The sequence below is a fragment of the Nocardiopsis tropica genome, assembly GCF_042660575.1.
GTDB classification, from domain to species: domain Bacteria; phylum Actinomycetota; class Actinomycetes; order Streptosporangiales; family Streptosporangiaceae; genus Nocardiopsis; species Nocardiopsis tropica.
On sequence record NZ_JBHSUF010000012.1, the window covers coordinates 1 to 57671 of the forward strand.

Here is a 57671-nt window from a genome sequence, read left to right on the forward strand (position 1 = left end):
AAAGTGGAAGGAAAACTACATTCCCCGCAGCCGCCCCACAACCCCCGCAACGGCGGGGGACCCCGCCGGGATCCTCCGGCGCCGCGCGGAAGGGCCGGTCGCCCGACCGACCGCCGCGCTACCCCTCGCGGCCGCGGTCGATGGCGGCGCCGATCTCGCCGACCCGGTCGGCGAGCAGCCCCATCGCGCCGATCGCCCTGGTCAGCGGATCGTCGTCAGCTCCGCCCAGCGCGCGTCCCCGGCGGTACCCCTCCTTGACCTCGGCCCAGCGGGCCCTCTGCCCGGGGGTCATCACCCCGCGCAGCTCCGCCAGTTTCAGCAGGTTGGCCTCGGCGTCCGACGTGAGCGTCTGCGCCTCGCCCAGGTAGTGGTCGTCGATGACGGCCTCCACCTCGGCGTCGTTCATGACCGGCACGATCTTCTCCGCGAGCCGGTTCATGTTCCGGTACGACCCCTGCAACCGGAACGGCGGCTCGGTGCGCGCGTCCTCGGACTGCGCCGCCGACGCGATGTAGGCCCGGTTGTTGGCCATCACCACCTCCTGCACCCGCAGCAGTTTGCGCAGGACCGACACGATCCGGTCCACCTCGACCGCCGAGTACGGGTGCGCGAGCTGGTCCGTGCCCACCGAGTCGTCGCCCTGCGCCATCCGCACGAACCGGTACACGTCCTCCCGCTCGCGGGTGGACAGCGGCGCCAGGGTGGGGTTGGAGGTGAGCGCGTTCTCGATGTAGCTCAGCGAGAACAGCTCCTCCTTGCCCGACAGCACGTCGCCCAGGTTGTACACGTCGGCGCGGTTGGCCAGCATGTCCGGGATCCGGAACCGCTTGCCCTGCTCGGTGTAGGGGTTGCCGGACATGCAGACCGCGAACCGCTTGCCGCGCAGGTCGTAGGTCCGGGTACGCCCGTTCCACACGCCCTCCATGCGCCTCTGGCCGTCGCACAGCGAGATGAACTTCTGGAGCAGCTCCGGGTTCGTGTGCTGGATGTCGTCCAGGTACAGCATGGTGTTGCCGCCCATCTCCAGGGCGAACGAGATCTTCTCGACCTCCTGCCGCGACGTGGCGTCGGGCGCCTCCGCCGGGTCGAGCGACGTCACCGCGTGCCCCAGGGCGGGCCCGTTCACCTTCACGAACACCAGCCCCAGACGGCTCGCCACGTACTCCATGAGCGTGGTCTTGCCGTACCCGGGGGGCGAGATGAGGAGCAGCAGGCCGCTCTGGTCCGTGCGCTTGTCGTCACCGGCCGCGCCCAGCTGCTTGGCCAGGTTGTCGCCGATGAGCGGCAGGTACGACTCGTCCAGCAGGCGGTTGCGGACGAACCCGCTCATCACCTTCGGCCGGTACTCCTCCAGGCGCAGGCGCTCGCGCTCCGCGGCCACCAGCTCGTTGCGGCGCCGCTGGAAGTCCCGGTACGCGGGCACCTCCTCCAGCCGGAACCGGCGGGTGCGCGGCAGGATCTCGTCCAACCGCACCTCCAGGGACCGCTCGCGCACGCGCGGGTGGGCCCCCAGGATCCCGCCGACCGTCTCGGCCACGGCGGCCGACGACTCGTACCGGTCCGCGCCGGACCCGGTCAGCTCGATCGCCGCCGCCTCGGGGAGGTCGCCCGGGTCCACCCCGTCCAGGGTGCCCGCGAACGCCTCCAGCCACGCCGACACCAGCTGGTGCCGGGCGGCCAGGTCGCCGTCGAGCTTGCGCAGGTCCTCCGCGAACGCCGCCCGCGTGGTCTCCCGGGTGCTGCCCAGGGTCCGGTGGAACCGGTCGAGCAGCCTCCGCGCGCCCGCGCCCGACACGAACCCGCGTTCGGCGGGGGAGTCCGCCGCGAGCTCCTCGAACAGGTACTCGCCCACCAGTTCCAGGTCGGCGTCCTGGTGCAGCCCGCTGTCGGTCAGGAAGGCGTCCACGGCCCCCGCCAGCTCCGTGCGCAGCCCGTCGATCGCCGCCGACCGCCGCGCCCCGAACACCGAGCGGGCGCGGGCCAGCGACGCGGCCCGCACCGCCCACGCCGACCGCCTGTCCTTCCCGGCCCCGAACGCCCAGAACAACTGCGCCGCGGCCCGTGCCGCGCCCGGGTACCGGAGCAGTCCGGCGCCCGCGCGGAGCCGCAGCAGGGCGGACAGCACCTTCGCGGCGTCGTGGTCGTGCACGCCCCGCTCGTAGCCCTCGTCGTACCGGGCCTCGGCGGCCTCGCGCACCAGCCCCGCCAGGCCGGCCCCGTCCGCGTCCAGCTCGGCCTCGCGCAGCCGCTCCAGCGACAGCCCGTCCGCGCCCTCCTCGGCGGCGGCCAGGATCGACGTCGCCAGGAACTCGGCCCGGTACACCTCCGGGCTCTCGGAGACCAGCAGCCGGTCCCACAGGCGCCGGGTCCGCCCGAAGGCCTCGTCGGTGACGGGCTCCCGGAAGTCCGTGCCCGTGATCGCCACCGACATCCCACCGCCGTGCGGGGCGAGCGTCAGGTCGATCGGCTGGGTGTTCACCGCGAAGCGGTGCCTGCCCAGCCGGATCGTCTCCCCGCCCGCGCCGCGCTCGTACAGGTCGGTGCGGTCCCGGAGGGTCCTGCCGGCCTCTTGCCGGGCGGCCGCGATCCGGCCGTCCAGCTCCTCCGCGCGCACGGTGTCCCCGAGCGCGCGCATCTCCTCGGAGGTGCGGCGCAGCCGCGCCACCATCGCGTCCGACGCGAAGTAGGTGTTGACGTCCTCCAGGGTCGCCAGTGTCGCGACCCTGCGGTTCACCCCCTCCAGTACGCGGGCGGCCGACGACGCCAGGCGGTCGGCCCGCCGCGCCCGCTCGTCCACCAGCGACTGCTTGCGGGTGGAGAACGCCTCGTACACGTCCTCGCGCTTGTCCGACAGCTCCCCGAGGAAGTCGTCGAACTCCGCGAACCGCGACTCCAGGTTCTCCAGCTGGAGCATGATGCGCCCCAGCTGCTCGTCGCACCGCTCGGGGGAGTCCGCCGCCGCCAGCGCGCCCGTGACGGCCTGTCCCAGCAGGGCGAACTCGGCCGCGAACTCCGCCCGCCCCTCCAGGGCCAGCAGTTCGGTGCGCCGGGCCTCCAGCGTGGCGCGCGCCCGGTTGATCCCGGCCAGCACCTCGCTCACCCGCTCCAGGATGCGGGTGCGCACCTTGGCGTCGCCGATGTCCAGGGAGCCGACGACCTCGGTGACGACCTGGAGTCCCTCGGTCTGCTCGGCGATGCGCTCGCCGACGGCCGTGGCCGCGCTGACCGCGTCGATGGTCTCGGCGTCCGCGACCAGCCGGTCCACCTCGGAGTGGTACCCGGCGAACGCGTCGTCCTGCTCCAGGAACGCGACCGTCCGGCGGCCGACCGCCGTGATCTCCTCGCCGATCCTGCCGTCCAGGGCGTCGAGGCGGGCGGTGTCCGCGTACCGCGTCTCGCGCAGCGTGGCCGCCTGCCCCTGGGCGCGGCGCAGCCCGGTCAGCAGCGCCACCCACCCCTCGGCCGACCGCGGGGCCTCGCCCCGGGCCGTGCGGACGAGCGCGGCCGCCCGGTCCTCGGCCCCCGCCAGCGCCTCGGCCGCCTGGCGGGTGAGCGCCTGGACGGTCTCGAACTCCTCCAGCACCCGCCGGGCGGTGTCCTGCACCTCCGCCAGCGGCGTCGCCAGGTCGCCCAGCTCCTCCTCGCCCAGCCAGTGGAACCGGTCGAGCGCCCGGCGGCACGCGGCGATGAGCGCCTCGAAGACCTCCGTGGAGGGGCGCATGTCGGTGGTCATCCGCGCCACCGACAGGGCCTCGGACACACCCCTCACCAGCTCGGCGTTGCCGATCCGCTCCAGGGGGCCGGTCCCCGCCGGCTGCGCCGCCGCGTACACGTCGGACACGTACGGGGTCTGCCACACCTGCATCGGATGCACCCGGGTCGGCTCGCCCGAGTCGCTCCTGAACACCGTCATGGTGCCGTCGTCGAACAGCGAGTACCCGTGGCAGACGACGGGGTTGGCGACCTCCTTGCGGATGGTGTTGTACGGCAGCAGGAGGCTGCGGCCGTCCGCGCGGGAGTGGAAGACGTACAGCACGTCCTCGCCGTTGGGCGAGCGCACCACGCGCTCGAACTCCAGGTCGGTGACGTCGGTGTCGAACGTCCGCGCCGCACCGGTGGCGAGGTAGTAGCCGCCGGGGAAGATCAGCCCCTGGTCGTCGGGCAGCCGCTGGCACGCCTGGCCGATGCCGTCGAGGCGCTCCACCTCCTTGGTGCGGGTGTTGAAGACCAGGTGGCGCCACGCGGTCTCGTTGTACGGGAGGACGCGCAGCAGGATCAGCGCGCCCACCCTCGCGTACGACACGGAGGCGTCGGCCAGGCTCTGGAGCGGTTCGTCCACCGGCTCGCTGTAGACGCCCTCGCCGACCTCGGTGTTGTTCTCGACCTTGATGGTGAGGTCGCCGCCCACGGTCTCGACGAACAGCTCGTCGAGGACGGAGATGTGCGGGTGGCGGCCCTGCACGTGGTCCTCGCGTGTGGTCTCCACCCACGTGAAGTCGTGCGACGGCGGGAACACGTGGTCGCGTTCGCCGCGGTCGTCGAGGTAGGCGATCCCACCCGTGGGCTCCACCGACCACCGCAGCACGCGCACGTCCTCGGTGCGCGGACCGGTCTGGAACACGGCCAGCAGCCGGTCCTCGATCCGGCGCAGCTGGAGCAGGCGGGCGTCGCGGTAGTAGCGGTAGAGCTTCGCGAAGTCCTGCCGGAACGCCTCGTCGGGGAGCAGCCCGGGAACGGCGTCCCCGGCGGCGTCGGCGAACGTGAACCCGTCGCCGCCGTGCTCGTACCGGTGCAGCGAGAAGACGTCGGAGACGTGCGTCTCCCGCTGCATGCCGATGAAGACGTTGTAGCCGAACAGGATCACGTCGTCGGCGCCCGAGCCGGCGGAGCCGCCCACGCTGACGATGTCCCGGGGCACGCAGTTGTGCTCGGTGCGGATGCGCTCGGTGCCGAGGAGCGTCATCTCGGTGCCGCCGAACACCTCCAGCCGGCGGGCGTTCAGCTCCTCGGTCCGCCGGGCCAGCTCGCCGGACTGCTCGCGCAGCCGGGCGCGGAGCACCTCGTAGGCGCCCGCGTCCAGCGACTGCGCGTCGGCGGCGTCCGGCCCGGCGCCTTCCTTCTCCTGGGTTCCGGCCTCGGCCACGGAGGGCTGCCTCACCGCTCGGCGCCGGCGAGGGCGGCCGCGGGCAGGTGGTCCACCCCGAGGGAGCGGGCGGTGCCGAGCAGGCCGTTGAGCTTGTCGGTCTGCGGACCGCCGGCGCTGATCAGCTTGAGCAGCAGAGCGGACACGGTGAGGTTCTTGACGTCCTCGGTGTCGACCGAGGACAGCACCTTGCGGATCGACCCGCCGAAGTCGCCCTCGCCGTTGAGCCAGCCCGAGCCCAGGGCCTGCACCGTCTCGGAGTTGTTGACGAACCCGTCGACCGACCTGCCCAGGCCGATGGCCCCGACCATGCGGTCGAAGAACGCCCCGTCGCCGCCGACGATGTTGATGTCGGCGTTCTCCAGACCGGTGGCCAGGACGGTGGCCTGTGCCTCGGCGACCTCGCGCTGGACGTTGATCCCCGCCAGGCGCACCTCCTTCTCGGCCTCCAGGCGCAGGCGGTACTCCTCGTGCTCGCGGCTGACCTGGTCCAGGGCCGCCATGGCCTCGGCCTTGTCGGTGAGGCCGGCGGCCTCGGCGCGCAGCTTCTGCTCGACGGCCTCGGCCTCGACACGGGCCTTCTCGCGGGCCACGACGGCCTCGGCGCGGCCGACCTTCTCGATGGCCTCGGCGTCCTGGTGGCGGACCTGCACCTCGGCCAGGCCCGCGGCGGCGGCCTCGGCCTGCGTGCCCTCGGCCAGGCGGATCTTGGCGCGGGTGTCCAGCTCGGCGGCCTGCTGGCGGGCCTCGGCGAGGGTGAGCTCCTCGGCGGCGCGGTGCTTGGAGGCGGCCTCCGCGGCCTCGGCGGCCTTGATGTCCTTGACCAGGTTCTCCTGGGCCTCGGCCTCGGCGTGGATGATGACGGCCTGGCGCTGGCGCTCCGCCTCCTCGACGGCCCGCAGGCGCTTGATGGCCTCCTCCTGCTCGGCCACGGTGCGGTCCACGGCGATCCGCTCGCGGACGACCTCGGCGACCTCGCGGCGCTCGGCCTCGACCTCCTTGTCCTTGGAGATGCGGCTCAGCTCGGTCTCGCGCTCGCGCCCGATGACCTCCAGCATGCGGTCCTTCTCGATGCGCTCGCTCTCGATGGCGATGACGCGCTCTCGGTTCTTCTCGGCGACCGCGATCTCGCGCTGCTGGTTCTGGGTCTGGACGCCCAGCGCCTCGTAGGTGCGGATGTTCGCCGTCTCGGCCTTCAGGCGCTCCTCGGCCTGCACGCGGGCGGTCTCCGCCTCCTCGCGGGCGCGGATGATCTCGATCTCGCGCTTGGCCTTCGCGGCCGCCTCCTCGCGGCGCTTCTCCAGCTCGGCGAGGGTCTCGGCGGTCTCGGTGTTCTGCCGGTCGAGTTCCTTCTTGCGGTCGTTCTCGAACTCGTTGGTGCGCTTGTGCTCCTTGGCGGTGCGCTCCGTGATCTTCGAGATGCCCTGCGCGTCGAGGATGTTGTTGCTGTCGTGCTGGTGCAGCGGCGTCTGCTCCAGCTCGTCGATGGCGACGTCCTCCAGGCTGTAGCCGTTGAGGTCGGTGCCGATCAGGGAGACGATCGCGTGGCGGAACTGCTCACGGTGGGTGAACAGCTCCTCGAAGTCGAACTGCTTGCCGACGGTCTTGAGGGCCTCGGAGAACTTGGAGTTGAACAGCTCCTGGAGCGTGTCCTGGTCGCTGGCGCGCGCGGTGCCGATCGACTTGGCGACCTTCTTGACGTCCTCGGCGGTCTCGTTGACCCGGACGTAGAAGTACACCTTGATGTCCGCGCGGATGTTGTCCTTGCAGGTGAGACCCTCCCGCCCACGCCGGTCGAGGGTCAGCGTCTTGAGGGAGATGTCCATGATCTCGGCCTTGTGCAGGACCGGGAGGACGATCGCTCCGGTGAAGGTGACGTGGACGTCCCTCACCTTGGAGATGATCAGGGCCTTGCCCTGCTCGACCTTGCGGAAGAGGCGCGTGACCATCAGCAGCAGGGCGAGGAGGACGACCAGGCCGACGGCCACGGCGACACCGACGGTGAGGAAGGCCGCGTCCGCCGCCTCCTGGCCGTTCGTGGTAGCACTCAGCAACACGTGGGGGACTCTTTCCGCGAGTGGCGTACGGGGGAGGCGAGCGTTTCGGGGGGACGGGACGGCTGCGGGTGGCCGCCCCGGGGAGGGACGCTCGTACACATGGGACGCGGGCCCATCCGAAACGGTTCCGTTCCGACCGGCCCGCCCCGTTCGGGAGGGGCCCGCCCGGGAAAGGCGGGGCCCCGGGGCCGGGGGCTCAGGGCCGGTCGGGGTCCAGCGCGGCGTCGAAGTGCGTGACGAGGAAGACGTCGCCCTCGGGGCTGTGGTCGAAGATCAGGGCCGTGCTGCCCAGCGGCAGGACCTCGCCGCCGGTGGTGCGCACCGGGATGGAGATGGACGCCCCGCCCGCGGTGGTGATCTCGGCCCGGCCGAAGGACTCGTCCGCGTCGCCGATGCGGATCACACAGGTGCGCCCGACCAGTTCGTGCTTGGAATCCTCGGTGCGCCGGGGGAGGAACCGCTGGAGTGACATGACCAGTCCGCTGGTGACCGCCCACGCGGCGACGAGCGCGAGCAGCAGGACCACGGCGCCGAGCACCAGCAGGAGGGGGGTGGACGCGGTGTCCAGGAGGTTGGTCATGATGCCTCCGATCATGCTCACGAACCAGGCGACGCAGACGAGCGCGGTGAGCGCGACCGTGACCGGGACGCCCGGCCGTCGTCCGCCGCCCTCGACGGACGCCTTCGGCGCCGTTCCTCCCAGCCCGACCCTGCCCATGAAGGCGCTCAGGCCCACGGCGTCGCCGTCGGCGTCCACGCCGTCGAGGAGGTCCAGGTCGGCGGCGCCGACCGCGACGAACAGCCAGTAGCCCGCGACGACGACCAGCGCGGGGGTGAGCAGCACCGTCGGGAACCCGAGGGCGGTGTCCAAGAACAAGCCCACCCGAACCGCCCCCTCGCTCCGCGACCGCCGCCCGGCGCGACCGTGCCGGAACTCTACCGAACGGCCCAGGTCGGGCTCCGGGGCGGTCACCGGTATGACCGGTTGTGGCCAGGGGGCGGGGGAGGGCGCCCCCGGCCGCGGGGCGGGCGGCGGCCCGTCCGGAGGCGGGCCGTCCCGTGCGCGGCGAGCGGTCGCGGATTCCGCGGTCATCCCCGCCGTTCCGGGTAGTAAGGCCTGGTGAGGCGGATCGACGAGACCGGGGCGGCGGCCCGGGCGGGACTCCCCGAAAAAAGTCGGAGAAAAGTTCGGCCGCCGTGTCGATCCCCCGCCGTTCCGTTCGACGTGTAGACGAGAGCGGGGGAGAGAGGCTCCTCCGCCGCACGGGAGGCGAACACCATGCGCTACATGATGTCGATCATGTCCGACCCGCAGGCCGAGGCCGACACGGAGATGACGCCGGAGATGTTCCAGGCGATGGCCGACTACAACGAGGAGCTGGTCAAGGCCGGCGTCCTCCTCGCCGGCGACGGCCTGGCCCCCTCCGAGGAGGCGACCCGGGTCACCTTCTCCGACGGCCGGACGAACGTCACGGACGGCCCCTTCGCGGAGGCCAAGGAGTTCATCGCCGGCTACTGGATCCTCCAGGTGTCCTCGCACGAGGAGGCCGTGGAGTGGGCCAGGCGCTGCCCGCACGGCGACACCGGCGAGATGAGCCTGGTGCTGCGGCGCATCATGGGGACAGACGACTTCGGCGACGAGATGCCCGAGGAGCTCAAGGAGCGCGAGCGCCAGATGCGCGCCCACAACGAGCACGAGGCCTGAGGGGCCGGTTCGTCCGGGCTTGCGGTGGTGTGGCTCATGGTGCTGTCATTGGTCCGTGAGCCACACCGACGCAACCCGCGCGGTCGAGGCGGTCTGGCGCATCGAGTCGGCCCGCCTCGTCGCCGCGCTCACCCGCATGGTCGGCGACGTCGGCCTCGCCGAGGAGTTCGCCCAGGACGCCCTGGTCAGCGCCTTGGAGAAGTGGCCCGACGAGGGGGTTCCCGACAACCCCGGCGCGTGGTTGACCACCGTGGCCAAGCGGCGGATGCTCGACCGCTGGCGGCGGGACGAGCGCTTCCAGAAGCGGATGGCCGACCTGGGCCGCGACATCGCCGGGCACGACGGACAGGCCGAGTTCGACGCCGTCCTGGAGGAGGACTACGGCGACGACCTCCTCAAGTTGATGTTCGTGTGCTGCCACCCCGTGCTGTCCACCGAGGCGAGGGTCGCGCTCACCCTCCGCCTGCTCGGCGGGCTCACCACGGAGGAGGTCGCCCGCGCCTTCCTGGTGCCGGAGTCCACCGTCGCCCAACGCGTCGTGCGCGCCAAGCGCACGCTCGCCGCCAGGCAGGTGCCCTTCGAGGTACCGGTCGGGGCGGACCGCGACGCCCGGCTCGCCTCCGTCCTGGAGGTCGTCTACCTGGTGTTCAACGAGGGCTACGCCGCGACCTCCGGCGGTGACTGGATACGCCCCGAGCTGTGCGACGAGGCCATGCGCCTGGGAAGGGTGCTCACCGCGCTGCTGCCGGGGGAGCGCGAGGTGCACGGCCTGGTCGCGCTGATGGAACTGCACGCCTCGCGGTTCCGGGCCCGTGTCGGGCCGGGCGGCGAGCCCGTCCCGCTCGCCGAGCAGGACCGCACCCGCTGGGACCGCAGGCTCGTCCTGCGGGGGTTCCGGGCGCTGAGGCACGCGCTCTCCGCCGACCCGGCCGAACCGCGCGGCCCCTACGCGCTCCAGGCGGCCATCGCGGCCAAGCACGCCCAGGCCGCGGCCGTGGAGGACACCGACTGGGCCGGGATCGCGGGGCTGTACGCGGAGCTGGCCGCGGTCACCCGGTCCCCGGTGGTCGAACTGAACCGCGCCGTCGCGGTGTCCATGGCGGACGGGCCGGGGCCGGCGCTGGACATCGTGGACTCCCTGAGCGAGGCCGGGGTCCTGGACGGCTACCACCTCCTGGCCGCCGTGCGGGGCGACCTGCTGCTGCGCCTCAGGCGTCCGGACGAGGCGCGGGAGGAGTTCGAGCGCGCGGCGGACCTCACCCTCAACGAGCGCGAGCGCGACCACCTCCGCGGTCGCGCCGTCTCCTGCGCGGGCTGACCGCGGCGCCCGGGCCGGGCCCTCCCCGCGGCCGGTGACCCGGGCTGAGCCGGGGGCCGGGCCGAACCGTGCGGCGTGCCCCGGGCAACGCCGGCGCGTCCGGTCACGTGCGGTTCTGCCGAGAGCAGTCACCTCTGGCGTGCCGGGGCGCGGGACGCCAGAATCCTCCCCATGAGACTTCTCGTACTGGGCGGTACCGAGTTCGTGGGACGAGCCGTCGTGGAGGACGCGCTGGGACGCGGGTGGGACACCACCGTGTTCCACCGGGGGACCCGGCCGGCGCCGGAGGGTGCCACCGTGCTGCACGGCGACCGGCTGGCGGAGGGCGGGCTCGCGGAACTGGGGACGGGGGAGTGGGACGCCGTCGTCGACACCTGGTCGGCGGCGCCGAGCGCCGTGGCCGCCGCGGCGAACCTCCTCGCGGACCGTGCCGGGCACTACGCCTACGTCTCCAGCCGCTCCGTCTACACCTACCCCTCACCGGCGGGCTCCGACGAGGACTGGCCGGTGGTGGAGGGGGCTCCGGACGCGGGCGCCACCGACTACGCGAACGACAAGCGGGGCGGGGAGCTGGCCGCGGAGCGGGCCTTCGGGGACCGGGCCCTGTCCGTGCGGGCGGGACTCGTCCTCGGCCCGCACGAGAACGTCGGCCGCCTGCCCTGGTGGCTGAACCGCGTCGCCCGCGGCGGTCCGGTCCTGGCCCCCGGCCCGCGCGACCTGCCCCTGCAGTACGTGGACGCGCGCGACCTCGCCGCGTGGACCCTCGACGCGGCCGAGAAGGGCCTGGGCGGCCCGTACAACCTGGTGAGCCCGCCGGGGCACACCACCATGGAGGGGCTGCTGACCGCCTGCGCCGCCGCCACGGGCTCCGACGCGGAGTTCCGCTGGACCGACCCGGATGTCGTCGCGGAAGCGGGCATCCGGCCGTGGACGGACCTGCCGGTCTGGCTGCCGCCGGGCGAGATGCACGAGGCGCTGCACGGCGCCGGCGTCGCCAGGGCGGTCGCGGCCGGTCTGCGCTGCCGCCCGGTGGCCGAGACCGTCACCGACACCTGGGAGTGGCTGTTGTCCGTCGGAGGCGAGGCCCCGCAGCGCACGGACCGCCCGAGCCCGGGGCTGGACCCGGAGGTCGAGGCACGCGTGCTCGCCGCCGGGTGATCCGCGCGGCGCGGGCAGGGCGGCGTGCCCGTCGGGAGCGGCGGGGCGGCGTGCCCGCCGGTCAGACCGGCCGGGGAGGGCCCGCGGCGCCCATGGTGGCGGCGGCCATCCGCAGCGCCAGGGGGAGGCCGCCGCAGTCGCCCGCGATCGCCGGGGCGGCCGAGGGGCCGGAGGCCGGCCCGGCGTCCCCGGCGACGAACCGGAACAGCTCGACGGAGGACTCCTCCGACAGCACGTCGAGCCGGATCCGGACCGCGCCGAACAGCGCCACCAGGTCGGGGAGGTCGCGGCGGCCGGTCACCAGGACCGTGCTGTCCGGGCCGCCCGGGAGGAGCGGGACGACCTGCTCCGCCGACGCGGCGTCGTCCAGCAGGATCAGCAGCCGCCGGTCGGCCGTCATCGAGCGGAACAGCTTGGCGAGCCCCGGGGCGTCGGCCGGCAGGTCGCGCGTGTCGGCGCCGAGGCTGCGCAGCAGCTGGCGCAGGGCGTCGTCGGGTTGCGTCGGAGCCTCGCCGCACGCGGATCCGCGCAGGTCCAGGTATAGCTGTCCGTCGGGGAAGTCCTCCCGCGCGGTGTGGCCCCAGTGCAGGGCCAGCGCGGTCTTGCCGACGCCCGCGACCCCCGTGACGAGGAACAGGGAGGCCCGCCCCTCCCGTCCGGCGTCGAGGACGGCGAGCTCCCGGTCCCGCGCCACGAACCCGCGGACGGCGTGGGGGAGCTCCGCCGGGCGGACCGACGGCCTGCGGCGTGCCGGCCCCTCCTCCCGCTCCGGACTCAGGAGCCCCAGGTGGAGCCGCTGGAGCTGTGCGCCCGGGGCGATCCCCATCTCCCGGGCGAACAGGTCGCGCAGCGAGGCGTACGCCTCCAGCGCCTCGCCGGTGCGCCCGCACGAGTGCAGGGCGGACATGAGCAGGGCGACCAAGCTCTCCCGGGTCGGGTGCTCGGAGCAGAGGGTGCGCAGTTCGGGTACGGCGGAGGAGCCCCGTCCGCGTTCGACCTCCACCCCGTACAGCTCCTCCAGGGCGTACAGCCGCGACTCCTCCAGGGCGGGGCGCGCCTTCTCCTCCAGTGGCGCGGTGACCCCGCCGAGGGCCGGGCCGGTCCACAGCGCCATCGCCGAGCGCAGGGTCCGGGCGGCCTCGTCGCGGCGCCCCTCGGACCGGTGGACCCGGGCCAGGGCGACGAGCCGCCGGAACTCCTCCGCGTCGGTGGCCCCGGGGGCCGCCAGCAGCTGGTAGCCGTAGCTGTGCCGGACGATCGTCGCGGGGCCCAGGCGCTTGCGCAGTTCGTGGATGTGCACCTGGAGCTGGGGCCGGGCGCTGCGCGGCGGGTCGTCCCCCCAGACGAGGTCGACGAGCCTGTCGTCGGCGACCACCGTGTTCGGCCGCAGGAGCAGTGCCGCGAGGACGGTTCTGCGCTTGGGGCCGCCGAGTGCGACGCGCCGCCCCCCGGAATGGGCCTCGACCGAGCCGAGCAGCCGGTACCGGATCACTGACAGGTTGGTCTGCACCCCGCGCCCCCTCGCCCCGCGGCGACCCCTGCGCCGCACGGCCGTGGCGGAGCATATGACACGCTGTGCGGTCCGGTCCACAGATCGTCGCGCCTGCGTGTGACAGGTCCGGAATACGCCGGATGTTGACCTGCGTCATCGGGTTTCGGTCGTAGGACGGCTGTGCTCACCGCCGGAGTGAAACCGGTACGGGAGTGATCCGGCGGAGCCGGGCGGCCCGGCGCGCGGGCCGCCCGAACGGGGTCAGCCGCAGTTCGTGCCGCGCTTGCCGCCCTCGGTGCCGCTGATGCGGCCCATCCAGTCCACGCACCGCCCGGCCGCGTTCAGGTAGATCGGGCCCGCGTAGCTGGTGAAGTAGTCGCCCTCGTACACGTCCCAGTGGTTGCCCGCCGGGCTGATCGACAGACCCGCCTCGATGAGGACGGCCGACCCCGCGGCGTTGCGCTTGGTCACCACGCAGTTGCGGCCGTTGGAGTTGTTGTAGGTCAGGAAGACCGTGCCCTTGGTCCCGACGGCGGCCGAGTTGACCACGGAGTAGCCGCTGCCGCACTCGCCCCCGTAGGTGGCCGCCGCGGCGGGCGCGGCCGTGGCGAGCAGGCCGGTCGCCGCGAGGCCCAGGGCGGCTGCGGCGGAGGCGGTCTTGCGGAGGAGCTTCCTCATGATTCGTGTCCCATCGTGGGCCCGAGCGGATACGCGGAGTGCCGGACCGCCCCGGTCGGTCCCGTCACCGGGGCGCCCTTCGTGGTGCGGGTGCGGGGAGAGGCTGACAGAGGCCGCTTCGTGTCGGCTTCACCCCTGCTTGCGTCCCGCCCGGAGACCGGGGGAGGCGGGCAGCCCGGCTTCGGACCGGCCGAGCCCTCGCTCGAACGGATGTCGTCGGTGCCGTACGACATGGACAACTGCGCCTTCCACGATCACGCATCGTCCGGTGGTTCGCCGCCCGGTGGGCAGAGGGGCTGCGGTGTGTCCCGGCCCGGGGGCGGACGCCCGCCCCTTCCGGGGCGTCCGCCACACGGTGGGGGCCGTCCCCGACCGGGGGCGGCCCCCACCGCCTGCGCTCCGTGCCCGTCCCGGCCGGGCCCCGCGGCCCCCGCGCGCGGGGGCCGGTCAGGCCGCGGGAGCGTCGCCCCCGCGCACGGTCACCCGCAGCTTGTCCGAGACGTCGTCCACGTCCACGACCGCCGTGTCGCCCTCGGACAGGGAGCCCGACAGCAGTTCACGCGCCAGGGGGTCGCCGATGGTGGACTGCACCAGGCGGCGCAGCGGACGCGCGCCGTAGTTCGGGTCGTAGCCCGTCAGCGCCAGCCACTCCCGCGCGCCCGGTGTGACGTCCAGGCCGAACCGCCGGTCGGCCAGGCGCCCGGCCAGCTTGTCCACCTGCAGGTCCACGATCCGCGTCAGGTCGGCCGTGGACAGGGCGTCGAACATGATCACGTCGTCCAGCCGGTTCAGGAACTCCGGCTTGAAGGTCGCCCGCACCACGTCCATGACGCGGTCCCGGCGCACCGACTCCTCCAGCGACTGGTCCACCAGGAACGGCGACCCCAGGTTGGAGGTGAGGATGAGGATCGTGTTGCGGAAGTCGACCTGGCGGCCCTGCCCGTCGGTCAGGCGGCCGTCGTCCAGCACCTGGAGCAGGGTGTCGAACACCTCCGGGTGCCCCTTCTCCACCTCGTCCAGCAGCACGACCGTGTACGGGCGGCGGCGCACCGCCTCGGTCAGCTGGCCGCCCTCCTCGTACCCCACGTATCCGGGGGGCGCGCCCACCAGGCGCGACACGGAGTGCTTCTCGGAGTACTCGCTCATGTCGATGCGCACGATCGCGCGCTCGTCGTCGAACAGGAACTCCGCCAGCGCCTTGGCCAGCTCGGTCTTGCCCACGCCCGTCGGCCCGAGGAACAGGAACGAACCCGTCGGCCGGTCCGGGTCGGAGATCCCCGCCCGCGCCCGGCGCACCGCGTCCGACACCGCCGTGACGGCGTCCCGCTGGCCGATGATCCGCGATCCCAGCTCGTCCTCCATGCGCAGCAGCTTGGAGGTCTCGCCCTCCAGCAGCCGCCCGACGGGGATGCCGGTCCACGCGGACACCACGTCAGCGACCTCGTCGGCGCCGACCTCGTCCTTGACCATGGTGTCGCCGCCCTGGGGCGCCGCGCTCTCCTCGGCCTTGGACGCCTCCTCGACCTGCTTCTCCAGCTGCGGGATGTCCCCGTACATGAGCCGGGAGGCCTCGCCGAAGTCGCCCTCGCGCTGCGCCAGCTCGGCGCGCGTGCGCAGGTCGTCCAGCTGGCCCTTGAGCTCTCCGAGCCGGTTGAGCCCGGCCTTCTCCTGCTCCCACCGCGCCACGAGGCCGTTGAGCTGCTCCTGGGTGTCGGCGAGGTCGGAGCGGAGCCGCTCCAGCCGCTGCACGCTGGCCGGGTCCGACTCCTTCTCCAGTGCCATCTCCTCCATCTTCAGGCGGTCGACGGTGCGCTTGAGCTCGTCGATCTCCACCGGGCTGGAGTCGATCTCCATGCGCAGCCGGGACGCGGCCTCGTCGATGAGGTCGATGGCCTTGTCCGGCAGGAAGCGGGCGGTGATGTAGCGGTCGGACAGGGTCGCGGCGGCCACCAGCGCCGCGTCGGCGATCTGGACCTTGTGGTGGGCCTCGTAGCGGCCCTTGAGCCCGCGCAGGATCGCGATCGTGTCCGCCGCCGACGGCTCGCCCACCATGACCTGCTGGAACCGGCGTTCGAGTGCGGGGTCCTTCTCGATCTTCTCCCTGTACTCGTCCAGGGTGGTCGCGCCGACCATGCGCAGCTCCCCGCGCGCCAGCATGGGCTTGAGCATGTTGCCCGCGTCCATGGCGCCCTCGGCGGCGCCCGCGCCGACCATGGTGTGCAGCTCGTCGATGAAGGTGATGACCCGGCCCTCGGACGCCTTGATCTCGGAGAGCACCGACTTGAGCCGCTCCTCGAACTCGCCCCGGTACTTGGCGCCCGCCACCATCGCGGACAGGTCCAGGCTGACCAGGCGCTTGCCGACCAGCGACTGCGGCACGTCCCCGGCCACGATGCGCTGGGCGAGCCCCTCGACGACGGCGGTCTTGCCGACGCCGGGCTCACCGATGAGCACGGGGTTGTTCTTGGTGCGGCGGCTGAGCACCTGGACGACCCGGCGGATCTCCCCGTCGCGTCCGATGACCGGGTCGACCTTGCCCTCGCGGGCGCGCTCGGTGAGGTCGACGCCGAACTTCTCCAGCGCCTTGTAGGTGTCCTCGGGGTTCTCGGTGGTGATCTTCCCCGTCCCGCGCACCCGCTCGAACGCCTCCAGGAGCGTGTCGGGGGTCGCCCCCGCCTCGGTGAGCAGCCGTGCGGCCTCGCCGCCGTCGGTGGCGAGCCCCACCAGCAGGTGCTCGGTGGAGACGTACTCGTCCTCCATCTGCTGGGCGCGCTGCGCCGCCGTGTTGATGGAGACGATCAGCTGGCGCGACGAACTGGGCGAGCTGACCGTGGACCCCGCGGCCCTGGGCAGGGCGCCGATGGCGGCCTCGACCTTGTCCTTGAGGGTGTCGGGGTTGGCGCCGACCTCCTTGAGCAGCGGACGGGTGATCCCCTCGGGCTGGTCGAGGAGGGCCGCCAGCAGGTGCGCGGGCTCGGTCTGGGGGCTGCCGTCCGTGGTGGCGCGGCGGATGGCCACCGACAGAGCCTCCTGGCTCTTCTGGGTGAGCTTGTAGTTCATGTCCGGTGACTCCTAGAAAAACTAATGTCACTCAAAGTAATGATCAGTGGCCGGCCTCGGCCCCCGCGGTGGGGCGGACGTCCCTCAGTCCCGCCCGTTCTCCGTGCGGCCCCTCTCGGTGCCGCCGGTCCCGCGCTGCGGGCCCTCCTGCCCGGGACCGCCCTGCCCGGGGACCCCCGGTCCGGCGGCGCCCCGGCCCGGAGCGCCCGGCCGGTCGGGGGAGCCCGGCCCCGCGTCGCGGGGCTCCTCGTCGCCCCCGGCGGCCCCGAAGGGCTCGGCGGTGTTGAAGATGGTCACACGGGTCCGGCGCACCAGCTCGCCGCGGACCGCGGGCCCCGGCTCGGGGCGGGCGGGCCTGCCGCGCCTGGACACCGCCCGCCGGGCCGCCTCCAGCTCGTTCGCCACATGGAAGATCTGCTCGCGCAGCTGCTCGACCTCGTGCTGCAGTTCGAGGATCCGCTTGATCCCGGCGAGGTTGATGCCCTCCTCCTGGGACAGCCGCTGCACCTCGCGCAGCGTCTGCACGTCGCGCATGGAGTAGCGGCGCCCCCGGCCGGACGCCCGGCCGGGGGAGACGATCCCCAGCCGGTCGTACTGCCTCAGGGTCTGCGGGTGCATCCCCGCGAGTTCGGCGGCCACCGAGATCACGTAGACCGGGGCGTCAGCGCCGAAGGAGTCGTTCACGTCGTTCACGCACCCTTCGCCCGCGCCTCGAGTCCGTCACGCGGGTCGTAGTCGGACGTCGCGGCGCGGAACTTCTCCAGGGCCTCGCGCGCGTCCCCGCTGAGCGTCTTCGGCACCGCCACCTCGATCGTGACGAGCATGTCGCCCGCGGTGCCGTCCTTGCGGGTCGCGCCCTTGCCGCGCACCCGCAGCTTGTGACCGTTCTGCGTGCCCGGCGGGACCTTCACGGTCACCGGGAAGCCGTTGAGCGTCGGGATGCGGACCTCCGCGCCGAGCACCGCCTCGGGGAAGCTCACGGGCACGGTGATCGTCACGTTGTCGCCGCTCCTGCCGAACACCGGGTGCTCCTTCACGTGGACGACGACGTAGAGGTCACCCGCCGGACCGCCGTTCTCACCCGGCGCGCCCTTGCCCTTGATCCTGATCCGCTGGCCCTCGGTCACCCCGCCCGGGATACGGGTCTGGATGGTGCGGGTGCTCTTGCCGCGCCCGCTGCCGTTGCAGGTGGCGCAGGGGTCGTCCACGACCAGGCCGCGGCCCTTGCACTCGCTGCACGGCTCGGACAGCGAGAAGCCGCCCAGGTTGGTGTTCTCGTGCCCGGTGCCGGAGCACTTCGGGCACATCCGCGGGGCCGTGCCGAGCTTGGCGCCCGTGCCCTTGCAGGTGGGACACGCCTCCTCGCTGGTCAGCTGGAAGGAGCGCGTGACCCCGTCGGCCGCCTCGCGGAAGGTCAGCGTGGTCTCGGTCTCGACGTCCGCGCCGCGCCGGCTGCGCGTCGCCCCGCCGCCCCGGCCGCGGTTGCCGAACAGGCCGCCGAAGATGTCGCTCAGGCGCTCACCGCCCGCGCCGCCACCGCCCCCGGAGGTGCCCTGGCCGAACAGGTCGCCCATGTCGAACCCGCCCGGCCCGGTGCCGCCGCCCGGGCGGTACGACCCCCCGAACAGCGATCTCGCCTCGTCGTACTCCTTGCGGCGCTTGTCGTCCGACAGGACGTTGTACGCCTCGGAGACCTCCTTGAAGCGGTCCTCCGCCTTGGGGTCGTCGGTGTTCGCGTCGGGGTGGCTCTCCCGGGCCAGCTTGCGGTAGGACTGCTTGATCTCGTCCTTCGAGGCGGTCTTTGAGACTCCGAGGACCTTGTAGTAGTCCTTCTCCAGGTAGTCCTTGGTGCTCATCGACTGGTGCCTTCTCCCCGCTGGTGCCGGTTGCGTCCGATGGTTCCACGTGACCCCGGCCCGTGGCGGGCCGGGGTCCGACTCCGGCCGTGACCTCCGCGAGAGCGGCGGTCACGGCCGGAGGTCACGGGCGTGCCCGCTACTTGCTGTTCTCCTCGCCACCGGACTCGGCCGCGGTGTCGGCCTCGTCCGCTCCGGGGGTCCCGCCGTCCTCGGCGGCGCCGGCCGGGGCCTCGCCGCCGTCGACCGGGTCCCCGACGACCACGCGGGCCGGACGGAGGATCCTCTCGCCGATGCGGTACCCGGGCTGGAACACCTCGATCACCGACTGTACGGAGATGTTGGGGACCGGCACCAGGGTGAGCGCCTCGTGGATGTTCGGGTCGAACTCGTCGCCCTGGTCCGCGTAGCGCTCCAGGCCCAGCTTGGTGACGGAGGCCTCCAGGGCCTCGCCCACCGCCTTGAACCCGCCGTTGAGCTCGTCGTGGTCCCGCGCCCGGCCGATGTCGTCCAGGATCGGCAGGAGTTCGCCGAGGACCTGGGCGGTCGCCGTCTCGCGGACCGCGACGCGGTCGCGCTCGACGCGCTTGCGGTAGTTGGAGTACTCCGCCTGCACGCGCTTGATGTCGTTGGTCAGCTCGATGACCCGCTCGTCCGCGTTGATCGCGTCCGTGACCACGGATTCCGGAGTGTCCGGAATCTCGGGGAAGTCCTCCAGCTCGGCCTCGACGACGTCCTCGTCGGAGTCGTCCGGCGCGGCGGCGGGCTCCTCGGGGGCGGTGGCCCCCTTGGGCTCGCGGACCTCACCGGTCTCGGGGTCGATCCGGCGGTTGTCGCGGATCACCGGGCCCTGCTTCTCCTCACCGTCACCGGTGTCGGAGTTGTTCGTGTTGTTGTCCGACGGTGCCATGTCCGGCGTGCCCTCCTTCCTCGACTCGACCTGGGGCTCAGGACTGCTGCTGGTTGCCCTTGCCGTTGTCCTCGTCGACGATCTCGGCGTCCACGACGTCGGTGTCGTCGGCGGAGTCGGAGGCCGAAGCGCCGGCGTCGCCCTCGGCGCCGCCCTGCTGGCCCTGGCTGTAGATCGCGGAACCGATCTTCTGGCTGGCCAGCGCGACCTTCTCGCTCGCGGAGCGGATGGCCTCGACGTCGGTGCCCTCGAGTGCGGTCTTCAGCTCGGCCACCGCGGCCTCGGTCTCGGAGCGCACGTCCGCCGGGATCTTGTCCTCGTTGTCCTTGATGACCTTCTCGGTCTGGTAGACGAGGGACTCGGCGTTGTTGCGGACCTCGGCCTCCTCGCGGCGCTTGCGGTCCTCCTCCGCGTACTGCTCGGCGTCGCGGACCATCTTGTCGATGTCGTCCTTGGACATCGCGGAGCCGCCGGAGATGGTGACGGACTGCTCGCGGCCGGTGCCCAGGTCCTTCGCGGTGACGCTGACGATGCCGTTGGCGTCGATGTCGAAGGCGACCTCGATCTGCGGGACGCCGCGCGGCGCCGGGGGCAGACCGGTCAGGTCGAAGACGCCCAGCTTCTTGTTGTACTGGGCGATGTCGCGCTCACCCTGGTAGACCTGGATCTGCACGGACGGCTGGTTGTCGTCGGCCGTCGTGAAGATCTCGGAGCGCTTGGTGGGGATGGTGGTGTTGCGCTCGATGAGCTTGGTGAACACCCCGCCCTTGGTCTCGATGCCCAGCGACAGCGGGGTCACGTCCAGGAGCAGGACGTCCTTGACCTCGCCCTTGAGCACGCCGGCCTGGAGCGCGGCGCCGATCGCCACGACCTCGTCCGGGTTGACGCCCTTGTTGGGCTCCTTGCCGCCGGTCATCTCCTTGACCAGGTCGGCGATGGCGGGCATACGGGTCGAGCCGCCCACCAGGACCACGTGGTCGATCTGGTCGACACTGATCCCCGCGTCCTTGATGACCTGCTGGAACGGCGTCTTGGTCCGCTCGACCAGGTCGGAGGTCAGGCGCTGGAACTCGGCGCGGGAGAGCTTCTCGTCCAGGTGCAGCGGGCCCTCGGCCGAGGCCGTGATGTAGGGCAGGTTGATGCCCGACTCGCTGGAGCTGGACAGCTCGATCTTGGCCTTCTCAGCGGCCTCGCGCAGGCGCTGCAGGGCCATCTTGTCCTTGGACAGGTCCACGCCGTTGGAGTTCTTGAAGCGCTCGACCAGCCAGTTGACGATCGCCTGGTCCCAGTCGTCGCCGCCGAGGTGGTTGTCGCCGTTGGTCGCCTTGACCTCCACGACGCCGTCGCCCACCTCCAGCAGGGAGACGTCGAAGGTGCCGCCGCCCAGGTCGTACACCAGGATGGTCGCCTCCTCCTCCTTCTCCAGGTGGTAGGCGAGGGCGGCCGAGGTCGGCTCGTTGATGATGCGCAGGACGTTGAGGCCCGCGATCGTGCCGGCCTCCTTGGTGGCCTGGCGCTGGGAGTCGCTGAAGTAGGCGGGGACGGTGATGACCGCGTCGGTCACGTCCTCGCCGAGGTAGGCCTCGGCGTCGCGCTTGAGCTTTTGGAGCACGAAGGCGCTGATCTGCTGGGGGTTGAAGGTCTTGTCGTCGATCTTCACCGTCCAGTCGGTGCCGATGTGGCGCTTGACCGAGCGGATGGTGCGGTCGACGTTGGTGACCGCCTGGCGCTTGGCGACCTCGCCGACGAGGACCTCGCCGTTCTTGGCGAAGGCGACGACGGACGGGGTGGTACGGGAGCCCTCGGCGTTGGCGATGACCGTCGGCTCGCCGCCCTCCAGGACCGCGACACACGAGTTCGTCGTACCGAGGTCGATTCCGACCGCACGAGCCATGGTTGCTTCCTCCGTCAAAGTTGAGTCGTTCAGGCGTAAGTTTGCTTCGTCGAGCGAGGGCTGTCAAGTCAGTTGAGTCGACCAGACTCAAGTTGGTTCCTACGCCCTGACAACGGCCGGACAAGCCGGGATGTTCCCGACCTGGGCACTCCCCACGAGGAAGATGGGGGAACCCCGGGACAACTCGGGGACATCCTTGACCTGGAAACCAGGGGAGGTCAGGGGCGTCCGGGGGTAACCCCGGCGGCTCCGGGCGGCGGGGGCGGGGGTGCGGTTCCCCGCCGGGGGCGGGGCGTCCGGCCCGGCCGTCCACAGCCGCGGGTTCCCGGTTGCCCCCGCCCCCGCTGTGGCCCAATCTGGGATCGGGGGAGATCCCCGGTGGTCCCACCGATGCCCGGGGCGCCCGCCGGTGTCCGCGGTCCGCTACATATAGGGGGAGGCGCGGTGTGTCCGGGGTCGTCCCGGACGCACGCCCGTGGTTCTGTTGCGTCGGCGCCCGCGGGCCTCGGCGCGGGCGGGCGCCGCAGCCCCGGTCCGCGCCGGAAGGGGCGCCCGCCGGGTCCGCGCCCGGCGGCGGGGCGATCCGGTGGCGGGCGCGCGATTACCCGCTAGTAACATAAGTTCCGACCGCCGGTGTGTGGCGCACCGGTCGACGAGAAGCAGGATGGGAGGCCACGGACGATGCATCCTCTGTACTTGACGCTGGGCATCATCACCTCGGTCTTCGCCGTGGTCGCGTTCACCATGTTCGCTCTGGCCGTCCGCCAGATCGTGCGAACCGTGGGTGTGGGCCGTGCGGTGGAGCCCGAGCGCAAGGGGCCGTTCGGACAACGGTTCACCATGACGGTCATCGAGATCCTCGGGCACGGGCGCATGCTCAAGCGGCCGTGGATCGGCGTCGCGCACTGGTTCGTGATGGTCTCCTTCCCCCTTCTCGCCTTCACGGTCGTGGAGGCGCAGGGCGAGGTCTTCGACCCCCACTTCACGCTGCCGGTCATCGCCGACTGGACGATCTACGGCCTGGCGATCGAGTTCATCGCCGGGACCAGCCTCGTCGGCATCCTGGGCCTGACCGCCTACCGGTTCGTCAACCGCCCCGCGCGGATCGGCCGCGCGTCCCGCTTCATGAACTCCAAGCAGTGGACCGGCTACTACGTCGAGGCCTACATCATCGGCCTGCTGTTCGCGATCTTCGTGATCCGCGGCTTCAAGGTCGCCTCCGACACCTTCCCGTTCCCGGTCTGGGCGACCCCGATCTCCCACGCCGTGGGCGCGCTCCTGCCCGGCGACCCGGGCATCGCCGACCCGGGCATCGCCCTGGTCGCCGCGTTCAAGCTGATCATCAGCTACGCGTTCTTCGTCGTGCTGGCGCTCAAGCTCACCATGGGCGTGGGCTGGCACCGCTTCATCGCGCCGGTCAACATCTACTTCAAGCGCAACGCCGACGGGAAGCCGACCCTCGGCGCCGCCAAGCAGATGATGGACAGGTCCGGCACCAAGCCCCTCGACTTCGAGGAGGCCGACCCGGACGAGGACCCGTTCGGCGCGGGCAAGATCGAGGACTTCACCTGGAAGGGCCTCCTCGACTTCAGCAGCTGCACCGAGTGCGGCCGCTGCCAGTCGCAGTGCCCCGCCTGGAACACCGGCAAGCCCCTCTCGCCCAAGAAGGTCATCCTCGACCTCCAGCGGCACGCGTACGAGAAGGCCCCGTACCTCCTCCAGGGCATCACCGAGGAGACCCTCGCCGAGAAGCCCGACGAGAGCCACGCGGGCGTGGACGTCCTCGCACTCCTCAACAAGCCGCTGGTCGGCACCGAGGAGGAGGGCGGCGTCATCCACCCCGACGAGCTGTGGGCCTGCACCAACTGCGGCGCCTGCGTCGAGCAGTGCCCGGTCGACATCGAGCACATCGACCACATCCTCGACATGCGCCGCTACCAGGTCATGGTCGAGTCCAACTTCCCGTCCGAGGCCAACACGCTCCTCAAGAACCTGGAGAACAAGGGCAACCCCTGGGGCATGGCCGAGGACCGGCGCATGGACTGGATCGCCGAGCTGGCCTCCCAGGAGAACCCGGTCGAGGTCCAGGTCGTCGAGGACAAGCTGCCCGAGGGCACCGAGTACCTGTTCTGGGTCGGCTGCGCCGGGGCGCTGGAGGACCGGGCGAAGAAGACCACCAAGGCCATCGCCGAACTGCTGGACATCGCGGGCGTCAAGTTCGCCGTCCTGGGCGGCATGGAGGCCTGCACCGGCGACCCCGCCCGCCGCCTGGGCATGGAGTACGTCTTCCAGATGCTCGCGCAGCAGAACGTGGAGACGCTCAACGACGCCGGCGTCACGAAGATCGTGGCCAGCTGCCCCCACTGCTTCAACACCCTCGCCAACGAGTACCCGCAGCTCGGCGGAACCTACGAGGTCGTCCACCACAGCCAGCTGCTGGCCAAGCTGGTGGAGGAGGGGCAGCTCACCCCGGTCAACTCCGTGGACGAGAACATCACCTACCACGACCCCTGCTTCCTGGGCCGCCACAACAAGGTGTACACGCCGCCGCGCGACATCATGGCCCAGGTGCCCGGGGTCAAGACCCAGGAGATGCACCGCCACAAGGAGCGGGGCTTCTGCTGCGGCGCGGGCGGCGCCCGCATGTGGATGGAGGAGCGGATCGGCAAGCGCATCAACACCGAGCGGGTGGACGAGGCGCTGACCACCAACCCCGACACCGTCTCCACCGCCTGCCCGTTCTGCCAGGTCATGCTCGGCGACGCGATCAACGAGAAGAAGTCGCAGGGCGAGGCCAAGGAGACGCTGGAGGTCGTGGACGTCTCCCAGCTGCTCCTGCGCTCGGTCCGGGGCGAGGCGCCCAAGGAGGCCGAGGCCGCCGACGCCTGACCGTCGGCACGCGCGCCCGCCGTCGGCGGGGGCGGGGAGGGGCCGGGCCCGGGTCGCGGGGGGTTCTCGCGACCGGAGCCCGGCCCCTCCGGCGTTCCCCGACGCCCACGGAGCCCGCGCGGAGCGGCGCCGGGCAGTGCGGACGCCATGACGGGGTGTGCATGCCGGGTGCGGGTCGCGGCAGGGGCGGGGCCGTCCGGCGGCGGGGAGGGCGCCCCGTGCCCGGGGCCGCCCGGCGGCGTCGTCCACAGCCTGTGGACAGTGCCCCGCTTCACCCCGACCCGACCCGCTCCGTGCCGCCTCGCCCCGATCCGCGTCGGCCGTGTCCGGCGCAGAGGCGCATGCGGCTCCGCGGTCCGAAGTCTGCGGGGTCCTCGGTCCACCGCCGGCCCGCCGCTCTCCGGGACGGGCCGGGCCCCGGGGGTCACGGGGCGAGGTGCTCGGTGAGGAATCCGTCGAGGGTGTGCCGGGTGAGCTGGCTCGCGAAGCCTCCCCAGTTCAGGTCGAACATGTGCTCCGCCCAGGGGATCTCCAGGTACCGGTGCGCGACCCCGGCCTCGTCCAGCCGGGCGGCCATGCGGCGGTTGTCCTCCGTGCCCAGGAACAGGTCGTGGCCCGACATGACCAGCAGGGTGGGCGGGCTGTCGGCCGACACCTGGTGGAGGGGGGAGATGAGTTCGTACTCCTCGGGGACCTCCTCCGGGGTCCCGCCCATCATCCGGACGGAGCCCTCGTCCAGGTCGTCGCCGACGGGGGAGTGGCGCTGCCGCCACGGCACCTCGGGGGCCCCGTCGGTTCCGTCGGCGACGGAGTACCAGGCCACGACCGCGTCCGGGGCCGTCTCGGGAACGTCGCAGCTCGGCGGGATCTCCTCCGCCGACGTGTACCCGGCGAGGAGCGCGAGCAGGCCGCCCGCGGACTGGCCGGTGACGGCGATCCTGTCCGGGTCCGCCCCGTACTCCTCCGCGTGCGCGCGGGCCCAGCCGACGGCGCACTTGACGTCGGAGACGGGCGCGGACCAGTCACCGTCCGGGAAGTACCGGTAGTCGACGTCGAACACCACGCGACCGCCGTCCGCCAGCCACGTGTCCCAGCGGGGAAGGAGGCTCTGCGGCAGGTCGTCGGCGCCTCCGTGGACGTTCACCACGATGGGCAGCGGTGCGTCGTCCTCCCTCCGCTCCGGTTCCCACACGTCGAGGACCAGTTCCTCCGCGGCCTCGGGGGCGCCGCTGCCCGAGGGGTCGGCGATCTCCTCCCCGGACTCGTCGAGCCGCAGGTAGACGCGCGTCTCGGGTTCACGGTCGGCGCTGGTGGACAGGCCCGCGGTGTACTCGGCGAGGCTGAGCCGCGCGCCCTCGGCGCGCGCGGTGGACCAGATCGCGGCGGGGGGCACCAGGGCCGCGGCGAGCACGGCCGCGTTGGCCGCGGCGGCGACCGCCGCGAGCCGCCGCCCCCGACCGGCCGAGGGGCCCGGCGCCGGGGCCCCGTCCCGTTCCCGGGGGCTCCGGCGCCGGCCGCGGAACAGGACGGTGAGGGCGATCAGCAGCCCCGCGGCGGCCGGTACGGCGAACACCAGGCTGAACTCCAGCGCCAGCAACGCGTACTGCCACGCGTCCCACGACGGCGGCGGCAGCAGCACGAGTGCGGCAGCCGCCGCTCCCGGAAGGGCGGTGATGCACGCGGCGGCGAGGGCGGCCCTGCGTCCGACGGCGGCGGCCGGCCGCCGGCCGGCGCCGCGTTCGTGTGGGTGGTCCATGCGTCCTCCATTCGATACGTTCGTATCGATACGAGTGTATCGAATCGTGGGGGTGTGTCACAATGTGGCCGTGCCCAGGTACGTAGACAGGGAAGAACGCCGCCGGAGGGTGGCCGCGGCGCTCCACCGGATCGCCGCCCGCGAGGGTCTTGAGGGCGTCAGCATCCGGACCGTCGCGGCGGAGGCGGAACTCTCCGCGGGGGCCGTCCAGCGCGACTTCGGCACCAAGGAGGACCTGCTCCGCTTCGCGCTCCGCGAGGCGCTGGCGGCGGTCTCCGCCCGGATCTCCCGTGTGCGCATCGGCCCCGGGAAGCTGACCTTCGCCGAGGGGCTGCGCCAGGTCCTGCTCGACCTGCTGCCCACGGACGGGGACCGCCTGGCCGAGGCCCGCGTCTGGTCCGCGTTCTACGCGCGCGCCTCCGTGGACGCCGACTTCGCCGAGGTCCTCGCCGAGCTCGACGCCCAGGCCCGCACCGCCCTCCGGGCCGCCCTCGGGTACGCCGCGGAGCAGGGGGAGCTCGCGCCGGGCCAGGACGTCGACTCCCTCGTGGAGCTGCTGCTCGTCCTCGTCGACGGAATCTGGCTCAGCGCCGCCCGCCGTCCGCCGGGTACGTCCCTGGATCCCCAGCGGAGGGCGATCGACGCGGCCGTCCGCGCCGTCGCCCCCCGGCCGCCGGGCGGCCCCGCCACCCCCGGCTGACCGTCCGGCCCGCCGGTCGATGCGCTCCCCGGAGGCAGGGGTCCTTTCCATGCCGAAAGGGCATAGGGTGGCCGGCATGGACCTCGTCGGCGCCTGCAAGGCTTTCGTGAACGTGAGCGACAGGGGCAGCTTCACCCTCGGCGCCGCCGCCGCCCGCATTCCCCAGCCCGTGGCCAGCCGGCGCATCGCGGCCCTGGAGAGCCACCTGGGGGCGCGGCTGTTCGACCGCTCCACACGTCGGGCCGTCCTCACCCGCTTCGGGCGCGACATGCTCCCGTCCGCCCGGCGCCTGGTCCAGCTGGCGGAGGAGATGGAGCACGACGCCGAGCGCGCCGTGCTGCGCCCGCTGCGCCTCGCCGTGCCGGACATCTGCGCCACCCGCGACCTCGCGGCGCTCGGCGCCGAGGCCCGGAGGGAGGGCGTGCACCTGGACTTCCGGCCCGCACCGCCGGCCGTCCGGACCGAGCTCCTGGGCTCTCGCGAGGTCCGCGCCGCGCTGACGGGCACCCCGCCGGGCGAGGGCGCCTGGACGGTGCCCCTCGGACTGGCGAGCGCCGAGGAGCCCCGGGTCGGCTCCTTCCACGTGGAGACCCTGCGCGTGGACCGCGGCAGGTCGGCCGCGCGGGGGCGGCGCGTCTGGATCCAGCCCGAGGACGACGTCCCCCACGTCCGCGACCCCCTGAACCGCCTGCGGGACGCCGTCGGACTGAGACCCGCCCAGGTCTCCGTGGCCTCCTCCCTGGCCTCCGCCGCCGCCGAGGCGCTGGGCTCGGACGACCTCCTCCTGTGCTCCCGGCGACAGGCCGGCGACCTGGGGCTGCACTGGCGCCCGATCGGCGGGATCGGCCTCGCCCGCGGCTACGACGTGGCCGCCGACACCGGCGAGGAGGCCGAACGGCTGCGTTCGCTCCTCGGCCACGGCATAGCCCGCTGCCTGGGCGTGCCGGACGGGCGGGGGGAGTCCGAGTGAGCGCCACCGCACTGGTCCGGGACCTGCGCCGCGAACTCGACGAGGGCGGGCTGCGGGGATCGTTCCTCGTCCGGGACCTCGACACGGGCGAGGAGCTGGGCATCGAGCCCGAGCTGGAGTTCTCGACCGCCTCGCTCGTCAAGGTGCCGCTCGCCATCGCCACGCTCGAACGCATCCGGGCCGGCGAGATCGACGGCGCCGAGCAGGTGCTCGTGCAGCCGGGCCGGAGCGATCTGCCGATGCACACGGGGATGAGCAGGTTCCGCCACCCCGCGAAGGTCAGCGTCGAGGACCTCCTGTACCTCAGCACGTGCCTGAGCGACAACACCGCCGCGGACACCCTCTTCGAGGTCACCCCGCCCGAGAGGGTCGACGCCTGGCTCCGCTCCGCGGGACTGCGCGGCATCACCGTCCGGCACAAGCTCCGCGACCTCAACGAGACCCCCGCCGACCGGCTCGGACCCGACCAGGCGCACCTGGCGCACTCCCTGGCCATCGGGGAGGGCACGGCGGGGCGCGGGCACCGCATCCCGCAGCTCGACGTGACCCGGGCCAGCTCCGGCTCGGCCCGGGCGTTCACCGACCTGCTGGAGGCCCTGTGGCGGCCCTCGGTGATCGATCCGGGGATCGCCGCGCGGGTGCGGGAGCTCATGCGCGGCAACGTGCTGCGCCACCGCCTCGCCCCGGACTTCACCTCCGACGCGTCCACCTGGTCGTCCAAGACCGGCACCCTGCTGAACCTGCGCCACGAGTTCGGCGTGGTCGAGCACGCGGACGGCCAGACGTTCGCGGTGTCGGTGCTCACCGAGTCGCGGGTGCCCGCCGTCCACCAGCCCGGGGCCGAGGCGCTCATGGCCCGTGTGGCCCGCTCCCTGCGCGACCACCTCCGCGCCTGGTGAACCCGGCGCCGCCGTGACCGGTCCTCCGGTCCGCGGCGCGAGAGCTTCCGCGCGACGGGCACGGCGCTCCCGCCCCCGTACCCGGGGGGAGCGGCCGGCTCCGGGGCGCACCCTTCCGGAGGAAAGGCGGGGGAACCCGGGGCGGCGCCGTGAAACCCCGGTGTGTTCCGGTTCGGCGCCTTTCGCGGAACGGAGCCGTTTCGCCGGGGAGCCGCCCTTCGGCGCGGTTCGGAAGAAACGGGACGGTCGGCGCCCCGGCCCCGGATCCGTGTTCGGAACCGCCGTTTCGGGCGGGCCCGCCGGGAAGGCGGACGGCAGCGGCGGCGGGCCGGGCGGAAGCCGTCGTCGGAGGCCGCCGGGACCCGGCGAGCTGCGCCGGAGCCGCCCCCGGCGCGTGGGCGGTCGGTACTCGCGTTGTCTCCGGGGCGGTCGCGCGGACGCTCCGCACCGGACCGGTTTCCCCGGGAGGACGTTTTCCGCGAAACGAACTCACCGGTACGGGGATTCCGCGCATGAAACTTTCTCATGAATGCCGTTCTCCCTACGCGGAAGCCGGTCTTCGTGTAGAACTCTTGTCGACACCGCGCGCAGGTGTCGGTCCGTTTCGAGCATGCCGGAACGGACAAAACCGCCCTCGGGTGGACGCGGTCGGATACAGGACGGGGACGTGGTCGGGGGCCGCACCCCACCGGTCCGGCCGACCCGCCCGGCGGGGGAGGGGACCGGTCGGTGCGCCGGCCGGGAACCCGGGGTCAGCGGACACGCCCGACGCGAGTGATGAGGGGGCCGGGCGCGCACGCTGACACCGCGGGCCGCCCGCACGCGAGCCGGGGAACCGGGCGTGTGCGGGCGGCCGCGTCGTGCCCCGCGGCCTGCCCGGATGACATTTGTCAGTGCGGGGGCCGGGAGGTTCCGCACCGGCAGCCGGTGACAACGGCGTCTGTCCCGGGCGCCCGTCCCCGCGGGAACCTGGACGCATGACGACGACAGCGAACCCAGCCCAGGCCCACGACACCGCCCCGGACGCCACCGGGCCCGCGGTGGTCGTCCGGGACCTGCGCCAGCGCTACGGGACCTTCGAGGCGGTCCGGGGCGTCTCCTTCGAGATCCACCCCGGAGAGCTCTTCGCCCTGCTGGGCACGAACGGCGCCGGGAAGACCACGACCATCGAGACGCTGGAGGGCTTCCGCAAGCCCAGCTCCGGCACGGTCCGGGTCTTCGGCGCCGACCCCTACGGCCAGCCGGTCGGCGTCCGGGAGCGCACCAACGCGGTCCTGCAGGGCAGCGGCCTGCTGGAGGACCTGACGGTCGGGGAGACCGTCTCCCTCGCCCACGACCTCGCCGCCGCCCCGCGCGACGCCGAGGAGGTCCTGGGCCTGGTGAACCTCCTGGACAAGCGCCAGGTCGCCGTCCGCCAGCTGTCCGGCGGCCAGAAGCGCCGGCTCGACCTCGGACTCGCCCTCGTCACCAGCCCCGAGGTCCTGTACCTGGACGAGCCGACCACCGGCATGGACCCGGAGGCGCGCCAGGAGACCTGGCGCATCATCGGCGACCTGAAGAGGGACGGGGTCGCGATCCTCCTCACCACGCACTACCTGGAGGAGGCGGAACGGCTCGCCGACCGGCTCGCGATCATGCACCGGGGCGAGGTGCGGGTCGAGGGGACCCTGGCCGGGGTCCTCGCCGGGTGGGGCGACCGGGTGAGCTTCCTGCTCCCCGAGGACGTGCGCACGGGGGACCTGCCGAGCCTGCCAGGGGCCGAGGTGGCCGTGGAGACGCGCGACCACTCCCTGTGGGCCACGTACACCGTCCTGGACGGCGACGTCGCCGACCGGGCCCACCACGCCGTCGCGGCGCTCATCGGATGGGCCGCCGGGAACGGGACCACGCTCAAGAACCTCCAGGTGCGCGGCGCCTCCCTGGAGGACGTGTTCCTCCGGGTCGCGGACGGCGCGGCGGACCTCGTCCGGGACTGAGCACCCCGCGCCGCGTGAGCGGCCGCCGAGCACACCCCCGGCCCCCGGGCCACCCCACGACGTACGGAGCACACCATGACCACACCCACCGCGGCCGCAGCGGCCCCGGGGCGGCCCCGGCCCACCATCGGCCGATTCCGGCAGGCCGCGCGCCTGACCCGGACCGAGTTCACACTGTTCGTGCGGTACAAGACCGCGTGGATGTTCCTGGCCCTGCCCATGTTCCTGCTCGTGGTCTCCCTGGGGATGGAGTCCTACGAGGTCTTCCCCGGGGTGGACAGCACCGCGATGTCGATGGCGGGGATGCTCGGCAGCATCGGCCTGATCGTCGGCCTCGGGCACGCCTCCAACGTGTTCACGGCGCGCCGGGAGGCCCTGGTGCTCAAGCGGCTCCGGGTGAGCGGGGTGCCGCAGGCGGCGATCTTCGGCGCCGTCATCGGCGTGGTGGCCCTCTTCTCGCTGCTGGTCGCCGTGCTGATGACCGCCGTGACCTCCGCGTTCACCGGATCGATGCCGCAGGACCCGGTGATGCTGCTGGTGGCGGTGCTGCTGAGCACCGTGCCGATGACCCTGCTCGGCCTGCTGGTCACCCCGATGGTGCGCAACGCCGAGGCCGCCCAGATGGCGGCGATGGTGCCCATGATGATCCTGCTGTTCCTGGGAGGGCTGTTCATCCCGCTGGGCATGCTGCCGGATCCCCTGCGGGAAGCGATGATGCTGCTGCCGGTCGCGCCGGTCACCCTGATGGCCCAGGCCGCCTTCACCGGCTACGACGTGTTCGGCGGGTTGGAGGCGGCGACGCAGCCCGGCTACCTCGGGCTGTGGGCGGCCGCGCTCCCCTCGATCTGCGTCGTGCTCGCGTGGACCGCGGTCCTGACGCTGCTGGTGCGCAGGTTCTTCAAGTGGGACCCCCGCCAGCCGTGACCGGGGAGGGATCCGGGGGGGGCGGGGGCGGCCGGGGACGGACGGCCGCCCCCGCTCCCCGCGCGGGTGGGCACGGCAGTTCGGACGGCGGTGCGGCCGTAGGCGCACAGGGGCCCAAGCGGGCGGGCGCGGCGGTCCATGGAGCGGACCCCGCCCATGAGCAGGACCCCCGCGCCCCCGCGCGGGCGGGCCGTCCGGCGACCCCCTCCCCGACCGGCGGCGGGTTCCCGTCACGGAGCTCCTCCCACCACCCTGGCAGGATGGTGGGGGCCGCACCAGTGCGTTCCGGAGCCTGTGGACGACGGGGCCGGCGCAGGCCGGGACGCCGGGTCGGACATGCGGAGGGGACCGTGGACATGGTGGAAGGGGACGTCGGCCTGGACGGCGTGAGCGCGAGGAACACGAGGCGGCTGAGGATCGCCCGGGCGATCACCGTCTGGTCGACGTACCCGCTGGCACTGGCCCAGGCCTTCTGGGCCGTGATCGACGCCGGCTACCTGTCGGACGTCGGCCTCCCCCCGTGGATCGCCGCCGTGGCGGCTGTCCCGGCACTGGGCTCGGGCGTCCTGCTCGTCCTCCTCATCCGGGGACGCGTCGACGGCCCGGGCGCCGCCGACCGCCGCCTGGTCGTCTGGTCGCTCGTCCTGAGCTGCGCCTCCTTCGCCCTGGTCCAGAGCCTCTTCAACTCCGCACTGGTCCTGGCGACCTGGTGGGGGGTGGTCGCGAACGCCGTGCCGTCCAGGACGAGCCGGAACCTGGGCCTGGCGCTCGCGGCCCTGAGCTGGCTCAAGGCGCTCACCCTGCCCCTGGTCCTGGGCATCCCGCCCCTCGCCTTCACCTTCACCTGGATGTTCGGCGTCGGCTTCGCGCTGCTGTTCCGGTTCCTGTTCGCCTCGACCTTCTGGCTGTGGGACATCACCAACGACGCGATCCGCGGGCAGGCGGCGCGCGCCCGGCTGGCCGTCGGCGAGGAGCGGCTCCGGTTCGCCCGCGACATGCACGACCTGCTCGGCCACAGCCTGTCCGCCCTGGCGGTCAAGGCCGAACTGGCCGGCAGGCTCGCCGAACGCTCCCCGGACCGGGCCAGGACGGAGATGTCCGAGGTGCAGGACCTGGCCCGCGCGGCACTGCAGCAGGTGCGCGGGGCGGTGAGCGGCTACCGCGAGGTGGACCTGGCCGGTGAGGTCGCCTCCGTGGGCGGTGTCCTCGAGGCGAACGGGACCAGGGTGGCCGTCAGCGGCCTGGACGGCCCCGACCTGCCCCCGCGGACCGAGGCCCTGGCCGCGTGGGTGGTGCGGGAGGGCGGCACCAACGTGCTCCGGCACAGCGACGCCTCCCGGTGCGCGGTCTCGTTCTCCCGGCTGCCGGGGCGGCCCGACCGGCCGACGGCGCTGGTGGTGGAGGTGTTCAACGACAGGGCGCGCGACGGCGGCGAACCCGGGTCCTCCTCGGGCAACGGCCTGGCGGGCCTGTCCGAACGCGTCTCCCTGGGCGGCGGGTCCCTCTCGGCCGCGCGCACGAGGGACGGCGGCTTCCTGCTCCGGGCGGTCCTCCCCCTGGAGGCCGGGGCCGGGACGGGGCCCGTCGGAGCGGGGGCCTCCTCCGAGCACGGGGAGGGCCGTCGATGAACCACGGGGTCGATCCCGCCGGGAGCCGGCGGACCGAGCGCAAGCTCCGCGTGGCCAGGCGCATCATCCTCGGCTCGATGCTGTTCATCCTCCTCATCCTGGTCGGCATGCCCCTGACGGAGCTCAGGCTCGGCACCGACAAGGTCACGCTGTGGAGGACCGTCCTGGCGGAGGCCGTCGCCGTCCCCCTCGGCGTGGCCCTGATGGCCATGTTCCGGGACCGGATGGACGGGCGGCGCGACCCGCGGCCCTGGCTCTACTGGGGCTCGGTCGCGATGGCGGCGGTCGCCGCCGCGGCCCTCCAGGTCCCCGTCAGCGGCATGTTCTTCCTCGGCGCGTGGTGGGCCGTCGGGGTCTTCGTGGCCTCCCGGAGGCGTGGAGCGGCCGTCAGCGCGCTCCTTCTCGCGCTCCCCTGGGCGCTGATCCCGTTCAGCCCCTTGGATATCCAGTTCATCCCCTTTCTCCTGGCCTGGGTCTTCTCGATCGGGTGGGCGCTCCTGCTCTCCGCGGGCTCGCTCGCGTCCCTCTGGCTGTGGGACGTCACCAACGACGCCGTGAAGGGCCAGAGGGCCAGGGCGCAGCTGGCGGTGACCGAGGAGCGGCTCCGGTTCGCCCGGGACATGCACGACCTGCTCGGCCACAGCCTGTCGGCCCTGGCGGTCAAGGCGGAGCTGGCGAGCAGGCTGGTCGACCGCGCGCCCGCACGGGCCGCCGCCGAGATGGAGGAGGTGCACGAACTCGCCCGCAAGGCGCTGCAGCAGGTCCGCACCGCTGTCAGCGGGTACCGGGAGGTGGACCTCGCGGAGGAGGTGGCGTCGGTCGGCGCGGTCCTGGCGGCCAACGGCACCGCCGTGTCCGTCACCGGCCTGGAGGGCCTGTCCCTGCCGCCGGACCGGGAGTCCCTGGCCGCGTGGGTGGTGCGGGAGGGGGTCACCAACGTGCTCCGGCACAGCGACGCCACGGCGTGCGAGATCGCCTTCACCCGGGCGAAGGACACCGCCATGGGCCGGGCCCTGGTGGTGGAGGTGTCCAACGACGGGGCGCGCGACGGCGGCGAACGCGGGTCCTCCTCGGGCAGCGGGCTGGCGGGCCTGTCCGAGCGCGTCTCCCTGGGCGGCGGCTCCCTGTCGGCCGTGCGCACGAAGGGCGGCGGTTTCCTGCTCCGGGCCGTCCTGCCCCTGTGAGGGGCCCCGCCGGTCCGCCCGCCCCGGCGGGCGCCGCCGCCGTGTCCGGCGGAGCCGCCCGTCCGGCGCCCGTGGACCCCGCGCGGGCCGGCCCTCCTCCCGCGCGGTGGGGGCGGGTGGGCGCCGGGCGCATCGTGGAGGTGGGCGAGGGACTCTCCCCGCAAGGAGGGCGCGGGCCCGTCAGAGGACGCCCACCGAGGCGAACGCCTCGTCGATCGCCGCGGTCGCCTCCTCCCCTCCGTCCGTGTTGATGCCGAGCATGAACGCGCCGTTCCGGTCACCCGTCTCCACCAGCAGGAACCGGCCGTAGGACGCCTCGTCCCCGCCGCCGTCCACGGCCACCCCGAACGCGGGGGAGCCGCCCACGTCGGTCGCGCCGGAGGGCTCGACCTCGAGCGAGGCGACGTCGGTCACCAGGCCGCCCAGCGATTCCACCGCGAGGCGCACCCCGGCCACGGCCATCGGCTCCGCCGCGTGGAGCTGCTCGCTGCCGGTGACGATGATCGCGTCCGGGTCCTCCGCCGAGCCGTACACGGCGTACGAGTAGTACTCCGGGGGGACCTCGTCGTCGCCGAGCCGCTGCCAGCCCTCCCCCGGGAGCTGGTAGGTCAGTCCCGAGCGCGGGTCCTCGACCGTGCCCTCGGGGGAGGCGTCCCCGCCCGCCTGGCCCCCGCCCGCCTCGTCGCCCCCCGTCTCGTCGGCGGCGCGTCCGTCCTCCTCCGACGCGGAGCCGCCGCCCGAGAAGGGGCCGCCGTCGGACAGGAACCAGCCGAGTCCGGCCGCGGTCGCCAGCAGGAAGACGAAGGTCACGGTGAGCGCGATGGCGAGCGTCACCTTGCGCGCGGGCTCCTCCTCCCCTCCTGGCCTGCGCCGGGAACGCGACTCCACACCGCCCTGGGGCTCCTGGCGGTCCGGTTCGTCTGGGTACATCTGCGGCTCCTGGAAGGGTGTGCGCCTCGGGGGGACGGAAGGGGGTCCCGAGAGGCCAATACCCCGTGCGGGCCGCGGTGGAGCGGAAGGACGTGGCCGGATCAGGCCGATTTCGGGTGAACAGGAGCGGACAGGGGAAAACCGCTTGGCCGGTTCAGTACGTCCAGGGGGGCAGGGGCAGCCGCGGCAGTGCCCGCATCGTGAAGGGCGCCGAGCGCGGGAGCGGGGACGGCTTGGGAGCGGGCCTCTGGCGGGGGAGGAACCGCGGGCCGGGGAGCGGCGCCTCGGGCGGCCGGCCCTGCTCGGGGACCCGGCCCCGGGGCGAGGGCCTCGCCGACCTGGACGGGGCGCCGCCCTTGCGCTGCGCCGGAGCGGTGCCCTGCACGTCCCGCGCGCCCCCGGCGCCCTGGGCCGCGCATCCGCCCTCGCGGAGGGGGTCCTCCCCCGGGTCCCCGCCCGTGTCCGGCCGTGTGCGCGGCGCCGGGCCGGTCGGGGCGGACACGGGGCCGGCCGTTCCGGCGGCGTCCTGCGGCCCGTCCCCGGAGGACCCGGGGGAGAGGCCCAGCACGCGGTCGATCTCGGCGGGGCTGAGCGGGTGGTCCGCGCACGCCACGGCGATGAGGACCTCCGAGTACAGGTCGATCTCGTCGAGCGCCACGCGGTCGTGGAGGGAGGAGCGGACCATCGGTCGCGGGTGTGTGTCGTGTTCCACGCGCGCCCACCTCCCGGGTGTCGCGAGCGTGTGCCGTTGGCCCCCGGACCGGGCCTTCGTGGTTGCGGGCGCGACGAACCCGGCCCCACGGGCGTGAGGATTTCAGGCTACGCGGGGGCGTATCGGTCGCGCATGACTCGTGAGGACCAGTGCGGGGGTCACCCGGGTTAGCCAGAAGTCCCGAATACCCCATCGCTCCAGTGGTCCGGAGGTGGGGGAGGGGCGGACGCGACGGTTGCGGCGCCGCGTCCGCCCGGGGCCGGTCCGGTGCTCAGGCCCAGACCACCTCCTGGTGCTGGACGGCGAGCGCGGCGTAGTGGGAGGGGGTGTGCGCGAGGACGAGCCGGTCCTCGTCGTTCAGTTCGCGGACCACCTTGCCGGGGACGCCGGCCCAGAGGGTGCCGGGCGGGACCACCTTGCCGGGAGGGACGAGGGCGCCCGCGGCGACCAGTGCGCCCCGCCCCACCCGGGCGCCGCCGAGCACGATCGCGCCGATGCCGATCAGCGCCCCCTCCTCCACGACGGCCCCGTGCACCATGGCCTTGTGGCCGAGGCTCACGTCGTCGTGCAGGATCGCCGGCTGGCCCGGGTCGGAGTGCATGCCGCACTGGTCCTGGATGTTGACCCTGTCCCCGACCACGATGTCCTCGCCGTCGGCGCGCAGCACCGATCCGTACCAGACGCTGCTCTCCGCGCCCAGGCGCACGCGGCCGACCACGGTGGCGCCGGGGGCGATCCACGCGGTCGGGTGGATCTCGGGCCTCCCGAAGGCCGCGCCGCCGATCCGGGGGCCGAGGGCCCCGTCCTCCGGCTGGCCGTCCGTCGCACTACCCATGTCGTGGCCCTCCATACGTCCTCCGGCTGTGCTTCTCGTCCCCGCGCACGGTGAGGTCGACGGGAAGTTGACCGCTCTGCCCCCGTACGGGGATGATCGCGCATACCTTAGTAAGAACGTGACCGGGGTCCGCGCGGCGATCCACCCCTCGGGACTCCTGACGCCGCGGAGCCGCGCGTGCCCGCCTTGGTCGTCCGGACGGTGTCCGCGGCGTCATACTCTGCTCGCGGCCGGTGCCCCTCATGCGGCCGTACCAGGGCAAAAGGGACAAAATCGAGTGGATGTCGTTTCCAGGACTCGACGGGTGTTCCTAGGACAATGGGGTACGGGGCAACTCTCACGTTGTACGACGTGCAGTCAAACGGTGTAAGGACATGAAGGGCACATGAGCGATATGTTGCCGGGCGGCGGACTGCAACAGGACCGATTCCCGACGGTGCGCAAGGGCGGCTACGACAAGGCGCACGTCGACGACTACTACGTACGCATGGACAACCAGTTCAAGAGCATCCGCGAGCGCTTGCAGCGGATGGACGACGAGCTGGAGCAGTACAAGCGCGATCTCGCCATCGCCCGCGAGAAGGCCCAGGTCAAGCCTGAGCACGAGCAGATCAGCGCGCGCATGGCCGAGATCCTCCGGATCGCCGAGGAAGAGGCCAAGGAGCGTCGCTCCAAGGTCGAGTCCGAGGTCAAGGAGATCGAGAAGTCGGCCCAGGAGGAGATCGCCAAGCACCGCAAGGACGCCGAGGAGCACGCCGAGCGCATCGTGTCCTCCGCGCGTGCCGAGGCGCACGAGATGGTCTCCGGCGCCAAGCAGGAGGCCGACCAGCTCCGCGAGCAGGCCAAGCAGGAGGGCGACCGCCGCCTGGGCGAGGCCGAGGCGCGGGCGAAGAAGATCCACGACACGGCGGACCGTCGGCTCGCGACGCTCACCGCCACGCACGCCGAGGCGCTGCGCCGCCTCAAGGACATGCACTCGACCCTGGCCGACCTGGTCGAGGCCGAGGACAAGGCGGGCGCGCTGGAGACCGGCCTGTCGCGGGAGGACGCCTCCGGCCCGGCCGCCGAGCAGAAGCCCGCCGCGGCGAGGCCCGCGGCCAAGCCCGCTCCCAAGCCGGCGGGACCCGGTGCGGAGGGCTCGCAGCCGGTCCGGTCCGAGGCGGCCCAGGCCGCCCGGGCGGTCACGCCCGAGACGGGGCCCGGCCCCCGGCCCGCGCCGGAGCAGAAGGACGAGGCCACCACCAAGCTGCCTCCGCTCCAGCAGGAGACCGACCAGGCCACGGTGCGTATCAAGCCGGTGATCAGGCCGGACCAGGCCGACCAGGCCGGGCCGAAGGCGGCCGGCGGTCCCCAGGAGGAGGGGGCCAGGGGCGGCGGTGACGCCGGTTCGGCCCCCCGCCCGCCCCAGGGCGCCCGGTTCACCGGCCCCGCGCCGGACGGGCCCCAGGGCCGGCCGCAGGCGCAGCAGGCCCAGCCGGGGCAGCAGGCCAAGGCTCCGGCCGGTGGCGCGGAGGGCGGCGACCCCGGCATCACCGGTGTCTACCGGCGTCCGGAGTCGGGTCAGAACCAGCCGCCCTCGGGCGACGAGGGAGTCAGGGTCATCCGGAAGCCGTAGGCCCCGACACCTCTCCGCGACCGGTGCGCCGGCCCCGGGGAGCAGGGGTTCCAGGGGCGGGGACACAGTCCCCGCCCTTCGGTGTTTTGTCCTGGTTGTAGGGGGACGTCCGCCTTTCACGGGCTGTCGGCTACGATTCCGGAAGCCATGATTATCCGCGCGGCCATCCGGTCCGACCTCGGTGCGATCCTGCGTCTTCTGCGTGAACTCGGCGACACCACCGACACGCAGAGCGCGAACGTCCGCATGTCCTCAGCGGCGGTGAGGGCGTGGACCAGGATGGAGACCGACCCCGACCGCACGGTCCTGGTCGCGGAGCAGCGGGGCCAGATCATCGGCACCCTCGACCTGCTGGTCGTCGCCAACCTCACGCACGACGCCCAGCCCTGGGCCGTCGTGGACAACCTGGTGGTGGACCCGCTGACCCGGGGGCGCGGCATCGGCCGCGCACTGATGGAGGACGCGCTCGACCGCGCCACGCAGGCAGGCTGCTACAAGGTCGAACTGCTGTCGCACGAGAGCAGGCACGGCGCGCACCGGTTCTACGCGGCCCTCGGGTTCGACAACTCCGCCGAGGGGTTCCGCCGCTACCTCTGAGGCGGCCCGGGGCCCGGCCCCCGGGCAGGTCCGGGGGCCGGACGTCACGTCCGTGCCCGACGCGCCTTCCGCGCCGGCTTCGGCGCCTTCGCCCGGCCGCCGCGCAGCGGCACGCCCCTCATGAACGCCACGGCCACCAGCCCCAGGACCGCGATCGGCACACCGGCCGTGAACACGCCCTGCATCGCGTGGTCGAAGGCGGTGACGACCACGTCCCGCACCGGTTCGGGGAGCGCGTGCACGAGTTCGGGCGACCCCTGGGCCGCCTCGGCGGCGTCGGCCAGGCCGACCGAGAGCTCCGACGCGCCCGACTCCACCCCGGCCTCGGCGTCCGCCGCGCCCTGGGCCCGCGCGGCCGCCGCGGCCTCCGCCAGCTCGGTGTCGAGCCGCCCCACCATCACCGCGCCGAACGCGGCGACGCCGGTGGCGCCGCCCAGGTTGCGGAAGAACACCACCGAGGCGGTGCCCGACGCCATGTCCGCGACGGGCAGGGAGCTCTGCGTGGCCAGGAGGAGGAGCTGCATGTTCAGGCCGAAGCCGAGTCCGACCAGGGCCTGGCCGACGACGACCGTGGTCAGCCCCGGGTCGAGGTGGGCCTGGCTCAGGGCGAGGAACCCGATCACGCACAGCAGCATGCCGACGACCGGGTAGGCCTTCCACCGGCCGCTCCCGCTCACCGCGTAGCCGGAGCCGATCGAGGTGAACAGGAACGACGCCACCAGCGGCAGCGTCATCAGGCCGGACACGGTGGGCGACATCCCGTGCACCATCTGGAGGTACTGCGGCATGTAGATGATGAGTCCGAACATCATCATGCCGACGCACACCGAGCCGAGCGAGGCGAGCACGAAGGTCCGGTCGCGGAACAGGCGCGCGGGGATGATCGGCTCCCTGGCACGGCGCTCCACCAGCACGGCCCCCGCGGTGAGCAGGACGGCGGCGGCGCCCAGGGCGTACGACAGCGGCGAGTTCCACGCGATCTGGGTGCCGCCGAGGCTGAGCAGGACGATCACGGTGCTCGCGGCGCTGAAGATCAGGCCGGCGCCGGCCCAGTCCACGGGTGCGTCGCGGCGGGGCACGAACGGCATGGTGAAGAGGAACTGGATGACGACGAACGCGACCACCGCGAGCGGCACGGTGATGAGGAAGCACCAGCGCCAACCGAGCGGGCTGTCCACCAGGAATCCGCCGACCAGGGGGCCGAGGACCGTGGACACACCGAAGACCATGCCGATGAGGCCGCTGTAGCGCCCGCGTTCGCGGGGCGAGACGACGTCGCCGAGGATGATGTTGGGCAGCGTGGCCAGGCCGCCGACGCCCAGCCCCTGGAGGGCGCGGGCGGCGATCAGCCAGTTGATGTCCTGGGCCAGGCCAGCCGCGACCGAGGCGACGATGAAGATGCCCAGCGCCACCTGGAAGAGGAGCTTGCGGCCCCAGAGGTCGGAGAGCTTGCCCCACACGGGGGTGGAGGCGGTCATGGTCAGCAGCGCGGCGGTGGCCACCCAGGCCAGCCGGTCCTGCCCGCCCAGCTCTCCCATGATCGTCGGCAGGGCGGTGCCGACGATCGAGTTGGTGAGCATCGAGGTGAGCATGGCCAGGACGAGGCCGACCATGATGCGGTGCACGACGCGCTTCGGGGGGAGCGCGGGGGCGTCGTCGGCGGGGGGTTCCGGCGCGACCGCGGGGCTCGGGGCCGTGCGGACGGCGGAGGCGTCGGGGGTTCCAGTGGTGGGATGGTCGGAGGAATCAGGGCCCGCCATGGCGGTCGGCGCCTTCTTCGAGGGGGCGCTCCCGGTTTCTCCTTCTCGACGCAACGACTCTTCCACAGGCCCCCCGATCACGGACGCACGAAAGCCCCGCGGCTCACTGCCGGGGGCGACGTCCTCCCTCTGGTATAGGTAAACGGTGTTGACCTGTCAAATCGGTATCTCTGCTCCCGTTTCGGTATGCGCGGGTCCTTCCGAGGTGCCAACCTGGAAACCTGAAAGCCAGATCGCGGCCGCCGAGGGGTGTGCAGATGGACCGTCCGGACGAAACCGGAAGCGGTGCCGGGCCGACGCGCGGCCGGGAGGCGACGCGGGCGCGCATTCTCGCCAGTGCCCGGGAACTGTTCACCGATGAGGGATACGGTTCCGTCTCCTCGCGGATGATCGCCTCCCACGCCGGCGTCAACGTCGCCCTGATCAACCGCTACTTCGGGGCCAAGCGCGGGCTCCTGACCGAGATCCTGCGCGAGGACGGCGTCTTCCCCGGCCTCATCGAGGGGGACCACGGAACCCTCACCCGTCGCCTGGCCGAGCACGCGGTGAGCCGCCTCCACGGCGAGGGCACCGCGCTCCAGCGCGCCCTCGACGACTCGGCGGGCGACCCCGACCTCCAGGCGGTCTACCAGGGGCGGATCACCACGGCGATGATCGACCCGCTCTCCGCCTACCTGGGCGGGGAGGGGGAGCGGTCGCACGCCTCACTGGTGGCGGCGGTCATGCTGGGGCTGAGCCGGGTGCGGTTGGTGGAGGGCGCGACCGCGCTGCGGGCGCTCGACCGCGAACGGCTCACGGCGCGGATCCAGGCCCTGCTGGACCTGTGCCTGGAGGACTTCGGCGATCCCGGGGCGTAGGGCCGGATTGCCGCCGGGGCCCACCCCGGCCGTCCGTCCCCGGGCCCTCCCCTGTGGCCGAAAGCACGTCCGCGCATCCGGTTCCCGTGCCCGGAAGCGCCCGCCCTTCTCCGCGCCGTTCCCGTTTCCCCGGGAACGGCGTTTTTCGGGACCGTGCCTTTTCCGCGTGGACGCCGACACGCGCTTTGCCGTTCCGGCAAAGGATTTCGGATTCGGCGTCCCGCACGTGAAGAGTGGGGGCGGAGGTGGTCGACATGAACCACGAACACACGGGGCACGGGCACGGGCACGGTACCGGGACGGGGGCGCCCAGTGTGCCGGTGACGGCGCAGGACTGGGACGAGCGGTACGCCGCGGCCCCCGCGCTCTGGAGCGGCAACCCCAACCGCCACCTGGTGGCGGAGGCGGAGGGGCTGGCGGCCGGAAGGGCGCTGGACGTCGGCAGCGGCGAGGGCGCGGACGCCGCCTGGCTGGCCGGACGCGGGTGGGAGGTGACCGCGGTCGACATCTCGGAGGTGGCGCTGGAGCGGGCCGCCGCCCACGCGGCGGAGCACGGTCCGGACATCGCCGGGAGGATCACCTGGCGCCAGGCCGACATCACCGCGTGGACACCGCCCGCCGACGCGTTCGACCTGGTGTCGGCGCAGTACATGCACCTGCCCCCGGAGGCGCGCTCCCGTCTCGTCGAGGGTCTGGCCGCGTCCGTCGTGCCGGGGGGAGAGCTCCTGATCGTCGCGCACCACCCGCGCGACCTGGAGGACGGTGTCCCGCGCCCGCCCATCGAGGAGATGTTCTACACCGGCGACGAGCTGGCCGCGGCCCTGCCGGAGAGCGGGTGGACCGTGCTGGTCGACGAGGCCCGCCGCGGGGAGCAGACCCTCGAAGGCGTGACCTACACGACCCACGACCTGGTGTTCCGGGCCCGCCGGGAGCCCTGACAGGCCCCGGGGCCGCACCGCGGCGCGGCCCCGCGGGCGGCGGCCGGCCGTGCGCTTCGACACGGTCGGCCTCCGCCGCCCGCGCCGGCCCCCGGGCGGGGCGGCGCGGCCCGGCGGGACGGGTCAGTCGCGGAGCTTGGCGACGACGTCGATCTCGACGAGGATGTTCGCCAGGTCGGAGCCCACGGTCGTGCGCACGGGGTAGGGGGCGGAGAAGTGCTCCTCGTAGACGGCGTTGAACTCGGGGAAGTCCGCCTTGAGGTTCTCCAGGTGGACGGTCGCCTTGACGACGTCGTCCAGGGTCAGCCCCTGCTCGGCGAGGACCGCGGAGACGTTGGCCAGGACCTGGGCGGTCTGCTCGCCCACGGTCGGCGCCACCCGGCCGGTCTCGGGGTCCTGGGGACCGAAGCCCGCCGTGTACAGGAACCCGCCCGCCACGACCCCCTGGCTGTACGCGCCGGCGGGAGCGGGGGCCTTGTCGGTACGGATCGCCTTCTTGGACATCGGGGAACTCCTCTGGTCGGGTGGCGCGTGCGCGCGCCGGTGCTCGTACAGGATCGCAGGCGGTCGTCGGCAGAATTATTGGCAACAAAGTTACCAATTGCCCTCGGGGCAGCGTATCTTGGGTCACACCGGTCACCGCCCGGCGGCACGCCGGACCGGAGGGGCCGGGCCCCCGAACGGAGGAACAGTGCAGCCTGAGACCGTACTCACCGGCGGACGGGTCATCGACGGCACCGGAGGGCCGTCCAGGCAGGCCGACCTCGTCCTGCGCGGCGGGCGCATCACCCGCGTCGCCCCGCCCGGCGGGGCCCGCGGCCGGGGGACCGCCGTGGACGTGACCGGGCTCGCCGTCGCCCCCGGGTTCATCGACATGCACTCCCACTCCGACCTGGCCGTCCTCGCCGACCCCGCGCACGAGGCCAAGACGCTCCAGGGCGTCACGCTGGAGGTCCTGGGCCAGGACGGCCTCGGCTACGCCCCCGTCACCGACGACACCGCCGACGAGCTCCGCGCCCAGCTCGCCGGATGGAACGGCGCCCCCGACCTCGACCACTCCTGGCGCACCGTCGGCGAGTTCCTCGACCGCGTCGACGCCGGGGCCCCCGTCAACGCCGCCTACCTCGTCCCCCAGGGCAACGTGCGCATGGCCGTGCTCGGAGGGGAGGACCGCCCGCCCACCCCGGACGAACTCGACCGCATGCGCGCGATCGTCGCCCGCGGCATGGAGGACGGCGCGCACGGCCTCTCCAGCGGACTCACCTACACACCCGGCATGTACGCCACGGACGACGAGATCGTCGCCCTGCTCGCCCCGGTCAGGGCGGCGGGCGGCTACTACTGCCCCCACCACCGCAACTACGGCTCCAGGGTCGTGGAGTCCTACCGGGAGTGCCTCGACGTGGCCCGCCGCGCCCAGGTGGCCCTCCACCTCGCGCACTGCCACGTCAACTTCCCGCAGAACCGGGGCCGGGCGCCCGAGGTCCTCGACGCCATCGACGAGGCCACGATCCGCCACGGGCTCGACGTCACCCTGGACAGCTACCCCTACCGCGCGAGCGCCACCTACCTCGGCGCCCCGCTGCCCAGCTGGGCGCAGACCGGCGGCACCGCCGCCACCCTCGACCGGCTGCGCGACGCGCCGACCCGCGCGCGCGTCCTGCGCGAGATCGAGGTCGACGGGACCGACGGCAACCACGGCGTCCCCATGGACTGGGAGGCCATCGTCGTCACCGGCGTCGCGGACCCCGCCCTGTCGTGGGCGGTCGGGTCGTCCGTCGCCGACCTCGCCAAGGAGCGCGGGGAGCAGCCCGGCGACCTCTACATGGACCTGCTCGTCGCCGACGGGCTGCGCAGCGGCTGCCTCCTCCAGGTCGGCAACGAGGAGAACATCCGCACCATCATGCGCCACAGCTCCCACACCGGGGGGAGCGACGGCATCCTCGTCGGCGCCAAGCCGCACCCGCGCGGCTGGGGCACGTTCCCCCGGTACCTCGGCCACTACGCGCGCGATCTCGGCGTCCTCACCCTGGAGGAGTGCGTCCACCACCTGACCTCCAGGCCCGCCCGAAGACTCGGGCTGAGCGACCGGGGCGTCATCCGGGCCGGGGCCGTCGCCGACCTGGTCGTGTTCGACCCCGACACCGTGGACGCCCTCGCCACCTACGAGGAGCCCCGGCGGTCGCCGGTGGGCATCCACCACGTCCTGGTCTCCGGGGAGTTCACCGTCAGGGACGGGCGCCGCACCGACCGCCTGCCCGGAAGGTCCGTCCGGAGGAACCGGGGGTGAGCGAGCACACCGCGCGGGAGGCGGACGGGACGGAAGGGGCGCCGGGAGCGGTGGCGGGCGGGGTCGACGCGGTCTGCGTCGGCGAGACCATGGCGGTGCTCACCTCGCCCGAGGCGCTCGCGGCCGGGACCCGGCTCCATGTCGGCACCGGGGGCGCCGAGTCCAACGTGGCCGTCGCCCTGGCGAGGCTGGGGCACGCGTCCGCCTGGGTGAGCAGGGTCGGCGACGACCCCTTCGGCAGGATCGTCACCGACGCCGTGGCCCAGTGGGGCGTGGACGTGCGCGGGGTCGTCGTGGACCCCGTGCTCCCCACCGGCCTGTACGTCAAGGACACGGCTCCCGGCGGCGCCGGGGTCCTCTACTACCGCTCGGGGTCGGCGGCGTCCGCGCTCTCGGCCGCCGACGCCGACCGGGTGTGGTCGCGGGGCGCGCGGATCGTGCACCTGTCCGGCATCACCCCGGCCCTGTCCGCCCGCGCCTCGGCCCTGGTCGAGCGCCTGCTGGACCGGCGGGCGGGCGACGGGGCGCTGAGGTCCTTCGACGTCAACCACCGGCCCGCGCTGTGGCCCGCGAGGGTGGCCGCGCCCGTGCTCCTCGACCTCGCCCGCCGCGCGGACGTGGTGTTCGTGGGCCGGGACGAGGCCGAGCGGCTGTGGGGCACCCCGACCGCCGAGGACGTGCGCGCGGTGATGCCCGAGGTCAGGACGCTGGTGGTCAAGGACGCGGAGCACGGCGCGACGTGTTTCGAGGGCACGGGAGCGGTCTTCGAGCCGTCCCCGGAGGTCGAGGTGGTGGAGGCGGTCGGCGCGGGCGACGCCTTCGCCGCCGGGTTCCTGTCCGGGCTGATCGACGGGCTGTCCGCCGAACGGCGGCTGCGGCTCGGCCACGCGGTCGCCGGCGCGGTCCTGCGCTCCCACGGGGACACGCTGGACACCCTGCCCGAGGGCCTCGCGGGGATCCGCGGACGCGCCGCGGGGGCCCCGGGGGACTAGGGCGTGTTCCGCGGGCGCCTTCGGCGGCTCGGCGCTCGCGCCGGTCGCCGGGAGCGGTCGCCGGGCCCTCTCCCGCAGGGCGGGCGGCGAGGGCCGGCCCGGGTCCGGCCGTCCGGGCGCGGGCGGTGCGGCGAGAGGCGGCCCGGCGGACGCGGGTCCGGCACGCCCCCGGAACACGCCCCGGGGCCTCCCCGGCTCCGCCGGCCGCCCCCCGCGTCCGCGGTTCCGGGGCGCCCCGTCCCGAGGCCTGGGGAACACACGCCCGGTGGTGCGGCCGCGCTTCCGCTCACGGGCCTCCGAGACGACAGCGGGTATTGACTTTCGATAGGAAACAATCGATTATCGATACATGCACAGGTATCTCACCCTCCTCCTCCGCGCCGCGATCGCCATGGTCCTCCTGCTCGGACTCTTCGGACAGTTCGTGGTCATCCCCGGGGCGGCGGCCGACGAGGTCGCGTACTTCCCGCCCTACGCACCGCTCCAGGTGCCCTACGTGACGGTGGCGATCCTCGGGGTCGCCTGCGTCCAGGTCGCGCTCATCGCGGTGTGGACCCTCCTGGGCATGGTCGAGCGCGACGCGATCTTCGACGGGAGGGCCTTCGTCCGGGTGGACGTCGTCATCGGGGCCACCGTGGTGGCGACGCTGCTCACGGCGGGGGTGACCGTGCACCTGTTCGTGGCCGAGATCCCCTCGCCGGACGACGGCATGGACCTGTTCGCCGCCCTGGGCGCGGCGTTCGTGACCACGTGCGCGGGCACCGTGTTCTCGATGGTGCTCGTCCTCATGCGCGGCCTCCTGCGCAAGGCGACGGACCTGCGGACCGAGCTCTCCGCGGTGGTCTGATGGGGATCGTCGTCGACCTGGACCTCCTGCTCGTCCGGCGCGGCATGTCGGTCGGGGAGTTCGCCGAGGCCGTCGGGATCACGCCGGCCAACATCGCCGTGCTGAAGAACGGCCGTGCCAAGGCGGTGCGGTTCACCACCCTCGACGCGATCTGCCGCACGCTGGAGTGCCAGCCCGGCGACGTCCTGCGCTGGGTGCCCGACGACGGGGAACGGGAGGCGGGCCAGGGGTAGCGGGGCCCTTCGCGGGCCCCGCGACGCCCCCTTCCGGGGCGGCCCCCGCCACCCGCCCTGTGAGAGGCGGCCGGCCGCCGGCGCGGCGTCCTCAGCCGATGACGATCGCCCCGGCCAGGACCGGGTCGCCGAAGGTGACCGTGCCGTGGCCCGAGGCCAGGGCGCGGCTCCCCTGGCAGCTCGTCCCCGAGAACAGCGCGAACTTGACCTTCGCCTCGGTCGAGACCTCGGTGACGCCGCCCTGCCCCGTCTTGAGGGTGCGGCACCCGCCGTTCTCCACGGTCTGCTGGTAGCCCGACTCGAAGGTGACTCTGACCGGGGGCACCTGGTCGTCCCTGCTCGACAGCCCGGCGATCGCTCCGGCGATGGTGGCGGACATGGTGGCGAGGTTCGCAGGGCGGATCGGCACGGGACTCCCCTTTTCGACCGGGTTCGCACGGGCACGACGGCGCCTGGCGAGTGCGGAGATGGTTACTCCGTGTCATTTAGCTACAGGGCCCCGCGAAAGGTGAGGAGCCCCGGCGGAGTGTCGGCGGATTTCTCGGGCCCGGTCCGGGGCGTTGTCGGACCGTACCGCCGCGGATAGGATGCGTCCCGACCGGCATGTGCGGAGAAAACGGGGAAGGAGGCCGGTATGGGGCTCCTGCTCGCGTTCTTCGAGTTCCTCATGGTCGGCTTCGTGCCCTCCGAGCTCCTGCCCGCGCCCGGCTCCCTGGCGCTGCTGGTCGCCGCCGTCGGCGCGGCCATCGCCCTGTTCGTCCTCCACGGCACCGCGCTGTGGCCCGTCGGCGACACCGCCACGGGCGCCGCGCACGCGATGCGCCGCAGGTCGGCACGCCTTCCCGTGCTCACCTTCCGGGACCCCGACGCGGCCGGTCGGCCCCGTCCCAGGGCTCCCGGCGCGGCCCTTCCGGCCGCTCGCTGACCGTCACGGCACACCCGTACGACGACCGTTCCACGCGTGTGCCCGCGCCCCCGGGCGCGGTCCGAGCGGCCTGACGTCTGTCTCCCACCCCAGACGAAGGGCCGACCCACCTTGTACAGCTTCGGGCCGATCGCGGCCGGCATGACCCTGCTCTCGGCGATCCTCGCCACGTTCACCACCCTGCTCACCCCGCTCACCGGGGGCCTGGCCACCGGGCTCGCGGTGGTGGCGCTGACCGTCGTCGTCCGCCTCCTGCTCGTCCCGCTGGGGGTGATGCAGGTCCGCGCGGAGAAGACGCGGGCGCGGATCGCCCCGCGCCTGGCGGAGATCACCGCCAAGCACCGGAACGACCCCGAGAGGCTCGTCGCCGAGCAGCGCAGGGTGTACGGCGAGGAGGGCACCTCGCCGTTCGCGGGCTGCCTGCCCGCCCTCGCCCAGATGCCCGTGGTCATCGCCCTCTACGGGGTGTTCATCGGGGCGGGGGGAACGGAGGACCCGATGCTGGCGCACACGTTCGGCGGCGTCGGGCTGGGCGCGACGATGGCGTCGAGCGCCGACGGGCTCCTGGTGGCCCCGGTGTTCGCGGTCCTGGTCGGTCTCATCGCGCTCGTGGCGTGGGCGAACCGCCGCTACCTCATGCTTCCCGTGATGCGGGCGAACGCGGCGGCCGACCCCGGGATGCCGCAGATCACCGGCCCGCTCACCTACATGCAGTACACGACCGTCGTGATCGCCGCGTTCGTGCCGCTCGCCGCGGTCCTCTACCTGCTGACCTCCACGGCGTGGGCCCTGGGGGAGCGGCTCCTGCTGCGCCGTCTGCTCCCGGACTGACGGCCGGCCCGCGTCCCGCGGGTCAGAACTCGACGGTGACGCAGGCGAGGCGGTCCCCGGCGGTGCCCGCCTCGCCGTGCCCGGTCATGGTGTGCTGCTCGTGCAGGACCAGGGACCGGGCCTCCCCGTCGCGGAACTCCCAGTCGACGGTGGCGGTGGACTGGGCGCTGCCGCCCTCGTCGGTGGTGAAGTCGAGCCAGACCTCGTTCTCGGGGTTGGCGTAGGCGGGGTCGGAGGAGGGCTCGTCCTCGGTCGCCGCCGGGTCGGGCTCGTTCTGGTAGTGCGGGCCCGCGTCCTCGGGCCGCTCGCCGCAGGGCCGGGTGTGCACGTGGGCGCCGAACTCGCGGTCGGCCTCCAGGCTGGTGCCCGTGAACTGCACGTGCGTCTGGCCGTCCTGGACGCGGACCTGCACGTCGGAGGTCGCCCCCTCGGGCACGGCGGTCTCGTCGTAGGTGACGGCCCCCACCCCCTCGGCCGGCAGCATGAAGATGGACGCGGTCACGCTGGGGGAGGCGGTCGGCTGGGCGACGGGCGGCTCCGAGCCGGCCGATCCGCCGTTGGTCCCGGACTCCTCCTGCGCACACCCGGTGGCGAGGATCGCGGTCAGGGCCAGGCCGATGGTGAGCGGTGACGTGCGCATGACGGAACTCCCGGTGTGTTCTCGACGGTCGTCCGCAACATTACCCAAGGTGACAAAGGTATGACCAGCTGTGCGGAACGCGATGCGTCGGAGGCGGGAAGGCCGTCCTGGGTGTGAGGGCCGCGGGGGAGGGGCCGTTCTCGCGCACCAGGTCGAGACGCCTTCCGGTCCCCTGACAGTGGGGATCGTACCGCCGGGAGGCCGCCGCGGAACCAGGAGCGCCTTCCCGGGGTGTGCGCCCCGGTGCGCCGGGCGTCCCGCGGGGGCGGTGCGCCGCGGATCGGGGTGCCCACGGGCCGCGCCCGGCGTGCGCCGGTGCAGGTCGGAGACGGGTTCATTTGTCCCGAAACGGACAGTATGAGACTGTCGCCACAATGAGAGCCATCACCGGAGGACTGATTTGTGAGCAGTGAAACCGGCGCGTCCCCCCGGACGTCGCCAGAATCCCCCACCGTCGACGAGAACACGACCGACAGCCGGCGCACCGTCGTCCGCAAGGTCGTCGGCCTCCTGCTGGGCCCCGTCCTCGGCTTCGCCGCCTACCTCGCCATGCCCGGCATCGCCCTCCCCGTCGACGGGGGCGACGGCGTGATGGTCCCCGAGGGCGAGGTCTCCTCCAACGCCGCGATCGTCGCCGCCGTGGCCGTCGTCATGGCCGTCTGGTGGATGAGCGAGGCGCTGCCCCTCCCCGCCACGGCGCTCCTCCCCCTCGTCCTCTTCCCGGTGCTCCTGGACGGCGTCCCGATGGGGGACGTCACCGCCCCCTACGCCAACGAGATCATCTTCCTGTTCATGGGCGGTTTCATCATCGCCCTGGCCATGCAGCGCTGGAACCTGCACCGGCGCGTGGCCCTGGCGATCGTGGCCGCCGTCGGCAGCGGACCCGTCACCATCATCGGCGGGTTCATGCTCGCCACCGGCTTCATCACCATGTGGGTCTCCAACACCGCGACCGCCATGATGATGCTGCCCATCGGCCTCGCGGTCATCGGCCTGGTCGCCCAGCTGCGCGGCGGCAAGGCCGACCCGAACTTCGCCACCGCGCTCATGCTCGGCATCGCCTACGCCGCGTCCATCGGCTCCGTGGCCACCCTGATCGGGACCCCGCCCAACGCCCTGATGGCCGGGTACCTGGCGCAGGAGCACGACATCCACATCGGCTTCGGCCAGTGGATGATGGTCGGAGCGCCGCTCGCCGCCGTCTTCCTCGTCGTCTGCTGGCTCCTGCTCACCAAGGTCGTCTACCCGCCGGCCGCCGGGGACATGGGCGAGGCCAGGGAGCACATCCGCCAGGAGCTGCGCGAGATGGGGCCCATGTCGCGCGGCGAGTGGACCGTGCTGGCCGTGTTCGTCGTCACCGCCGTCGCCTGGGTCACGGTGCCGTTCCTCGCGGACAGCGCGGCGGTGAGCGCCGCGCTGCCGTGGCTCGCCTCCGTCACCGACGGCGGGATCGCCATCGCCGCCGCCATCGTGCTGTTCATCGTGCCCGTGGACGGGGCCCGAGGGGTCCGCGCCATCGACTGGGAACAGGCGAGCAAGCTGCCCTGGGGCGTGCTGCTGCTGTTCGGGGGCGGTCTCAGCCTCTCGGGCCAGTTCGGCTCCAGCGGCCTGAGCCTGTGGATCGGCGACCTGGTCGCGGACCTCGGTGACGTGCCCGGCTGGGTGTTCGTGCTGATCGTGGCCGCCGTCGTGCTGCTGCTCACCGAACTCACGAGCAACACCGCCACCGCCTCCATCTTCATCCCCGTGATGGCCGGCGTCGCGCTGGGACTGGGCCTGCCCATCATGACCCTGGTCGTCCCGGCCGCCCTCGCCGCGTCCATGGCGTTCATGCTGCCGGTGGCCACCCCGCCCAACGCCATCGTGTTCGGCACCGGCCACATCCGGATCGGCCAGATGGTGAAGGGCGGTGCGCTGCTCAACCTCATCGCGCTGATCCTGATCGTCGTGAGCATGTACACGACCGTCATGTGGGTCTTCGGCGCCTGACGGGGCCGCCGGGGCCCGGCGCGGCCGGACCCCGGCCTCCGCCGCGGCCCCCGCCCTCCGGGCGGACGGGGCCGCGGCGGGATGGGACACTGGTCGCAGACCACGACCCCTGCCGAACAGGCGACATGCGAACGATCAGACGCGGCGGCGAGCACGAGCTGGAGATCAAGAGGTCCCGGTTCGTCTGCGCCCTGGCCAGGGCGGACGGCGAGGACGCCGCCCGCGCCTTCATCGCCGAGCGGCGCAAGGAGCACTGGAACGCCTCCCACAACTGCACCGCGTACGTGCTCGGCGAGGACGGCGGCGTGCAGCGCTCCAGCGACGACGGCGAACCCGCGGGCACCGCGGGCGTGCCCATGCTGGAGGTGCTCCGCCACCGCGGGCTCACCGACACCGTGGCCGTGGTCACCCGCTACTTCGGCGGGACCAAGCTCGGCGCCGGGGGGCTCATCCGGGCCTACGGCGGCGCCGTGTCCGCCGCGGTGGACCGGGTGGGGGTCCTGGAACGCCGGCGCCTCCTCCTCGTGGACGTGTTCGCCGACTACGTGCTCGGCGGACGACTGGAGAGCGACCTGCGCGACTCGTCGCTGACCGTGCGCGGGGTCGCCTACGAGGACCGGGTCCGCATCGAGGTGGCCCTCCCCGAGTCCGACCTGGACGGCTTCGGGCTCCGCCTGGCCGAGATGACCGGGGGCCGGGCCGAGTTCGAGGTGAGAGGCGCCACCGTCGTCGAGGTCGAGCCCTGATCCCGCCGGACGCCACGTTCACGTGGCTGTAACAGTGGCGGTCCACGTGTATCGGCGGACGACGGGGCAGCTTAGGATTTGCCGTATACGTCGTCGTTCCCGGGGAGAAACCGTCCATGCGCAGCTCACGGGTGCCCCAGGCCCTCACCTGCGGCCTCGCGGCGCTGCTGGCGGCCGGCTGTACCGGCGACCCGGAACCCCCCGCGCCCTCCCCCGAGGCCGAGCCCGCCCCGCTCCCGACCTCGTTCGCGGGTGAGGCGCCGCCCGGGGTGGAGGGCGAGGTCCTGCGGTACCTGCACGGCGACTCCGCGCAGGCCCACGACATCCTCGACGACCCTCTCGGCGTGCGGATCAGCCCGGTCGGCGAGTCCTTCCTCATCAGCTCCGGCGGCGAGGACCGCCACCTCCTGCACGACGCCGCGACCGGCGACACCCTGTGGGAGGGAGAGGCGCGCTTCCGCGGCTTCGACTCCGCCGCCGACGGCGCCCGGGTCCTGTCGATGGCGGGCGCCGACGGGGTCCCGTTCGTCCTGGACTCCCGCGGCGAACCGGTGTGGGAGCCGCAGGAGGAGGGCGACGCCTACCTCGACGGACTGGCGGTGCGGCGCCCGGAGGGGTGGAGCGCGGAGGAGCCCCACGGGGAGTTCACGCTGCTCGACGCCGACGGCGGCGAGCTGTGGTCGTACGAGTTCGCCGAACCGGAGGAGTCCGAGGAGCCGGAGGAGTCGGAGGAGTCCGCCGAGGGCGGGGACGGCGCCGACGGGGACGGTGGCGCGGGGGAACCCGTGCTGGGCGTGCCCGTGGCCGCCCGCGGCGACATGGTGGTGCTCGCGTCCGGCGGCCCCTCGCTCCAGGCGCGCTCCGTGGCCGCCGCCACGGCGGGCGAGGAGCTGTGGACGGTCGAGGGGGAGGACGCCGGCCTGGACTCCTCCGGGCCCGTCCTCCCGCCGCAGGTGATGGGCGTCTACCCGCTGCCCGGCCCGGAGGAGGGCGGCGGGGCCGACCCCGCGGACGGCGGGGCGGACGGGGCCGGGGACGAGGAGGCGGGGGAGGGGGACGGCGCGGACGAGGCGGTCGTGCTCCTGCGCTGGGCCCAGCCCGAGGCCCCATCCACGCTCTCCGCCCACGACCCCGCCACCGGGGACCTGCTGTGGACCCTGGAGGAGCCGGGCGCCAACCCCACCGCGGGCGCGTTCGACCCGGCCGGAACCGTCGGCAACCTGTACGACGCCTCCACCGGCGTCCTCCTGCTGCCCCAGGCGAGCGGGGAGGCCACGACGGTCGCCGTCGACCTCGCCGGGGGAGAGGTCCTCTGGGGGCTGGAGGAGGAGGCCGGATCGATCTCCCCCGCCTTCGCCTTCGACGGCCTCGTCTACGGCGACTCCCGGGGCAGCACCGGCGCGGACGAGCAGCTGGTGCTCGACGCCGTCACCATGGACGTGGTGGGCGACGACCTGTCGGCGTACGTGGAGGCGGTCACCGAGGACGGGTACGCGATCCTCGTCCACGACCGGCAGCGCTTCGTGTACGGCCCCCCGCCGGAGGAGGGCCCCTCGGAGGCGCCGGCGGACGACCCTGAGCGGGGCGGCGACCCGTCCGGGTCCCCCGGCGACGGGGGCTGACCGGGCCGGGCGCTCCGGCCGGAGGGGAGGGGCGCGTGCGGCAGGAGGCCGCCCGCAGGAGCGCGTCCCGGGGGCGCGCGCCCGGGAGGGGCTCCGGCGCCGGTGACCGTACAGAACACCACGGAACGACATTGACTGTGCTGTCGGTGCCCTGGTAGACATTCTGTGCCTTCATCCCCTCCCCGGCCCCTGAACCGCGCCGAATCCCCCGTCGACGCCTCCGGCCCCGCCGGCCGACGGGATGGTGAGCCACTCGCAAACGGGAGCCAAGCATGGTGGACCCCTCCTCCGACCCGGCGCCGCCGGCTCCCCGCCCCGCCCTCCTGCGGCGCTGGGCGCGGGCGGCCGGCGAGCGCACCCGCTCCCACGCCTCCGGGATCACCGTCACGCTCCTGGCGGCGGCCGTCGTCAGCTCCGTCCTCGGGACCGGCGCCGTCGGACGCGCCGACGAGATGTCCGACGGCACCGTCTGGCTGTGGACGAGCCCCGTCGGCGAGGCCGTGCGGGTCAACGGGAACAACGCCGCGGTCGACCTCGTGGCGTCCCTGCCCGAGGCCGCCGGCGTGGACGTCCAGGTCGTCCAGAACGACGAGTACCTCCTGCTCTACGACCCCGCCACCGGCAAGGTGACCTCGGTCGACCTCCGTCGCATGGGGTACTCCGGCGTGCTGGAGCTCGGGAGCGGGGGCGACTTCGGACTCGTCCTGGGGGAGGAGACCGCGGCGGTGATCGACCGCGCCACGGGCGAGGTCAAGGCCGTCGATCCGGCCACCCTCCAACCCACCGGGGCCACGCTCAACGTCCCGGCGCCCCTGACCGGCGGCGCGTTCGACGACTCCGACACCCTCTGGCTCGGCGTGCCCACGCAGGGCACGGCCGTCGGCGTGCGGATCCAGGGCGAGGACGCCGCCATCACGGAGACGCTGGCGGTGGCGGAGCCCGGGACCGGGATCGCCATGACCGTCCTCGACGACGGCGCCCTCGTGACCGACCCCGGGGACGGGCGGGTGGTGGCCGTGCGCGGCGACGGCGACCCCGTGGTCACGGACGTCCCCGTGGAGCTGGAGGGCGCCGAGATGCCCGTCCGCACCCACGGCGACGTCGTCGCCGTGACGCTCCCCGGGACCGGCGAGGTCCTCACCGTCACCGACCCGGCCGGATCCGCCGGGATCGGGCACTTCCCGGCGGGCGACGGCGGGGGCACGGCGACCGCCTACGAGGGCCGCGTCTACGTGCCGTTCCCCGAGGAGGGGACGGTCCGCGTGTTCGACGCGCAGGGCGCCGAGCTCAACCCCGTCTCCCTGCCCGGGGCCGAGGGCCCCCTGGAGCTGGAGGTACGGGAGGGGCGCCTGTACATCAACTCCCCCCACACCGGGGTGGCCGCGATCGTCGACCCGGACGGCGGGGCGACCGTCGTCGACAAGGCCGATCCGCCGCCCGGTCCGGGCGACGCGGACGGCGGGGCCCCCGCACCGCAGCCCCTGCCGGGCGGGAACGTGGGGGAGCAGCCGGAGACCGGAGGCGCCGCCCCCGACCCGGGCCCCGGGACCCCGGCTTCCGAGGAGCCGTCCGCGCCGGCGTCGGAGCCCGCCCCCGCGGGGACGGACGAGCCGGACCCCTCTCCGGACGGGGAACCCGACGCCGGGGAGGCGCCCGGCGCGCCCACGCCCGTGTCCGTCACCGCCGGGGACGGCTCCGCGTTCCTGAGCTGGCCCGAGGCCTACTCGCCGGACGCGCCCGTGGACGAGTACCGGATCACCTGGGAGGGCGGCAGGGTCACCGTCGGCGGGGAGGAGCTGGAGGCCGAGGTGACCGGCCTCGCCAACGGAACCACCTACCGGTTCATGGTCCGCGCGGTGAACTCCCACGGCACCGGCCCGGCCGCCCAGACCTCCGAGATCGTGCCGGGCCCGCAGGCCCCGGACGCCCCGGCCGACGTGACGGCCACGGCGTCGGGCAGCGGCACGGCCACCGTCTCCTGGAGCGCGGTCGAGGGCGCCAACGACTACCTGGTCGCCACCAGGGCCGAATCCGGCGAAAACCCCAGCGACCGCACCTCGGGCCAGACGTCCGTGGACGTCGCGGGCCTCTCGCCCGGCGAGACCTACACGTTCACGGTCACCGCCCGCACGGAGGGCATGGTGAGCGGGGGGTCGACCGACAGCGCCCCGCTCACGATGCCCGAGGTGCGGCTGGGCGCCCCGTCCGGCGTCTCGCACACGGTCTCCGGCGACAACGTGACCGTGACCTGGACCCAGGTCGACGGCGCGGCCGAGTACACGATCACGCCGCGCGGTGACGGGGGGCTCGGGGCCGTGACGGTGACCGGGTCCTCCGCCGGGGGCGGGCAGCTCTCCCACACCCTCGGGCGCGGGGGGACGGGACGCTGCTACTCCTTCACCGTGGTCGCCGTGGGGGCGGACGGGACCGCAGCCGATTCGAGTACCAGCAGCCAGTCCAGGTGCGAACAGGAGTTCAGATGAGCCTCCGCCGGAAGCGGGCCCGCAGGACCTGGGCGGGCGCGGCGGTCGTGGCCGCCGCGGTCCTGGTGATGTCCTCGGCCACCGCTGCCCAGGGGGCCGACCCCATGGCGCTGTGCAACGCGGCCACCCCCGAGGGCGCGCTGGAGTACACACAGAACGCCGAGGGGTGGCCCCAGCCCCTGCCCAACGGGCAGGGCGACGTCTACCTCTACTACGAGGGCGCGACCGGGTACAACTGCGCCGTGACCGTCAGCAACAGCGGCTACGCGGACGTCGGGCTCAGGCGCTCGGACGGCGCGGGCGGCGCGAACTGGAAAACGGGTAACGGGACCTCCGGAGCAGCCATCGTCCAGGCGAAGAACGTGTGCGTCGACGTGTCGGGGGCCGCCGGGGACCGGTCGAACACCTGGTTCGGAACCAACTGCGGCGCCTGACAGGGCCGGGGCCCGGACCGCGGCGCGCTCATCGCCGCAGCCCGTCCCGTCAGTCCGTGCCTCGCTCCGTGCACACCTCCTCGGAGGGCGCGACCTCGTCCGCGCTCAGCACGGCGATGACGACGAAGCAGTACTGCCCGGCGGCGTCGAGGCCGCTCACCCGGGCCTCCGCCGCGCCGGGCTCCACCTCGGCGAGCGCGGCGTAGGCCTCGCCCGCCGGTCCGCCCACCACGTGGTGCGGTGTGCCCTCTCCGGCGTTGTCCGTCCACGTGAGGACCACGGTGTCACCGGAGTCCTCCATCGCGACGTCCGAGGGGGCCGCCTCCCGGGAGATCGCGGCGTGCGGTGCCGAGGACGGGTCCACCGGGGCGGGGGCCGGGTCCGCCCCGGGCTCCACCAGTCCGACGGAGGCCAGGAGCGCGGCGACCGGCCCCGGGTACACGAAGGCCGCCAGCCCCAGGGCGATGACGACGATCGCCGTCGCGGACACGGCCACCTGGACGCGGCGGAGCCACCGCGACCGCGTCTCCCCGGCGTCGCGGGCCCCCGGCGGGGGCACGGGGGCGCGGTCCGCGGCCGGTCCGCCGGTGGCGGGCCCGAACGGCGCCTGCGCGGCGGGGGCCGCGTACGGCGTGCCCGCCCCGAACGCCGGGGCGGGCGGCGCAGGCGGTGGTGCGGGAGCGGCACGGGGCGGTTCCCACTCCACGAGCCCCTGCCAGGGGTCGGCGGTGTCGTCGCCCGCGGGCGGGGCGGTCCCGGGCCCGGGGGCCGCCCCGGGGGTGACCGTACCCGGAGCCGCCACGGGAGGCGGGGGAGGCGGCACCGCCCCGGGCGCGTCCGGGACGCCGCCGTGCGCCGGAGCTGCGGCGACGGCCGCCCCCGCCGCCCCGCCGCCGTCCGGGGCCAGGGCCGCGGCGAAGCCCTCCGCGTCGGCGTAGCGGTTCCCGGGGTCCCGGTCGAGCGCCCGTGCGAGGGCCGCGACCAGCGGGGCGGGCAGGCCGGGGCGCGGCGGTCCCGGGGCCCCGCCGCCGAGCACGCGCTCCCGGTATCCGAAGGGGTCGGCGGCGGCCTCCGCCCCGTCACCGAACGGGGGCCGTCCCGCCAGCAGCTCCCACAGGGTGGCGGCCAGTCGGTAGACGTCGGAGGCGGCGGTCGGCGGTCCGCCCCGGACCGCCTCCGGCGGGGCGTGGAGCAGCGC

At 73.6% G+C, this 57671-nt stretch carries 45 protein-coding genes (1 of these 45 running past the window's edge); 26 read left to right on the forward strand and 19 right to left on the reverse strand.

Features of this window, described 5'->3' with window-relative positions:
- Positions 1-118: 118 nt before the first annotated feature.
- The 3 genes from ACFQBR_RS19725 to ACFQBR_RS19735 form a co-directional block, all read right to left on the reverse strand.
- Positions 119-5143: a DNA repair ATPase gene (locus tag ACFQBR_RS19725; RefSeq protein ID WP_344182889.1), complete on the reverse strand. Its 5025-nt coding sequence runs from the start codon at positions 5141-5143 to the stop codon at positions 119-121.
- Between the two features lie 11 nt (positions 5144-5154).
- Positions 5155-7200, reverse strand: coding sequence for a flotillin family protein (locus tag ACFQBR_RS19730; protein WP_267947639.1), 2046 nt, complete (start codon positions 7198-7200; stop codon positions 5155-5157).
- 196 nt (positions 7201-7396) lie between these two features.
- A complete protein-coding gene (locus tag ACFQBR_RS19735) occupies positions 7397-8083 on the reverse strand; it encodes a DUF1449 domain-containing protein (RefSeq protein ID WP_344182891.1) in 687 nt (228 codons plus the stop codon).
- A 396-nt stretch (positions 8084-8479) separates the two neighbouring features.
- Here ACFQBR_RS19735 and ACFQBR_RS19740 point away from each other — a divergent pair, with 396 nt between their 5' ends.
- The 3 genes from ACFQBR_RS19740 to ACFQBR_RS19750 all read left to right on the forward strand — a co-directional run bounded on the left by ACFQBR_RS19740 (position 8480) and on the right by ACFQBR_RS19750 (position 11381).
- Positions 8480-8905, forward strand: coding sequence for a YciI family protein (locus ACFQBR_RS19740; RefSeq protein WP_267947641.1), 426 nt, complete (start codon positions 8480-8482; stop codon positions 8903-8905).
- Positions 8906-8960: 55 nt separating this feature from the next.
- Positions 8961-10223, forward strand: a complete 1263-nt coding sequence (locus ACFQBR_RS19745; RefSeq protein WP_267947642.1) for an RNA polymerase sigma factor — start codon at positions 8961-8963, stop codon at positions 10221-10223.
- 171 nt (positions 10224-10394) lie between these two features.
- The gene (locus ACFQBR_RS19750) at positions 10395-11381 is read left to right on the forward strand and encodes an NAD-dependent epimerase/dehydratase family protein (RefSeq protein ID WP_267947643.1); all 987 of its coding nucleotides are present in this window, start codon (positions 10395-10397) and stop codon (positions 11379-11381) included.
- A gap of 61 nt (positions 11382-11442) precedes the next feature.
- Here the strand turns inward: ACFQBR_RS19750 and ACFQBR_RS19755 are convergent, their stop codons facing one another.
- The 7 genes from ACFQBR_RS19755 to dnaK all read right to left on the reverse strand — a co-directional run bounded on the left by ACFQBR_RS19755 (position 11443) and on the right by dnaK (position 21271).
- The gene (locus ACFQBR_RS19755) at positions 11443-12891 is read right to left on the reverse strand and encodes an AfsR/SARP family transcriptional regulator (RefSeq protein ID WP_344182894.1); all 1449 of its coding nucleotides are present in this window, start codon (positions 12889-12891) and stop codon (positions 11443-11445) included.
- Between the two features lie 243 nt (positions 12892-13134).
- Positions 13135-13551 (reverse strand): spore-associated protein A, encoded by a 417-nt coding sequence (locus ACFQBR_RS19760; protein ID WP_344182896.1) that lies wholly within the window; start codon positions 13549-13551, stop codon positions 13135-13137.
- Positions 13552-13998: 447 nt separating this feature from the next.
- On the reverse strand, positions 13999-16611 hold the full coding sequence (clpB, locus tag ACFQBR_RS19765) for an ATP-dependent chaperone ClpB (protein WP_344182898.1): 2613 nt from the start codon (positions 16609-16611) through the stop codon (positions 13999-14001).
- A gap of 84 nt (positions 16612-16695) precedes the next feature.
- Complete coding sequence (locus ACFQBR_RS19770; protein ID WP_378554056.1) at positions 16696-17304, reverse strand: heat shock protein transcriptional repressor HspR; 609 nt, start codon at positions 17302-17304, stop codon at positions 16696-16698.
- A complete protein-coding gene (gene dnaJ, locus ACFQBR_RS19775; RefSeq protein ID WP_267947647.1) occupies positions 17301-18467 on the reverse strand; it encodes a molecular chaperone DnaJ in 1167 nt (388 codons plus the stop codon). Before dnaJ ends, ACFQBR_RS19770 begins: the two co-directional genes overlap by 4 nt.
- Positions 18468-18606: 139 nt before the next feature.
- The gene (grpE, locus tag ACFQBR_RS19780; RefSeq protein ID WP_267947648.1) at positions 18607-19377 is read right to left on the reverse strand and encodes a nucleotide exchange factor GrpE; all 771 of its coding nucleotides are present in this window, start codon (positions 19375-19377) and stop codon (positions 18607-18609) included.
- 37 nt (positions 19378-19414) lie between these two features.
- A complete protein-coding gene (gene dnaK / locus ACFQBR_RS19785) occupies positions 19415-21271 on the reverse strand; it encodes a molecular chaperone DnaK (RefSeq protein WP_267947649.1) in 1857 nt (618 codons plus the stop codon).
- A gap of 681 nt (positions 21272-21952) precedes the next feature.
- Here dnaK and ACFQBR_RS19790 point away from each other — a divergent pair.
- Positions 21953-24160 carry a (Fe-S)-binding protein gene (locus ACFQBR_RS19790; protein WP_267947650.1) on the forward strand — a complete coding sequence of 736 codons (2208 nt, stop codon included), beginning with the start codon at positions 21953-21955 and terminating at the stop codon, positions 24158-24160.
- Positions 24161-24584: 424 nt separating this feature from the next.
- On the opposite strand, the gene ACFQBR_RS19795 is transcribed toward ACFQBR_RS19790, so the two are convergent.
- Positions 24585-25916 carry an alpha/beta hydrolase gene (locus ACFQBR_RS19795; protein WP_344184125.1) on the reverse strand — a complete coding sequence of 444 codons (1332 nt, stop codon included), beginning with the start codon at positions 25914-25916 and terminating at the stop codon, positions 24585-24587.
- A gap of 64 nt (positions 25917-25980) precedes the next feature.
- Here ACFQBR_RS19795 and ACFQBR_RS19800 point away from each other — a divergent pair, with 64 nt between their 5' ends.
- The 7 genes from ACFQBR_RS19800 (at position 25981) to ACFQBR_RS19830 (ending at position 34197) form a co-directional block, all read left to right on the forward strand.
- Complete coding sequence (locus tag ACFQBR_RS19800; RefSeq protein ID WP_267947652.1) at positions 25981-26616, forward strand: TetR/AcrR family transcriptional regulator; 636 nt, start codon at positions 25981-25983, stop codon at positions 26614-26616.
- A gap of 76 nt (positions 26617-26692) precedes the next feature.
- Positions 26693-27586, forward strand: a complete 894-nt coding sequence (locus ACFQBR_RS19805) for a LysR family transcriptional regulator (RefSeq protein ID WP_344184126.1) — start codon at positions 26693-26695, stop codon at positions 27584-27586.
- The gene (locus ACFQBR_RS19810) at positions 27583-28485 is read left to right on the forward strand and encodes a serine hydrolase (protein ID WP_344184127.1); all 903 of its coding nucleotides are present in this window, start codon (positions 27583-27585) and stop codon (positions 28483-28485) included. The genes ACFQBR_RS19805 and ACFQBR_RS19810 overlap by 4 nt, the downstream gene beginning before the upstream one ends.
- A gap of 977 nt (positions 28486-29462) precedes the next feature.
- Complete coding sequence (locus tag ACFQBR_RS19815; protein WP_344184128.1) at positions 29463-30461, forward strand: ABC transporter ATP-binding protein; 999 nt, start codon at positions 29463-29465, stop codon at positions 30459-30461.
- A gap of 75 nt (positions 30462-30536) precedes the next feature.
- Positions 30537-31385: an ABC transporter permease gene (locus ACFQBR_RS19820; RefSeq protein ID WP_344184129.1), complete on the forward strand. Its 849-nt coding sequence runs from the start codon at positions 30537-30539 to the stop codon at positions 31383-31385.
- A 356-nt stretch (positions 31386-31741) separates the two neighbouring features.
- Positions 31742-33013, forward strand: a complete 1272-nt coding sequence (locus ACFQBR_RS19825) for a sensor histidine kinase (protein ID WP_344184136.1) — start codon at positions 31742-31744, stop codon at positions 33011-33013.
- Positions 33010-34197, forward strand: a complete 1188-nt coding sequence (locus tag ACFQBR_RS19830; RefSeq protein WP_344184130.1) for a sensor histidine kinase — start codon at positions 33010-33012, stop codon at positions 34195-34197. Before ACFQBR_RS19825 ends, ACFQBR_RS19830 begins: the two co-directional genes overlap by 4 nt.
- Positions 34198-34377: 180 nt before the next feature.
- On the opposite strand, the gene ACFQBR_RS19835 is transcribed toward ACFQBR_RS19830, so the two are convergent.
- The 3 genes from ACFQBR_RS19835 to ACFQBR_RS19845 all read right to left on the reverse strand — a co-directional run bounded on the left by ACFQBR_RS19835 (position 34378) and on the right by ACFQBR_RS19845 (position 36674).
- A complete protein-coding gene (locus ACFQBR_RS19835) occupies positions 34378-35127 on the reverse strand; it encodes a hypothetical protein (protein ID WP_344184131.1) in 750 nt (249 codons plus the stop codon).
- A 154-nt stretch (positions 35128-35281) separates the two neighbouring features.
- Positions 35282-35839, reverse strand: a complete 558-nt coding sequence (locus ACFQBR_RS19840) for a hypothetical protein (protein WP_352983184.1) — start codon at positions 35837-35839, stop codon at positions 35282-35284.
- Between the two features lie 271 nt (positions 35840-36110).
- A complete protein-coding gene (locus ACFQBR_RS19845) occupies positions 36111-36674 on the reverse strand; it encodes a gamma carbonic anhydrase family protein (RefSeq protein ID WP_344184133.1) in 564 nt (187 codons plus the stop codon).
- A 394-nt stretch (positions 36675-37068) separates the two neighbouring features.
- Between ACFQBR_RS19845 and ACFQBR_RS19850 the strand changes: the two genes are divergently transcribed.
- Together ACFQBR_RS19850 and ACFQBR_RS19855 are read left to right on the forward strand one after the other, a co-directional pair.
- A complete protein-coding gene (locus ACFQBR_RS19850; RefSeq protein ID WP_378554164.1) occupies positions 37069-38289 on the forward strand; it encodes an ATP synthase F0 subunit B in 1221 nt (406 codons plus the stop codon).
- Between the two features lie 147 nt (positions 38290-38436).
- Positions 38437-38886 (forward strand): GNAT family N-acetyltransferase, encoded by a 450-nt coding sequence (locus ACFQBR_RS19855; protein ID WP_267947661.1) that lies wholly within the window; start codon positions 38437-38439, stop codon positions 38884-38886.
- A 44-nt stretch (positions 38887-38930) separates the two neighbouring features.
- On the opposite strand, the gene ACFQBR_RS19860 is transcribed toward ACFQBR_RS19855, so the two are convergent.
- Positions 38931-40646, reverse strand: coding sequence for an MDR family MFS transporter (locus tag ACFQBR_RS19860; RefSeq protein WP_378554064.1), 1716 nt, complete (start codon positions 40644-40646; stop codon positions 38931-38933).
- A gap of 257 nt (positions 40647-40903) precedes the next feature.
- Here ACFQBR_RS19860 and ACFQBR_RS19865 point away from each other — a divergent pair, with 257 nt between their 5' ends.
- Together ACFQBR_RS19865 and ACFQBR_RS19870 are read left to right on the forward strand one after the other, a co-directional pair.
- On the forward strand, positions 40904-41503 hold the full coding sequence (locus ACFQBR_RS19865) for a TetR/AcrR family transcriptional regulator (protein WP_267947662.1): 600 nt from the start codon (positions 40904-40906) through the stop codon (positions 41501-41503).
- Positions 41504-41748: 245 nt separating this feature from the next.
- Positions 41749-42441, forward strand: coding sequence for a class I SAM-dependent methyltransferase (locus tag ACFQBR_RS19870; protein ID WP_378554066.1), 693 nt, complete (start codon positions 41749-41751; stop codon positions 42439-42441).
- A gap of 123 nt (positions 42442-42564) precedes the next feature.
- Here the strand turns inward: ACFQBR_RS19870 and ACFQBR_RS19875 are convergent, their stop codons facing one another.
- A complete protein-coding gene (locus ACFQBR_RS19875) occupies positions 42565-42945 on the reverse strand; it encodes a RidA family protein (RefSeq protein ID WP_267947664.1) in 381 nt (126 codons plus the stop codon).
- Positions 42946-43132: 187 nt separating this feature from the next.
- Here ACFQBR_RS19875 and ACFQBR_RS19880 point away from each other — a divergent pair, with 187 nt between their 5' ends.
- From ACFQBR_RS19880 to ACFQBR_RS19895, 4 genes are all read left to right on the forward strand, one after another.
- Positions 43133-44731, forward strand: a complete 1599-nt coding sequence (locus tag ACFQBR_RS19880; protein ID WP_344184135.1) for an N-acyl-D-amino-acid deacylase family protein — start codon at positions 43133-43135, stop codon at positions 44729-44731.
- A gap of 50 nt (positions 44732-44781) precedes the next feature.
- Complete coding sequence (locus tag ACFQBR_RS19885; protein WP_344184138.1) at positions 44782-45723, forward strand: sugar kinase; 942 nt, start codon at positions 44782-44784, stop codon at positions 45721-45723.
- A 349-nt stretch (positions 45724-46072) separates the two neighbouring features.
- Positions 46073-46570, forward strand: coding sequence for a DUF2975 domain-containing protein (locus tag ACFQBR_RS19890; RefSeq protein WP_344185354.1), 498 nt, complete (start codon positions 46073-46075; stop codon positions 46568-46570).
- Entirely contained in the window at positions 46570-46803 is a 234-nt protein-coding gene (locus tag ACFQBR_RS19895) for a helix-turn-helix domain-containing protein (protein ID WP_344185355.1), read from the forward strand. The genes ACFQBR_RS19890 and ACFQBR_RS19895 overlap by 1 nt, the downstream gene beginning before the upstream one ends.
- Positions 46804-46894: 91 nt before the next feature.
- Here ACFQBR_RS19895 and ACFQBR_RS19900 read toward each other — a convergent pair whose 3' ends face one another.
- Positions 46895-47212, reverse strand: a complete 318-nt coding sequence (locus ACFQBR_RS19900) for a hypothetical protein (protein WP_344185356.1) — start codon at positions 47210-47212, stop codon at positions 46895-46897.
- A 225-nt stretch (positions 47213-47437) separates the two neighbouring features.
- Between ACFQBR_RS19900 and ACFQBR_RS19905 the strand changes: the two genes are divergently transcribed.
- Both ACFQBR_RS19905 and ACFQBR_RS19910 read left to right on the forward strand, forming a co-directional pair.
- Positions 47438-47728 (forward strand): DUF6412 domain-containing protein, encoded by a 291-nt coding sequence (locus ACFQBR_RS19905; RefSeq protein ID WP_344185357.1) that lies wholly within the window; start codon positions 47438-47440, stop codon positions 47726-47728.
- A gap of 111 nt (positions 47729-47839) precedes the next feature.
- The gene (locus tag ACFQBR_RS19910) at positions 47840-48559 is read left to right on the forward strand and encodes a YidC/Oxa1 family membrane protein insertase (RefSeq protein WP_344185358.1); all 720 of its coding nucleotides are present in this window, start codon (positions 47840-47842) and stop codon (positions 48557-48559) included.
- A 22-nt stretch (positions 48560-48581) separates the two neighbouring features.
- Here ACFQBR_RS19910 and ACFQBR_RS19915 read toward each other — a convergent pair whose 3' ends face one another.
- Positions 48582-49199 (reverse strand): superoxide dismutase family protein, encoded by a 618-nt coding sequence (locus tag ACFQBR_RS19915; RefSeq protein WP_344185360.1) that lies wholly within the window; start codon positions 49197-49199, stop codon positions 48582-48584.
- Positions 49200-49601: 402 nt separating this feature from the next.
- Here ACFQBR_RS19915 and ACFQBR_RS19920 point away from each other — a divergent pair, with 402 nt between their 5' ends.
- The 5 genes from ACFQBR_RS19920 (at position 49602) to ACFQBR_RS19940 (ending at position 56473) form a co-directional block, all read left to right on the forward strand.
- Positions 49602-51188, forward strand: a complete 1587-nt coding sequence (locus tag ACFQBR_RS19920; RefSeq protein WP_344185361.1) for an SLC13 family permease — start codon at positions 49602-49604, stop codon at positions 51186-51188.
- 125 nt (positions 51189-51313) lie between these two features.
- Positions 51314-51934, forward strand: coding sequence for a YigZ family protein (locus tag ACFQBR_RS19925; protein WP_267947673.1), 621 nt, complete (start codon positions 51314-51316; stop codon positions 51932-51934).
- A 116-nt stretch (positions 51935-52050) separates the two neighbouring features.
- A complete protein-coding gene (locus ACFQBR_RS19930) occupies positions 52051-53556 on the forward strand; it encodes an outer membrane protein assembly factor BamB family protein (RefSeq protein WP_344185362.1) in 1506 nt (501 codons plus the stop codon).
- A 272-nt stretch (positions 53557-53828) separates the two neighbouring features.
- Positions 53829-56039, forward strand: coding sequence for a fibronectin type III domain-containing protein (locus ACFQBR_RS19935; protein WP_344185363.1), 2211 nt, complete (start codon positions 53829-53831; stop codon positions 56037-56039).
- Entirely contained in the window at positions 56036-56473 is a 438-nt protein-coding gene (locus ACFQBR_RS19940; RefSeq protein ID WP_344185364.1) for a spore-associated protein, read from the forward strand. The genes ACFQBR_RS19935 and ACFQBR_RS19940 overlap by 4 nt, the downstream gene beginning before the upstream one ends.
- Positions 56474-56522: 49 nt before the next feature.
- Here ACFQBR_RS19940 and ACFQBR_RS19945 read toward each other — a convergent pair whose 3' ends face one another.
- Positions 56523-57671, reverse strand: partial view of a serine/threonine-protein kinase gene (locus ACFQBR_RS19945; protein WP_378554073.1) — the 3' portion only. 498 nt of this gene lie beyond the right edge of the window; 1149 of the gene's 1647 nt are visible here — the last part of the coding sequence; its start codon lies beyond the right edge, outside the window; the stop codon is at positions 56523-56525.

Bases quoted from the DNA above. Each gene is read 5' to 3' on its own strand.
- ACFQBR_RS19740 (WP_267947641.1), top strand. From the start codon at position 8,480: ATGCGCTACATGATGTCGATCATGTCCGACCCGCAGGCCGAGGCCGAC.
- ACFQBR_RS19750 (WP_267947643.1), top strand. From the start codon at position 10,395: ATGAGACTTCTCGTACTGGGCGGTACCGAGTTCGTGGGACGAGCCGTC.
- ACFQBR_RS19760 (WP_344182896.1), bottom strand. From the start codon at position 13,551: ATGAGGAAGCTCCTCCGCAAGACCGCCTCCGCCGCAGCCGCCCTGGGC.
- clpB (WP_344182898.1), bottom strand. From the start codon at position 16,611: ATGAACTACAAGCTCACCCAGAAGAGCCAGGAGGCTCTGTCGGTGGCC.
- dnaJ (WP_267947647.1), bottom strand. From the start codon at position 18,467: ATGAGCACCAAGGACTACCTGGAGAAGGACTACTACAAGGTCCTCGGA.
- grpE (WP_267947648.1), bottom strand. From the start codon at position 19,377: ATGGCACCGTCGGACAACAACACGAACAACTCCGACACCGGTGACGGT.
- dnaK (WP_267947649.1), bottom strand. From the start codon at position 21,271: ATGGCTCGTGCGGTCGGAATCGACCTCGGTACGACGAACTCGTGTGTC.
- ACFQBR_RS19790 (WP_267947650.1), top strand. From the start codon at position 21,953: ATGCATCCTCTGTACTTGACGCTGGGCATCATCACCTCGGTCTTCGCC.
- ACFQBR_RS19795 (WP_344184125.1), bottom strand. From the start codon at position 25,916: ATGGACCACCCACACGAACGCGGCGCCGGCCGGCGGCCGGCCGCCGCC.
- ACFQBR_RS19805 (WP_344184126.1), top strand. From the start codon at position 26,693: ATGGACCTCGTCGGCGCCTGCAAGGCTTTCGTGAACGTGAGCGACAGG.
- ACFQBR_RS19815 (WP_344184128.1), top strand. From the start codon at position 29,463: ATGACGACGACAGCGAACCCAGCCCAGGCCCACGACACCGCCCCGGAC.
- ACFQBR_RS19820 (WP_344184129.1), top strand. From the start codon at position 30,537: ATGACCACACCCACCGCGGCCGCAGCGGCCCCGGGGCGGCCCCGGCCC.
- ACFQBR_RS19825 (WP_344184136.1), top strand. From the start codon at position 31,742: ATGGTGGAAGGGGACGTCGGCCTGGACGGCGTGAGCGCGAGGAACACG.
- ACFQBR_RS19830 (WP_344184130.1), top strand. From the start codon at position 33,010: ATGAACCACGGGGTCGATCCCGCCGGGAGCCGGCGGACCGAGCGCAAG.
- ACFQBR_RS19835 (WP_344184131.1), bottom strand. From the start codon at position 35,127: ATGTACCCAGACGAACCGGACCGCCAGGAGCCCCAGGGCGGTGTGGAG.
- ACFQBR_RS19845 (WP_344184133.1), bottom strand. From the start codon at position 36,674: ATGGGTAGTGCGACGGACGGCCAGCCGGAGGACGGGGCCCTCGGCCCC.
- ACFQBR_RS19850 (WP_378554164.1), top strand. From the start codon at position 37,069: ATGTTGCCGGGCGGCGGACTGCAACAGGACCGATTCCCGACGGTGCGC.
- ACFQBR_RS19855 (WP_267947661.1), top strand. From the start codon at position 38,437: ATGATTATCCGCGCGGCCATCCGGTCCGACCTCGGTGCGATCCTGCGT.
- ACFQBR_RS19860 (WP_378554064.1), bottom strand. From the start codon at position 40,646: ATGGCGGGCCCTGATTCCTCCGACCATCCCACCACTGGAACCCCCGAC.
- ACFQBR_RS19865 (WP_267947662.1), top strand. From the start codon at position 40,904: ATGGACCGTCCGGACGAAACCGGAAGCGGTGCCGGGCCGACGCGCGGC.
- ACFQBR_RS19875 (WP_267947664.1), bottom strand. From the start codon at position 42,945: ATGTCCAAGAAGGCGATCCGTACCGACAAGGCCCCCGCTCCCGCCGGC.
- ACFQBR_RS19890 (WP_344185354.1), top strand. From the start codon at position 46,073: ATGCACAGGTATCTCACCCTCCTCCTCCGCGCCGCGATCGCCATGGTC.
- ACFQBR_RS19895 (WP_344185355.1), top strand. From the start codon at position 46,570: ATGGGGATCGTCGTCGACCTGGACCTCCTGCTCGTCCGGCGCGGCATG.
- ACFQBR_RS19905 (WP_344185357.1), top strand. From the start codon at position 47,438: ATGGGGCTCCTGCTCGCGTTCTTCGAGTTCCTCATGGTCGGCTTCGTG.
- ACFQBR_RS19915 (WP_344185360.1), bottom strand. From the start codon at position 49,199: ATGCGCACGTCACCGCTCACCATCGGCCTGGCCCTGACCGCGATCCTC.
- ACFQBR_RS19925 (WP_267947673.1), top strand. From the start codon at position 51,314: ATGCGAACGATCAGACGCGGCGGCGAGCACGAGCTGGAGATCAAGAGG.
- ACFQBR_RS19930 (WP_344185362.1), top strand. From the start codon at position 52,051: ATGCGCAGCTCACGGGTGCCCCAGGCCCTCACCTGCGGCCTCGCGGCG.
- ACFQBR_RS19935 (WP_344185363.1), top strand. From the start codon at position 53,829: ATGGTGGACCCCTCCTCCGACCCGGCGCCGCCGGCTCCCCGCCCCGCC.
- ACFQBR_RS19940 (WP_344185364.1), top strand. From the start codon at position 56,036: ATGAGCCTCCGCCGGAAGCGGGCCCGCAGGACCTGGGCGGGCGCGGCG.